This window comes from Maribacter sp. PR66 (assembly GCF_028464205.1).
Taxonomy (GTDB): Bacteria; Bacteroidota; Bacteroidia; order Flavobacteriales; family Flavobacteriaceae; genus Maribacter; species Maribacter flavus.
This window is the reverse complement of sequence record NZ_JAQPCH010000004.1, coordinates 230,686-288,356: the sequence shown is the minus strand read 5'-3', so window position 1 is coordinate 288,356 and position 57,671 is coordinate 230,686. Positions and strand designations below refer to the sequence as shown.

At 44.2% G+C, this 57,671-nt stretch carries 43 protein-coding genes (2 of these 43 only partly in view); 27 read left to right on the top strand and 16 right to left on the bottom strand.

The window, feature by feature from the left end; genetic code table 11:
• A protein-coding gene (locus PP181_RS10180) for an OsmC family protein (protein ID WP_272637006.1) crosses the window boundary here: on the top strand, positions 1-273 show its 3' portion. Its footprint begins 144 nt before the window's first position; the window shows 273 of its 417 coding nt (coding positions 145-417); the start codon falls outside the window, past its left edge; it ends in the stop codon at positions 271-273.
• Between the two features lie 69 nt (positions 274-342).
• Here the strand turns inward: PP181_RS10180 and PP181_RS10175 are convergent, their stop codons facing one another.
• Positions 343-627 (bottom strand): hypothetical protein, encoded by a 285-nt coding sequence (locus tag PP181_RS10175; protein WP_272637005.1) that lies wholly within the window; start codon positions 625-627, stop codon positions 343-345.
• Positions 628-830: 203 nt separating this feature from the next.
• Here PP181_RS10175 and PP181_RS10170 point away from each other — a divergent pair, with 203 nt between their 5' ends.
• From PP181_RS10170 to PP181_RS10125, 10 genes are all read left to right on the top strand, one after another.
• Positions 831-1,460: an SDR family oxidoreductase gene (locus PP181_RS10170; protein ID WP_272637004.1), complete on the top strand. Its 630-nt coding sequence runs from the start codon at positions 831-833 to the stop codon at positions 1,458-1,460.
• A gap of 150 nt (positions 1,461-1,610) precedes the next feature.
• Positions 1,611-2,282 carry a flavodoxin reductase gene (locus PP181_RS10165; protein ID WP_272637003.1) on the top strand — a complete coding sequence of 224 codons (672 nt, stop codon included), beginning with the start codon at positions 1,611-1,613 and terminating at the stop codon, positions 2,280-2,282.
• 274 nt (positions 2,283-2,556) lie between these two features.
• Positions 2,557-3,747, top strand: a complete 1,191-nt coding sequence (locus PP181_RS10160; protein ID WP_272637002.1) for a PQQ-dependent sugar dehydrogenase — start codon at positions 2,557-2,559, stop codon at positions 3,745-3,747.
• Between the two features lie 2 nt (positions 3,748-3,749).
• Positions 3,750-4,604, top strand: a complete 855-nt coding sequence (locus tag PP181_RS10155; RefSeq protein WP_272637001.1) for an aminotransferase class IV — start codon at positions 3,750-3,752, stop codon at positions 4,602-4,604.
• 2 nt (positions 4,605-4,606) lie between these two features.
• On the top strand, positions 4,607-5,959 hold the full coding sequence (locus PP181_RS10150) for a prolyl oligopeptidase family serine peptidase (RefSeq protein ID WP_272637000.1): 1,353 nt from the start codon (positions 4,607-4,609) through the stop codon (positions 5,957-5,959).
• 149 nt (positions 5,960-6,108) lie between these two features.
• A complete protein-coding gene (locus PP181_RS10145) occupies positions 6,109-9,102 on the top strand; it encodes a hypothetical protein (RefSeq protein ID WP_272636999.1) in 2,994 nt (997 codons plus the stop codon).
• A gap of 33 nt (positions 9,103-9,135) precedes the next feature.
• On the top strand, positions 9,136-10,410 hold the full coding sequence (locus tag PP181_RS10140; protein WP_272636998.1) for an aminotransferase class V-fold PLP-dependent enzyme: 1,275 nt from the start codon (positions 9,136-9,138) through the stop codon (positions 10,408-10,410).
• A 94-nt stretch (positions 10,411-10,504) separates the two neighbouring features.
• The gene (locus PP181_RS10135) at positions 10,505-12,418 is read left to right on the top strand and encodes a hypothetical protein (RefSeq protein ID WP_272636997.1); all 1,914 of its coding nucleotides are present in this window, start codon (positions 10,505-10,507) and stop codon (positions 12,416-12,418) included.
• 2 nt (positions 12,419-12,420) lie between these two features.
• Positions 12,421-13,251 carry a DUF2490 domain-containing protein gene (locus PP181_RS10130; protein WP_272636996.1) on the top strand — a complete coding sequence of 277 codons (831 nt, stop codon included), beginning with the start codon at positions 12,421-12,423 and terminating at the stop codon, positions 13,249-13,251.
• Between the two features lie 33 nt (positions 13,252-13,284).
• On the top strand, positions 13,285-14,130 hold the full coding sequence (locus PP181_RS10125; RefSeq protein ID WP_154919184.1) for an MORN repeat-containing protein: 846 nt from the start codon (positions 13,285-13,287) through the stop codon (positions 14,128-14,130).
• Positions 14,131-14,138: 8 nt separating this feature from the next.
• Here PP181_RS10125 and PP181_RS10120 read toward each other — a convergent pair whose 3' ends face one another.
• On the bottom strand, positions 14,139-15,005 hold the full coding sequence (locus PP181_RS10120) for a DUF808 domain-containing protein (protein ID WP_272636995.1): 867 nt from the start codon (positions 15,003-15,005) through the stop codon (positions 14,139-14,141).
• A 124-nt stretch (positions 15,006-15,129) separates the two neighbouring features.
• Positions 15,130-17,004, bottom strand: coding sequence for a hypothetical protein (locus tag PP181_RS10115; RefSeq protein WP_272636994.1), 1,875 nt, complete (start codon positions 17,002-17,004; stop codon positions 15,130-15,132).
• A 282-nt stretch (positions 17,005-17,286) separates the two neighbouring features.
• Here PP181_RS10115 and PP181_RS10110 point away from each other — a divergent pair, with 282 nt between their 5' ends.
• From PP181_RS10110 to PP181_RS10080, 7 genes are all read left to right on the top strand, one after another.
• Positions 17,287-18,327, top strand: coding sequence for a leishmanolysin-related zinc metalloendopeptidase (locus tag PP181_RS10110; RefSeq protein ID WP_154919191.1), 1,041 nt, complete (start codon positions 17,287-17,289; stop codon positions 18,325-18,327).
• Between the two features lie 640 nt (positions 18,328-18,967).
• Positions 18,968-21,145 carry an Ig-like domain-containing protein gene (locus tag PP181_RS10105; RefSeq protein ID WP_272636993.1) on the top strand — a complete coding sequence of 726 codons (2,178 nt, stop codon included), beginning with the start codon at positions 18,968-18,970 and terminating at the stop codon, positions 21,143-21,145.
• 133 nt (positions 21,146-21,278) lie between these two features.
• Positions 21,279-22,067 (top strand): 3-keto-disaccharide hydrolase, encoded by a 789-nt coding sequence (locus PP181_RS10100; RefSeq protein WP_138259643.1) that lies wholly within the window; start codon positions 21,279-21,281, stop codon positions 22,065-22,067.
• A 222-nt stretch (positions 22,068-22,289) separates the two neighbouring features.
• On the top strand, positions 22,290-23,987 hold the full coding sequence (ggt, locus tag PP181_RS10095; RefSeq protein ID WP_272636992.1) for a gamma-glutamyltransferase: 1,698 nt from the start codon (positions 22,290-22,292) through the stop codon (positions 23,985-23,987).
• A gap of 24 nt (positions 23,988-24,011) precedes the next feature.
• Positions 24,012-24,722 (top strand): class I SAM-dependent methyltransferase, encoded by a 711-nt coding sequence (locus PP181_RS10090; protein WP_330072473.1) that lies wholly within the window; start codon positions 24,012-24,014, stop codon positions 24,720-24,722.
• A 22-nt stretch (positions 24,723-24,744) separates the two neighbouring features.
• A complete protein-coding gene (locus PP181_RS10085; protein ID WP_272636991.1) occupies positions 24,745-25,632 on the top strand; it encodes a hypothetical protein in 888 nt (295 codons plus the stop codon).
• Between the two features lie 102 nt (positions 25,633-25,734).
• On the top strand, positions 25,735-26,514 hold the full coding sequence (locus PP181_RS10080; protein WP_154919202.1) for a hypothetical protein: 780 nt from the start codon (positions 25,735-25,737) through the stop codon (positions 26,512-26,514).
• 119 nt (positions 26,515-26,633) lie between these two features.
• On the opposite strand, the gene PP181_RS10075 is transcribed toward PP181_RS10080, so the two are convergent.
• The 5 genes from PP181_RS10075 to PP181_RS10055 all read right to left on the bottom strand — a co-directional run bounded on the left by PP181_RS10075 (position 26,634) and on the right by PP181_RS10055 (position 35,039).
• Positions 26,634-27,404: a DUF481 domain-containing protein gene (locus PP181_RS10075; protein ID WP_272636990.1), complete on the bottom strand. Its 771-nt coding sequence runs from the start codon at positions 27,402-27,404 to the stop codon at positions 26,634-26,636.
• A gap of 205 nt (positions 27,405-27,609) precedes the next feature.
• Positions 27,610-30,885: a sensor histidine kinase gene (locus PP181_RS10070; protein WP_272636989.1), complete on the bottom strand. Its 3,276-nt coding sequence runs from the start codon at positions 30,883-30,885 to the stop codon at positions 27,610-27,612.
• A 416-nt stretch (positions 30,886-31,301) separates the two neighbouring features.
• On the bottom strand, positions 31,302-32,300 hold the full coding sequence (locus PP181_RS10065; protein WP_272637014.1) for an NADP-dependent oxidoreductase: 999 nt from the start codon (positions 32,298-32,300) through the stop codon (positions 31,302-31,304).
• A gap of 578 nt (positions 32,301-32,878) precedes the next feature.
• Entirely contained in the window at positions 32,879-34,276 is a 1,398-nt protein-coding gene (locus PP181_RS10060; RefSeq protein WP_272636988.1) for an NAD-dependent succinate-semialdehyde dehydrogenase, read from the bottom strand.
• 22 nt (positions 34,277-34,298) lie between these two features.
• Complete coding sequence (locus PP181_RS10055) at positions 34,299-35,039, bottom strand: SDR family oxidoreductase (RefSeq protein WP_272636987.1); 741 nt, start codon at positions 35,037-35,039, stop codon at positions 34,299-34,301.
• A 255-nt stretch (positions 35,040-35,294) separates the two neighbouring features.
• Between PP181_RS10055 and PP181_RS10050 the strand changes: the two genes are divergently transcribed.
• The 4 genes from PP181_RS10050 (at position 35,295) to PP181_RS10035 (ending at position 43,352) form a co-directional block, all read left to right on the top strand.
• Positions 35,295-37,175 carry a CocE/NonD family hydrolase gene (locus PP181_RS10050; RefSeq protein WP_272636986.1) on the top strand — a complete coding sequence of 627 codons (1,881 nt, stop codon included), beginning with the start codon at positions 35,295-35,297 and terminating at the stop codon, positions 37,173-37,175.
• 218 nt (positions 37,176-37,393) lie between these two features.
• On the top strand, positions 37,394-40,420 hold the full coding sequence (locus tag PP181_RS10045) for a WD40/YVTN/BNR-like repeat-containing protein (RefSeq protein WP_272636985.1): 3,027 nt from the start codon (positions 37,394-37,396) through the stop codon (positions 40,418-40,420).
• A 671-nt stretch (positions 40,421-41,091) separates the two neighbouring features.
• Positions 41,092-42,801, top strand: coding sequence for a GMC oxidoreductase (locus PP181_RS10040; RefSeq protein ID WP_272636984.1), 1,710 nt, complete (start codon positions 41,092-41,094; stop codon positions 42,799-42,801).
• Between the two features lie 11 nt (positions 42,802-42,812).
• Complete coding sequence (locus tag PP181_RS10035; protein ID WP_272636983.1) at positions 42,813-43,352, top strand: gluconate 2-dehydrogenase subunit 3 family protein; 540 nt, start codon at positions 42,813-42,815, stop codon at positions 43,350-43,352.
• A 1-nt stretch (position 43,353) separates the two neighbouring features.
• Here PP181_RS10035 and PP181_RS10030 read toward each other — a convergent pair whose 3' ends face one another.
• Complete coding sequence (locus tag PP181_RS10030; protein WP_272636982.1) at positions 43,354-43,746, bottom strand: MoaF-related domain-containing protein; 393 nt, start codon at positions 43,744-43,746, stop codon at positions 43,354-43,356.
• 108 nt (positions 43,747-43,854) lie between these two features.
• Here PP181_RS10030 and PP181_RS10025 point away from each other — a divergent pair, with 108 nt between their 5' ends.
• Positions 43,855-44,454 carry a DUF6642 family protein gene (locus PP181_RS10025; protein WP_272636981.1) on the top strand — a complete coding sequence of 200 codons (600 nt, stop codon included), beginning with the start codon at positions 43,855-43,857 and terminating at the stop codon, positions 44,452-44,454.
• 40 nt (positions 44,455-44,494) lie between these two features.
• On the opposite strand, the gene PP181_RS10020 is transcribed toward PP181_RS10025, so the two are convergent.
• Positions 44,495-45,172, bottom strand: coding sequence for a hypothetical protein (locus PP181_RS10020; RefSeq protein ID WP_272636980.1), 678 nt, complete (start codon positions 45,170-45,172; stop codon positions 44,495-44,497).
• 65 nt (positions 45,173-45,237) lie between these two features.
• Complete coding sequence (locus PP181_RS10015; protein ID WP_272636979.1) at positions 45,238-46,311, bottom strand: serine hydrolase domain-containing protein; 1,074 nt, start codon at positions 46,309-46,311, stop codon at positions 45,238-45,240.
• A gap of 349 nt (positions 46,312-46,660) precedes the next feature.
• Between PP181_RS10015 and PP181_RS10010 the strand changes: the two genes are divergently transcribed.
• Together PP181_RS10010 and PP181_RS10005 are read left to right on the top strand one after the other, a co-directional pair.
• Positions 46,661-47,224, top strand: a complete 564-nt coding sequence (locus tag PP181_RS10010; RefSeq protein ID WP_272636978.1) for a DinB family protein — start codon at positions 46,661-46,663, stop codon at positions 47,222-47,224.
• 554 nt (positions 47,225-47,778) lie between these two features.
• Positions 47,779-50,004 (top strand): carbohydrate binding family 9 domain-containing protein, encoded by a 2,226-nt coding sequence (locus tag PP181_RS10005; protein WP_272636977.1) that lies wholly within the window; start codon positions 47,779-47,781, stop codon positions 50,002-50,004.
• 394 nt (positions 50,005-50,398) lie between these two features.
• Here the strand turns inward: PP181_RS10005 and PP181_RS10000 are convergent, their stop codons facing one another.
• The 4 genes from PP181_RS10000 to PP181_RS09985 all read right to left on the bottom strand — a co-directional run bounded on the left by PP181_RS10000 (position 50,399) and on the right by PP181_RS09985 (position 55,411).
• The gene (locus PP181_RS10000) at positions 50,399-53,533 is read right to left on the bottom strand and encodes a WD40/YVTN/BNR-like repeat-containing protein (protein WP_272636976.1); all 3,135 of its coding nucleotides are present in this window, start codon (positions 53,531-53,533) and stop codon (positions 50,399-50,401) included.
• Positions 53,534-53,706: 173 nt separating this feature from the next.
• On the bottom strand, positions 53,707-54,135 hold the full coding sequence (locus PP181_RS09995) for an FKBP-type peptidyl-prolyl cis-trans isomerase (protein ID WP_154919235.1): 429 nt from the start codon (positions 54,133-54,135) through the stop codon (positions 53,707-53,709).
• Between the two features lie 359 nt (positions 54,136-54,494).
• Entirely contained in the window at positions 54,495-55,064 is a 570-nt protein-coding gene (locus tag PP181_RS09990) for a DUF4251 domain-containing protein (protein ID WP_272636975.1), read from the bottom strand.
• An 8-nt stretch (positions 55,065-55,072) separates the two neighbouring features.
• Positions 55,073-55,411 carry a hypothetical protein gene (locus PP181_RS09985; protein ID WP_154919239.1) on the bottom strand — a complete coding sequence of 113 codons (339 nt, stop codon included), beginning with the start codon at positions 55,409-55,411 and terminating at the stop codon, positions 55,073-55,075.
• 184 nt (positions 55,412-55,595) lie between these two features.
• On the opposite strand from PP181_RS09985, the gene hpf reads away from it, so the two are divergent.
• Positions 55,596-55,901, top strand: a complete 306-nt coding sequence (gene hpf, locus PP181_RS09980) for a ribosome hibernation-promoting factor, HPF/YfiA family (protein ID WP_154919241.1) — start codon at positions 55,596-55,598, stop codon at positions 55,899-55,901.
• A gap of 86 nt (positions 55,902-55,987) precedes the next feature.
• On the opposite strand, the gene PP181_RS09975 is transcribed toward hpf, so the two are convergent.
• Positions 55,988-56,590, bottom strand: a complete 603-nt coding sequence (locus PP181_RS09975) for a nitroreductase family protein (protein ID WP_154919243.1) — start codon at positions 56,588-56,590, stop codon at positions 55,988-55,990.
• Between the two features lie 181 nt (positions 56,591-56,771).
• On the opposite strand from PP181_RS09975, the gene PP181_RS09970 reads away from it, so the two are divergent.
• Positions 56,772-57,671, top strand: the 5' portion of a protein-coding gene (locus PP181_RS09970; RefSeq protein ID WP_272636974.1) for a TerC family protein. The gene runs 39 nt beyond the window's last position; 900 of the gene's 939 nt are visible here — the first part of the coding sequence; its start codon is at positions 56,772-56,774; its stop codon lies beyond the right edge, outside the window.

Below are 57,671 nucleotides of genomic sequence, written 5' to 3'. Positions count from 1 at the left end.
GAAGAACTCATTGGAGCGGCACACGCGGGTTGTTTTGCCATGCAACTGAGTTTTTTGCTTGGTGAGGCTGATTATACACCCAATACGCTAGACGTAAGCGCCAAGGTATCCTTTAAAGATGGCGAGATTGTAAAAGTGACCTTGGATCTTAAAGGTGATGTACCGGAAATTGAAGCTTCGGAATTTAAAGAAATTGCTACGAAGGCAAAAAATGTGTGTCCCATTTCCAAATTATTGGATACGGAAATCGTACTAAATGCCAGTTTAGCATAGAAATAAAAAACACATTGCAAAGAAAAAGCAGCCTAGATGGCTGCTTTTTTATATCGTTAATTCAAAAGCCTATCTGATATGGTCCTTGTTCCGTTCCAAATCCTCATTTCCTGAACCTCCCTGACTGTACAATTGATTTTCTTCGTCCTTAACCGTTTTCTTGGTTCTGTCTTTTGGTAAATCCCGACCCGGAACATCCAAATCAGAACCTGCAAAATCCACGTCTTTTTCCCTTTCCTGTAATTGTTGGTCATCTCCTTGATCGGTTCTCGAATTTTTTGTTTTTTCGCCCAAAGCGTTCAAATCCTCTTTTGTAATATCTGAATTGTAGGTTTTTTCTTTTTGATTACTCATATTCTAAAATTTAGATTAATAATGCTCCGATAAGGTAATAGTTTTATAATCCTGGGATTGACTTAAATCCAAGATAAATATGCTGTTTTCAAACACTGGCTAGTTATTTTTTTATTCAGGATTTGAGCTAATAATTACACTATTTCGGGTAAGGTTCATACTTCTTTCCGATTATCTTACCATAAATGAAAAAGACACACACTATGGAAAATATATTAGTTGCCGGTGCCAATGGTACTACTGGCAAAAAAGTAGTTCAACTACTAAAAAAGTCTCAATATTTTAATCCTGTTGCCATGGTTCGTAAGAAGGAACAATTGGCGCAATTTGAAGACGACGGGATAGATACGGTTTTAGGTGATCTGGAGGAAGATATCACACATACCGTTGCAAATATTGATAAAGTCATTTTTGCCGCGGGCTCAGGAGGTGAAAAAGTTGTAGCTGTAGACCAAGAAGGAGCCAAGAGATTAATCGATGCATCCAGAAACGCTAACGTAAAAAGATTTGTAATGTTAAGTTCTATGGGGGCTGATAATCCAGAAACTACAGAAGATCTTAAAGAGTATTTACAAGCAAAACATAATGCGGACGAATACTTAAAATCTACGGATTTAAATTATATGATTGTTCGGCCCGGTTCATTGACGAATGATACGGGAACAGGAAAGATTAGTTTAAAAAGGCATTTTGAAAAGCATGGTTCCATTACCCGTGACGATGTGGCCCAAACCTTAGTTCATGCCTTACATGAAGATGCCGGTACGAACGAAACGTTTGAAATTTTGGAAGGTGATACCTTGATCGGAAAAGCGTTGGATTCGGTCTCCTAGATGATTTTTTACACGATTAAAATTTTTTAAGTACTTGATAATTAATTATTTAAATTGTTGAAAATCTTTAATTTACAATAACAAATCCCTCGATGAGGGTCTAATTTATAGAACTAAAAAAATAGAGCAAATAGAAAAAGACAAAAGAAGATGGCACATAAAATAAATATTCAAGATATAGGATTTATAAGACATAACGTACTCCAAATACAGACGGACAGACCTTCGGGATATGATTTTACACCGGGTCAGGCTTGCGAAATGTCCATTGACCAACCCAAATGGAAAGAAGAAAAACGACCCTTTACTTTTACCAGTTTGCCAGATGATGGTTTCTTACAGTTTACCATCAAAGTGTATCCGGACCACGATGGAGTTACCGATCAATTACAGACATTGGAACAGGGAGATTCGCTGTTGATAAGTGATTCGTGGGGGGCAATTTCCTATCAAGGACCTGGAATTTTCTTGGCCGGTGGGGCAGGAGTTACCCCATTTATCGCAATTATCAAGGATTTGGCCAGAAAAGGAAATTTAGAAGGCAACAAATTGATCTTTGGTAATCAAAGGGAGCGTGATATTATTCTTCAATCCGATTTTGAAAGGTGGCTGGGAAAAGATTTTATCAATATACTTTCCGATGAACATAGCAGCAAGTTTCCCCATGGTAACATAGACAAGGAATTTATTAAAAACCACACCGAGAATCTTGACAAAAAGTTTTACCTCTGCGGACCACCTCCAATGATGGATAGTGTGTATAATGCCTTGTTGGAATTGGATGTTCCAAAAAAGAATATTATTACAGAAGATTTTGATTGAACGAAGAATAATCGCATCGAAAAAGGAATTCACGTTTTAATAATAGCATGTGGAAACAGTAACCGGTGAGAACAAATAATTTTTTTTGAATTGGGCAATTTGAAGGATTGGCACTTTCAAAAAACCAAAATTAAAAGCTAAAAACCGAACAGGTTTTTAGCTTTTGATTTTTAAACCTTTCGGGAGGATAATCCCTTTTCTTAGCAATGGGAATGATTGAAAATTTTTCAATATGTAAGGATGCTTCAGTATCTTAGCGGCAAACTGATATACAATGAAAAACAAAATATCACTTTTAAAAATTTTCTGTGCCGCTGCACTGGCATTCAGCATATTTTCCTGTAAGGAAAACAAGAAGGAAGAAAGCGCTGATGTCAAGGAGGAAGTACCCATGGATAGTACGGACTTGGCATTATTGGATTTGAATTTACCCGATGGTTTTGAGATAAAGGTATATGCCAGGGGAGTGGATGGTGCACGTTCCATGGCCATGGGACCTGACGGGACACTGTTTGTCGGAACCAGAAACGAGAACACCGTATACGCTATACAGGACAAAGATGGGGACTATAAAGCCGAAACGGTCATGGTGCTCGATACTATGGAGGTTCCCAACGGAATTGCCATGCGAAACGGAGACCTGTATGTTGCCCAGGTAGGTAGTTTATGGAAATATCCCAATATTGAAAGCCAGTTGGGTGGTACATTGAACAAGGAATTGGTCTATGATGATTATCCAACGGAATTCCATCACGGTTGGAAATATATTGCCTTTGGACCCGATGATAAATTATACGTTCCTGTGGGTGCCCCCTGCAATATTTGTGATTCGACCGTGGTAGACGAACGTTTTGCCACCATCACCAGAATGGACCCTGACGGAAGTAACCGTGAAATTTACGCCCACGGCGTACGGAATTCCGTAGGCTTTACTTGGGATGATAAAGGTGAGATGTGGTTTACGGACAATGGCAGGGATATGTTGGGCGATGATGTTCCTCCTTGTGAACTGAACCATATTACCGAGGCTGGTCAGCATTTTGGTTATCCTTTCTGTCACGGAGGTACAGTAAAAGACCCGGAATTTGGTGATCAACGTCCTTGTTCGGATTTTGTGCCACCTGCTAAAGCTTTGGGAGCACATGTGGCACCCTTGGCGGTGAAATTTAAATCAGGAACTATGTTTCCAGCATCTTACAATGGAAAAGCGTTTATCGCCGAGCATGGTTCCTGGAACAGAAGTAAAAAGGTAGGTTATAGAATTATGCTGGCCGATATAGAAAATGGTGAAGTTAAGGGTACGGAGCCCTTCATCGATGGTTGGTTGAATGACGAGACCCAGAAAGTAACGGGCAGACCCGTTGATTTACTGTGGATGAAAGACGGGTCTTTGTTGATATCCGATGATTATGGAGACGCCATTTACAGGGTTACGTATTCCGATACCCAAGTAGCTTCCAACTAATCATGGCCCAGTTTCCTGAAAAAGTATATCTGAACGGAGAAATCATACCTTCTGAAAAAGCCCAAATATCGGTCTTTGACAGAGGGTTTATTTTTGGCGATGGCATCTATGAGGCCATGGCCCAGATCAATGGAGCTTTTTTTTACGGGGAGGCACATCTGGCTCGGCTTGCAGAGGGGCTTTCAAAAATCAATATTCGGTATGATGTCGGCCAAATACCTGAGGAAGTCAACAAATTGCTGGCAGCTACAAACCTTATTGGAAAGGACTGTTTCCTGTATATTCAAATAACTCGGGGTGTTGCCCCCAGACAGCATTCCTTTCCAAAAGACATAAGGCCTACGGTTTTTATGTATGCACTTCCTAAGGTGTTGCCCGATATCAATACCCTGCATGCAAATGTGATTACCCGGGAAGATTTCAGGTGGTCAAGATGCGATATTAAAATGACCTCTCTATTGGGTAACGTGATGCTCAACGAAGAGGCCATGCAGCACGAATGCTATGAAACGGTGTTATACCGAAGCGGCATGGTTACGGAAGCTTCGCATTGCAATGTTTTTTTCGTGAAAGATAGAGTTGTGTATACACATCCGGCCAATGAATTTATTTTAAATGGAATCACCCGTTTGGTAGTGGTTCAGCTTTGCCAAGAATTGGGGTTGGAATTGTGTGAGGAGGCCGTTGCCATCGACAGTATTCGTGAGATGGACGAGGCCTTCCTTACAGGTACGAGCACACAGATAGCTTCCATACGGCAAATGGATGACCATGTATATTATCAGAATAATAATGTCGGGCCCATTACAAAAATGCTGCAGGCAGCCTTCCTTCGTTTGAAAGCTATTGAAAGGTAGCAATGTATTCCTGGGGAGGGTTTTGTGAAATCAAGGAAATCGTTTATTTTCAAAGTCTAAACCGACTGAAAATGAAACGCATCCATCAAATTCTTCTCGCATTTTTGATTTTTCCCTTTGTAACCCTTACCGCGCAAAGTGATGGGCAGGGCACGTACACCTTACTAATTGATGCCTATGATTGGGGTCCGGCCGTTAACAAGATAATCGTACCCAAAGTTGAATCTGAAACACCCGCTGTTTTTGGAGATTATGAGGTGAAGGTTGTACGAAGCAAGGAAAATGTAGAAATGCGGGAGGGGGAAGCCCAAGGAACCAGGAATGTGTTATATGCCTATCCATCCAATGCAGATGGGGACCGCAGTGAGACTGGTGAATTTACGACATTGGTTCTCATGGTAGCACCTAACGACCCATTAAGTTCCCCAATCAAGTACTACCGTGGCCCCAATGGAAGGGCCAGCAACCAATGGATTGATTATGAATTGACCGTTACCCATGTACCTACGGGAACAACTTGGGACAAGGAGGGCAAAAGAATGATTCCCGACCTTGATATTTTTGATTTAACGGGAACTTTTAGCCATAAGGATATTGACCTTACCTATGGTAGTTTTAAACCCAAAGGCAGCGGAAGCCTTCCATTGATCATTTGGTTGCACGGGGGTGGGGAAGGTGGCACCGACCCAGGTATTCCCCTTATTGCCAACAAAGCTGTCAATTATTCTTCCGCTGAGATTCAGGAAATTTTTAAAGGGGCCTATGTACTGGCGCCCCAGACGCCCACTTTTTGGATGCAGAGTGAATCTGGGGAATATACCCGTGGCAATACCAATGATATTTACAATGAGACCTTGATGGCCTTGATCAAGGATTATGTAAGTAAAAACCCGGGAATCGATACGGATAGAATCTATATAGGTGGCTGTTCCAATGGGGGTTACATGAGTCTCAAACTCTTATTGAACCACCCTGATTATTTTGCAGCGGGCTACATTAGTGCGCTGGCCTATCACAATGAGTTCATCTCGGAGGCACAATTGAACAGCATCAAAAATATTCCTATATGGTTCGTGCATTCCAAGGACGATACCACAACCGTTCCCGAAAAAACCGTAGTACCCCTTTATGAAAGATTGGTGGCCGCTGGTGCACCCAACGTGCATTTATCCCTCTATGACCATGTAACCGATTTGAATGGTATGTATGGCGGGAAAGCTTATCATTTTCCAGGGCATTGGTCTTGGATCTATTCCCATGCCAATGATGCCGATTTTGATTATGATGGCAACCCGGTCCTTATCGACAGCAAGCCCGTTACCATTATGGAGTGGTTGGCACAACAGCACAAATAGAAATTTGAAGCATATCCCGATGGATTATCGGAATCTTTACATATCCTACCCCAAAGAATTTCGATAATCCTAAAATTCCATTTTGGAAATTGGTAAACTTGGAGTATTGCGTAACTTTAGGCAAAACCAACATTCAAATATCATTTTTCATGAAAAGGCTATTGCTATCCACTGTTTTCCTGTTTTTAGGACTTACCGTTTTTTCCCAAAACTTTGACGCTTTCCAATACCGCACGATCGGGCCCAACAGGGGAGGAAGGGTCACAACCGTGACGGGTACGCCCATGCTTCCGGGTACATTTTATTTGGGAGCTTCAGGTGCGGGTGTGTGGAAAACCGACGATTACGGGACCACTTGGAACAATGTTTCTGATGGATTTTTTAAGACACCCTCCATTGGCGCTATTGAAGTGGCCCAAAACGACCCGAATATCGTCTATGTGGGTACGGGTTCGGATGGTATTCGAAGTAATATTATCAACGGAAAAGGGGTCTATAAATCCATTGACGCTGGAAAAACCTGGACACATATCGGCTTGGTAAATGCCGGACAGATCGGTGCCGTTGAAATTGACCCGACCAATAGTAATATCGTTTGGGTAGCTGCCATAGGAAATGCTTTTAAACCCAACGAGGAACGGGGTATCTACAAAACTATGGATGGTGGAAATACCTGGGAAAAGGTCCTTTTCGTTTCCAATGAAACGGGCTTTGCCGATTTGGAACTGCTTCCCGGTAACCCGAATGTGGTGTACGCCGCGGCTTGGAAGGCACAAAGAACCCCGTGGACCATTATTTCCGGTGGAGATAATAAAGAGGGAGGTATCTACAAATCGGTCAACGGTGGCAAGGACTGGGTAAAATTGGAAGATGGACTGCCAAAAGGCCTCATTGGAAAAATTGACTTGGCCGTTTCCCCTACCGACTCCAGTATTCTGTACGCTGTAATTGAAGCACCGGGAAAGGAAGGAGGGGTCTATAAATCGGTAGATCAAGGAAAGACCTTTACCCAAACCTCCAGCAATGAGGGACTTGTAAACCGACCTTTTTACTATACCAACATTGAATTGGACCCCACTAACCCGGATATCGTTTACTCCAATGCAAATCCGCTATTAAAATCGGTTGATGGCGGAAAGACCTGGAAACGTATGAGCGTACCTCACGGTGATAACCATGATATTTGGTTAAACCCCAACAATCCCGATCTGTTGATCCAATGTAATGATGGTGGGGCGAACGTTTCCCACAATGGGGGAAAGACGTGGTCCACACAATTCAATCAGCCCACGGCCGAAATCTATCAGGTGGCCGTGGACGACCAGTATCCCTATTGGGTCTATGGGGCGCAACAGGACAATACCACCATAGCTATTCCCAGTTCGGCACCGACAGCCAGTGGTCCGCAGGGTACACAGATCATGATGGATGTGGGCGGCTGTGAAACCGGTCCAGCCATCCCAAAACCTGGCGATCCTAATGTGGTGTACAACAACTGTAAAGGTCGGTTTAGCGTATTTAACAAGCTTACGGGTACGGACCGCGAATACTCCATTGGAGCCTCAAATATCTATGGACACAATCCCAAGGACCTAAAATACAGGTTTCAAAGGGTGGCGCCCATCCACGTGTCCCCACATGATCCAAATGTGGTCTATATGGGCTCGCAATACCTTCATAAAACCAGAAATGATGGCCAAATTTGGGAAACGATTTCTCCCGATCTAACTGCCAATGAGGACGATAAACAGGTAATTTCCGGTAGTCCCATCACAAGGGACATCACCGGGGAGGAGTATTACAGTACGCTCTATTCCATCAGGGAGTCAAAAATAAAGGAAGGGCTTATCTGGACAGGTTCCAATGACGGCGTTATTTCTGTAACCCAAGATGGTGGACAGACATGGAGCGATGTCACCCCTAAGAAACTCCCTAACGGTGGAAGGGTAGAGTCCGTTGAACCTTCCCAATTCGACCCTGCCAAGGCCTATGTTGCCGTAGACCGACATTTACTGGGCGATGAAAAACCATATATATACAAAACGGAAGATTACGGAAAGAACTGGACGGTGTTGAGTACCGAGGCCAATGGAATTCCATCGGACCATACCACAAGGGTACTCAGGGAAGATCCTAAAACCCCTGGATTATTGTATTTGGGAACGGAATATGGGATGTTCATTTCATTCGATGACGGAAAAAGTTGGAAATCCTTTCAGCAAAACTTACCTATAACCCCCATTACCGATATTATCCTGCATCGCGGTGATTTGATATTGAGCACTATGGGACGCGGTTTTTGGATTTTGGACGATGTGAGTGCCATCAGGGATTCCAAAATAACAGCCTTAGGCGAGGAACCGGTACTTTTCAAACCGGAAGATACCTATCGCTATAGATCGCCATGGGGTTCCGGTGATTTCCCCAACTATCCATCCACCAGCGTAAGTATCGATTATTACCTACCGCAAGATTATAAAAATGGGGTAAGCATTGAAATACTTGATTCGGACCGAAATACGGTGGCGACCATCGTGAGTGATTCCACCCAGTTAAAATCCACCAAGGAATCGGTGGAGGATATGGGCTTGAGTATGGTCTTTGAGTATGTGGACACCAAATTGGAAACCAAGAAGGGTATCAATCGTTTTGCTTGGGACCTAAGGCAAAAAGGGGCCTGGAATTCCAACAAAAGCAGAAGTTATAAAAATGGCCCCATGGTTTTGCCGGGATCCTATACCGCCAAACTGACGGTGGACGGAAAATCTACCGAGCAAACCTTCGATATACTGATGGATCCCCGTTTGGAGCGGGAAGGGGTTTCCCAAGAAATGATACAGGAGCAGTTGGTCCTACAAAACAAGGTAAACGACCTTTTGTCCGAAGCGCGAAAATTCCAGGATTCCTTGGAAAAGAAAATCAAGGAAACCAAGGACAAAGCGGAGAAAGAAGCCCTAGAAAATGTATTAAAATCCATCAAAAACGATGACGGGGCCTATCCGCAACAGATGATGGTCGCCCAGATTTCCTATCTGTCCAACATCCTAGGTGGGTCCGATAAAAAACCGGGCAATGAAGAAGTACAAAGATTCAAGGAGTTGCAGCAACAGTTTCAAGCCGTGAAACAAAAAGTGAATCTATAAACTGTTTGAATGTTCAAGTAAGCAACCTTTGCCATGTCGCACCGAAGAAAATTTCTAAAACAAGGGGCTTTGGCCTTGCTTTCGGCCCCATTGCTGTCCTTCGATCCGAAAAAGGAGTGGTCCTTAGGGGCTTTAAAAACGGATTCCTATGACGATGCGTATTGGAATTCCGTTCGGAAGCAATTCCCCCTTAAAGAAGGACAGACCTATTTTAACAATGGGACTATGGGCCCAACGCCGGGGTATGTGTTGGACAAAATGATGCACCATATGTTGCATTACAATGTGGAGGCGGCCACCATCGACTATAAAAATAATTCAGGTCCCAAGTTGTTGAGCGGCTATTTCCCGTACGAAGAACTTCGCACCAAGTTGGCGAATATTATCAAATGTGATTTTAGGGAAATCAGCCTTATCCAAAACGCGACGTTTGGGATGAACTATGTAGGAATGGGGCTGGACCTGAAGCCAGGTGACGAATTGCTGAACACAAATCAGGAACACGGCGGTGGCTTTGGGGCGTGGCAATTATTGGCAAAACGCAAGGGATGTGTGTACAAGCAAGCAATCTTACCAGAACCGGCCAACGATCCGCAAGAAATTGTTGACGCTATTTTTAAGCAGGTAACCAAAAAAACGAAGGTGATTGCCATACCCCATATCGTGTCAGGTTATGGAACGGTGATGCCGGTCAAGGAAATATGCCAAAAAGCTAAAAATAACGGCATCTTTACGGTATTGGACGGCGCCCAGTGTGTTGGGCAGATTCCGGTAGATGTACGGGACATTGGCTGCGATGCCTATTATTCCAGCCTGCACAAATGGCTTTTGGCGCCCGCCGGAAGTGGCCTTTTGTACATTAACAAGGATGTTGTTTCGAATATATGGTCCACGATCGCCAGTTACAATTGGGACAATCAGGAAGACCATGGATTCCGACTCATGCAGAATGGCACGGGGAATGCCGGACTTTTGGCGGGTTACGATGCCGCGGTGGATTTCTTTAATACCATAGGGGCGGAACAATGGCTGGGGAGGATCAAGGAATTGGGAATGTATTTGCGCAATGGTCTAAAACGGATTTCGCATGTTACCATCTACTCCTCCACGAATGAGGAAATGGCCGCAGGGATTACGACCTATGGTGTTGCCGGTATTTCGGGACCCGATTTGCAAACAGCCATGTGGGAAAAGGAGCGATTGCAGCCTCGGTCCGTGGGCGATAAAATGATCCGTCATTCCGTTCATATCTATAATTCAAAGGAAGAAATAGACCGTTCCCTGCGTGTTATAGAAAGTCTAGGTTAATCTTTTAGTGTTCTTTTTTGACCCAAAAGATTCATTTTGTAATCAACAAGGTGTTAACGCTATCTAAATGCTTCTTAAACACTATTTTTGCCGCATGAATAGGTTTACATACAAAGGATTCACACTCCTTTTTCTGCTTTTCTGTCAGACCTTACTGATTGCTCAGGAAAAAGGTGAATATGAAGGACCGTTCCAAATTGGAAAATATACGGGCAATGCGCGTTATCAGTACTATACTTCGGCAACCGATACGGTACTAGACGGCCCATTTTTGTTTCAAAAGTCCAATTTGGAGACCTTGTTGAAGGAACAGGACTCCTCCTTTACCATCAAGGGCAATTTTATCGACGCCTTGGCCAATGGTCCGTGGCAATTTCAATTTGGAAAATATACGTCTGACAGTAAGAGCGAAGTCGTAGATTTCGAATATCGAATCTTGGTCAGCGGCACCCAGGAAATGGCGACCGGTGTTTTATCCGAAGGCCTGCCTGATGGCGATTGGCATATTACGGTACAGGAGGTTGAAAACTCCGAAGTAACGAATATACTGTTCAAAAGTGAATTCAATTTTGAAAAGGGCGTTCCCCAGCAAAGTTTCAAAATAGAAAGTGATAGCAGTGCCCTCGTAGGTAGATTTCTTAGGAACGGCGTGGCGCACGATGCATGGACCAGTTACGGAAGCAATGCCTTGGAAGTGGACGAAACATGGTACTTTGAAGAAGGACTCCTACAAAAAATCGTTTTTGATGCTACAGGTGAGGAGGTCCCAGTTTTCGATATGTATGCACCACAGTATGAGATGATTTCCTTGGACGACCGATTCCTGCTGCTTTTACGATATAACTTACGGGATAAGATAGGTCAGGGCAACACGTTGCAACTGTTGTCCAAGAACCGAGAAGTGTACCAAAAAATCAATACGATACTTACACAATTGGGCTCCCTTCCCTTTGATACGAATATAAAGGTACAGGTTCCCGTGTATGCTTTGGACAGCCTTCAAAAGGAGACCTTGGAACGGATTTCCGATAATTTGACCCAAGCATCGGAACTGTCCAAGACTATCCTTTCCAATAGCCACCTCAATATTATCCGAAGAACGGATACCGATGCTCAGTATTGGTATTCGGTTACCGAAAAATTGGTATCGGAATTTCTGAGTCCCTTGGAATCCTATGTAGATCTTTACCAAAATCAAATTTTTGAATTTGTAAATCCATCCACCGTTGAAGGGCGTATCTTTCCGGTCGGAATTCCCGATAAGACTATCGAGGTACAGGTCGGGCAAGAGCCATTTCAACTGCCTGAAGCCGATGCTTTCAACTTTCAAGGTAGTGGTCTTCAAGCCATGGAGCAAATAAGTGTCTATGCCCAAATGAGCATGGAATATATCCTGGACCAACTGTCTAATAAGCTATCGGACGATATTCAGATCCAATCCTTAAAAGAACTGGAGACCAACCTAATTTCCGTAAACAACGGTATTGAAAAGCAAATCGATTCCCTATTGCCCCAGCTTCCGGAAAATTATGCCAATGCCTTGAAAAATTTGGGCGATACGGCCAATCAAAAATTGGCAACCTATGCAAATATTTCCAACCCGGGCGAAAAATTGAGTTTTGGGGAAGACCTACAATCCTGTTTGGAGGATATCAGATCCCTGATCAAACTTCTTTCCAATTTTCCGGAAAAAATCAAAGAAATTAAGGCGCTCTATACGGACGATATCTGGAATCCCTTTATGGCGACCGTCATGGATGAGGAGGTCAAAAAGCGTATCGTGGAGGCGTATAGGGATATTTTGGTGCCCTATTTTGTGCAAACTATTTCACAAACAGGGGAATGTGATAGGTTTGCCTTATTACGGGAACAGATTGTGTATGCCAATAACCGAATGGTGGATTTACGAAACAAGGAAACCCGAAAATTAGAACGAAAACTTAAAAGGGCACGAACGGCAGAAGAGATCTTGAAGTTGTTCCAACAGCAAATCCCAAAAGAAGACTAGGCATGAGAAAAGGTAAATTGAACTTTTTTGGGTGTATCCTTTGCCTTTTGGCGATTGTTTTCGTTGCCTACGGACAGGAATCCGAACCCATAGTTTTGCCGGAAAATTCAAAATATAAGGAGCCCGTATCCAAGGTGTGGTTCAATACCTACGGGAACATACGAATCGGCAAGCGTTTTTTCTGGGATGCCCAGACCCATTTCAGGTTCGAGGAAACGGAGAACACCCCATTTATTGGGCAGATCGCTCAAGTTTATAACCGTCACGCCATTGGCTACATCTACGATAAAAAAACCAACTTTAGTTTGGGTGGGGTAGTGCGCGTCAATTTTAATACCGATGAAGAATCCACGGACAGAAATGTGGTTCCCGAGTGGCGTATTTGGCATCAATACCAGTTCGCCATGCCCTTATATTCCGCCATGTTGTATCATCGGATTCGTATCGAGCATCGGTGGACACAGGGGTTTGCGGAAAATAGTGAATATATTTTCAGGAATCGGTGGCGTTATATGTTCCGGGCCAAAATCCCCCTGAACGATACCCGATTAAAACCGAAAACCTATTACATTTCCCCCGAAGCGGAACTTATCATGCAGAGTGGCAAGGCTGTGGTGGCCAGCCCTATGGAAGATCTGCGATTGACCACTACCTTGGGTTACATCGCTACCCCGCGGCTCACCTTTGCGGCAGGGCTTATGTACTCCCAAGGACAGGACCGCGTCTTTGCAGGGGATTACAAACAAGGGTGGACCCTACGCTTCCATATGTATTTTTCTCCAGATTTCAGACGTATAAAAAACAAGCTTCCGGAAATCCATATGACGGATTAGACCGTACGTATTGGTATATCAAACGAATCGATTATGAAGTCAAGAAAAGTGTTTTATTTTAGTGCTTTAGCTGTTGCCATTTTAGGGGTCATGTTATTGCTTTATAGATTCGTCCAGCAGCAGCATCAAATAAGCCAACTTAAGGAAGAAAAGGAAGTAATTCTGGACAATTTGAAGGATTTTGAGCGTTTGGCCCAAATGGATTCCCTATTGTTGCAGGGCGATTACGAATTGGCCATAAAATCATATAGTGATACCATCAACAGGAGCAAGGAAATCAAAATGGGCATTCCGCTTCGCATCGCGCTCGCGGAAAAATTGCTGAACCAAAATAGAAATCCCAATAATCCAAAGGACAGTAGCATCTTGAATGCCGACAGTCTACAAATCAAGTCCCTATCTGAAGAAGCTGCAGTACGGCAGTTCGACTCCCTGAGTTTTAATCTAGAAAAGACAAAGCTTCAATTGGAGCGAGTCAAAAAGCAACTAAAGCAAAAATCCTTTGGAGAATATCTCACTTTTAAGAGTAGAAAGGGAAACCAGCTACATTATATAGGTCAGGTGAAGGATGGAAAGGCACAGGGCTATGGAATAGCATTATTGGCAACCGGAAGCAGGTATGAGGGAAATTGGAAGAACAATCAACGCCATGGACAGGGAACTTTTTATTGGCCAGATGGAGAATATTACTCCGGGGAGTTCAAAGATGACCTTCGAAACGGTTTTGGCACCTATTTTTGGCCGAACGGAGAAAAATACGCAGGTCAGTGGAAGGAGGACAAACGAAGTGGTTCCGGTAAGTTCTTCGATTCAGAAGGTGATGTAGTGGCCAGCGGCGAATGGAACGAGGACAAGTTGGTGGAAATCAACGATAGATAAGTTGCAACCTATTTTTTAAAGATTTTCTTTATTCCTTTAACAAGCAGCAGTACTACAAAACCGACTGCAAGTCCTATGACGAACTCCAACAAAATGGATGGTATGCTGGGGAATATGTGATGAAGAAATGGTACATTGTGTACAAAGATTCCCCCGGATACCAAAAGTAAGGCTATGGTTCCAATAACGGCAAGTGACTTTATTACGATTGGAAGTGCATTTACAAAAAACCGACCCACTTTATCCGAAAAACTATTGTCCTGCTCGTTCAAATTGATAAGTCGCAATCCAAATTCGTCCATCCTTACGATCAGGGCAACGATGCCGTAAACACCTACAGTGGCCAAAAGCGCCACTACCGTAACCACCCCAATCTGTGTAGTGAGTGGTTCATTTATAACCGTACCCAGGGCAATGATCACGATTTCTACGGATAAAATAAAATCCGTTAGTATGGCGGACTTTATCTTTTCCTTTTCCATTTCAAGGATATCCTTTTTACTGGGGGCTTCCTCCTTTATGGTGGGGGCCTCGTGGTAATGGGGGAAAATGAACTCGTATATCTTTTCGGCACCTTCATAGGCCAAATAAAGCCCACCAAGTATCAGGATGATGGTTACGGCGATAGGAAGGAAGGCACTCAGTAAAAAGGCAATGGGAAGAATGATAATTTTGTTGAGCAAGGAACCCTTTGTAATGGCCCAAAGCACTGGGATTTCGCGCTTGGAAACAAAACCGGATGCTTTTTCCGCGTTTACGGCCAAATCGTCCCCCAAAATTCCGGCGGTCTTTTTGGTGGCCACCTTGCTCATGGTAGCTACGTCGTCCAAAAGTGTTGCCACATCATCCAATACTGCAAAAAAACCTGATGCCATATCCTATATTTTTTGGCAAAAGTAAATTATGATACTGACTTTTGGGGATGCAAATGGCCAAAAAATGAACTGACAAATTTTGCAGTCTTGTTTTTTGGTTTCCGTATGTCTTTGGGAAACCCGACTAATTCTTGTGTACCCTATAGGTTATACGTCTGTTCGTAATGATGGTATTTACCTGTATCTGGAGGCTGGCTATGGCACTGGTGGTCTGTGCGCAGATATAGGCAACATCGGTCAAGACAACTCGGTATTGCTCCCCATTTTGCGAAGGAGTCGGATTGGTGATGTTGAGGGTTGCAGAATTAGAACCGCTGAACATGGCATTGTCCGTTATATCCGTCCAAAGACCTCCTATAAACCGTTGCCATTGATAGGTGTCGGCATTCGTTGCCGAAACAGATAGACTACCGCTACATCCGGGACAAATTATGGCATCCGAGGGCTGTGTGGTTATAATGGGCGGTGCTCCGGCCTGTCTAAAATCGAACACGGCGTCCGCATCGGCATCGGCAGGCACCGTGTAACCGTCCGATCCTGAGGTGACTACACCGTTGGCATCCGTGGAAATGGGATTTGGACCCAGGAGTCCGTCCGAATTGGTATCCGTAAATCCGGCTTCCAAAACATCGTTACACCCATCGTTATCGGAATCCAAATCTACAATATCCAAAATGCCATCGCCATCGCTATCTGAATAGGTATAGTTGATACTTCCGCTGTTTGGGTCGGTCTGAACCAAATTGGGAACCCCGTCCGAACCAACGGCCCCATTCAACACACCGTTTGTATGTGTCTGTCCATGGCCTGCTTCCACTGCGTCATAGATGCCATCGTTATCGCTATCCAAGTCAAATCGGTTAAAAATTCCATCGCCATCCGTGTCGCACTCGCCGCTAAATCTGATCTGACCGTTCATATTGGTAGGTCCCGTCACGAACTGACCTATGGTAATCGTATTGGTTCCGGATGGATTCCATGGCACTGTTATGGGTGGAACATCCAATGTTAAGGGCAAAAGAGTGCCACCCGGCGATTGCGCTCCATACAGTTTCAGGTGTCCATCGGCATCTACGAACACTCTGAGCATGGGGTTTGCCAATGTTCCAGTCATAGACCAAAGTTGAGGAACGCCTCCCTGTCCATAGGTAAATCCCGTACTGAACCTTGCAAAGTTACCAGGTGCGCCGGGTTGGAATTGAAACTCCGTAGCAATATCTGTTCCGTTGATGGTTAGGTTGAATGAATTATCAATTGAGACAAAGTCAATGTACATATTACCCCGTCCTGTAGTTGCCGTATTCGTTATAGCGGTTCCACCTGAAGAATTAAAATTCTGTGTGGATGTAGAATTAAATGTACATTCATCCCAATCCAAAATTCCATCATTGTCATTATCGAAATCGGCGACATCCTCAATACCATCACCATCTGTATCCACGGGTACCACTGCAGAAATCAGAACATTGTCTAAGTAAGCATAATCATCTGACTGCCAATTTGTATTCGATTTTGCGAAACGTATTACTGTATTTGCCGATATGTAAGCGGTTATATCCTGTGTAAAAGAACCATTACCTGAAAGCGTTCCAATTTGGGTGTAAGGAGCGCCGCCCGTGCTGGAAATATATACACCAAGTTGTCGGTTTCCACCAAGGCTATTGGTATTATAATCAAAGCTAAGAGTAGCTGAAGTGGCATTGGAAAGGTTTGCGGTTCTTCGAATAACTTCTGTTGACAAACGATACAAATATAGTTGCTGATTTTGAATACTAATATATTGTGCGGATGGGCCATTATTGGTATCCCCGGATTCAATCCAATTGGTTGCCCAATTGGTATTTCCGTCATTCCTAGCGTAGGAAACCGTTGAGAAAGTATCGGAAAAGGTAACTTGGGCCATTAGTTGACCTAAAAACATAAGGAAACACCCAAAGAACAAATAGCGTCTTCGGTTGCCCAGTTTACGGTATTTCTTTTCAAAAATGATTTTCAGCATGCAACTAATTCTCACCCTAAAGTTCCTAAAGGGTAAAGGAATCGCAAAAGTATTGTTGGTAATTAGGAAATAAATAAGGTGACTGGGTGGATACCTGTGGTTTGGTCCCTAGTTCAAAGTTATTTTTTGGAAACCCCTGACTTATTCAAAAGAAGGTTGGTTCAAATGAAATAAGGTTGATTTGATGCGCAAGGTGCATATATCGAAAATCGTGATATTTATTTGTTCAAACCTATTAAATGTTATAATTTTTAACAACTAATTAAAACGAACAATTGAAAAATGAAAAAAAACAGATTTAATTTAGATTTGGGCTGGTCAAAGCTCATGATTGCAGGTACCCTTTGCGGTGCTTTTTTATTTACTTCATGTTCTGAAGATTCCCTTGACTCCCCTGAAGCTGAGCTAGGGGATGTACAGAAAACTGAACTTGAGTTAAAATCCGGTTCGTTCGATCCCATTATCATCGATGACTTGGGTGAAGGTTCTTTAAAAACGACTACGGCAGCGGGTGTAGATCGTGGGCGTTTTAATATAACCTTAAAGTATTTATTGCCACCTACGGATAGACAAGTGGAAGTTTTTGAAGCCGCAGCCGCCAGATGGGAACGAATTATTATTAAGGATGTTCCTTCGTTCACAGGTACATTACCCTCCGCATTTGATGGGTTGCCACCTGTTGTCGAGGATGGAACCGTGGATGACATCATTATTGAAGTAGCGTTGGCACCCATTGACGGTCCAGGGAATATCTTAGGGCAGGCAGGGCCAAGCTTCGTGAGAACTGACGATTTCCTCACACTTTCCGGAGTGATGTTTTTTGACGTGGCCGATTTGGATTTTCTCGAACAATTGGATTTGTTCGAAGAGGTCATCGTGCACGAAATGGGCCATGTTCTAGGAATAGGTACCTTATGGAACACAGCACCTTTTGGTTTTGATAGAACATTACGTGTTGGTACGCCCGATGCTCCCTATTTTGCAGGTAGAAAAGCAAATGTGTTCTGGAATGCGGAAGGTGGTACGGATGAGCTTCCCATCGAAGGCGACTTTGGTCCAGGTACGCGTTTTGGACATTGGGACGAAGGTGCACTCAACAACGAGTTGATGACAGGATTCTTAAATTTAGGAGAAAACCCGTTAAGCAGAATCACAGCAGGCTCTATGTCGGATTTAGGGTATGGGGCTGCCAGCGTTGGGGAATCCTATGATCTGCCCAAAGGTACGCCAGGAATTGCGGCTAAAGGTACCGGTGAAGGACTGCACATTGCTAAAATGGAAACCTTATTGCAACCTATTGGTTTTGTGAATATGAAAAAATAATTCGGAAAATTAAGGTCCGATCCAAAATGCCCGTTCCAAAAGTTTGGAATGGGCTTTTTTGTATGTAAATTTTTTGGGAGGTGTAACATATTTCTGAAGCTCTTAGGTCGGTCATTAATTATGTTTGTTAAGAAAATATGGTATTCGTTGAGATACTAGTATCTGTAGCAAATACCTATATTGATAGGGTTACATGGATTCTAGCTCACCATAATTCTCTTAAACTGGTATGTGAAAGAATAAATACCAAAAAAGTGTAAGTTACTTAATGCGCAGCATGTCCAAAAAGGGAAGTAACACAGTAATATTTAAAGAAAGCCAATCTTCTAGTAAAATGGGATTGGGAAATAACTTTGACAAGGACCGAGGACCGATTTTTTGCCATAGCTTATATCGCTGGAATAGCATATTAAGGAATAACAAATACAAAACTGTTGCTTTATAGGGAGGGCTAATAAATTATTCAAAAAAAAATAAAAAGTCTCGGCTTCGAACAACAGCTTTTTTTAAAGTTATTTCCAAATAAAATGTGGAATAAATAGTAAGTCTTGTAAGAAAATGCTTCTATATTCGTTACCTTCTTATTAAAAAGATTTGGGTCATGTTTTTTACATAGCCAAAATTATAAAACCAACCTTTTATGATTAGAAAACTATGCTATTCCATTTTATTCGTTGTTTTATTGCAATCATGTTCCACCGAAGAAGAGCAACAAAAAATTCCAGATACCGTAGCACCGGTAATAGAGGTTTCTATAGCAGGTATTTCCAATTTAAGCATGGGCCCAATAAAAGTGGGTAGTAGCGTAAATATAAGTATTGATGCTAAGGACGAAAGTGGAATAAAAAGAGTGGAAGCGTTTATTGATGATCAAAAAGTTGGTGAGGATTTAATCGCACCTTATGAATTGATTTTAGACTTGACTTCTTTCTCCTCAAAAAAACAGGTCATTAGTTCAAAAAATGCGGATTATAAATTGAGTATTCTAGTGACGGATATCGCTGATAATCAAACCCTTGAAGAATTTACAATAATAATAGACAATGATATGCCCTTAATAACGGAAGTTACCTTAGAAGAAGGTGAAATTTTACAGGGAATTGATAATGCAATTATGTTTTCCGCTACGGATAATGACGAAATTTCCTCAGTTTCTGTTCTTGTTAATGGACAATCGATACCGTATGCTCAAGAAAATAAGTACAATTTTAACCTAGACACATCAAACCTTCAAGATGGACCCAATGAATTGCAAATTCAGGTTTCTGACTTAGCAGGTAATACAGCCTCCTACACTGTTACTTTTCTTGTCGACAACTCAGGACCTGAGATAGTATTGGACGCGCTGGAACCGGATATGATAATCGATGAACAGATTACCCTAAATCCAGTTGTAACCGATTCCTTTTCAGAGGTAGATACACTTCAACTATACTTTAGGGATGAGTTGATTCATGAATTTGATCTAACTACAGAAATTAGTTTTGATTTCAATCCTGACCTTTTTGAATTAGGAGAAGGAGAAATTAAATTTATTGCCACGGATAGTTTAGGTAATAAAACCATTTCTATTTGGAGTATATTATTACAGCGGCTCATATTTACTTTAAATATTCCGGATGATTATTTAAGCTATAATATCCCTGCTTCTCATTATGTCATAGCTTCGAATTTGGACGGTAGTTTGATTGATATTGAACAACTCACCCATGATTCTAGACAAGTAAAATTACATGCAGTTGAGAACTTTGCTATAGATCAAGAATTCACCATAACTTTTGCATCTTTGGGATCAAATGGTGTTGCTTCTTATTTGTACAGTATAACCAATGTCAATCTAGAAAACCTAAATACACTTACCCTGGAGACCTCCACTCGTTACACCGGGGATGGCGGTACGTATTATCCCATTAATGGAAAACCTCAGGATTTACAGCTCTCCTTTTTTGGAAGAGATTATTATTTTTCCTCTAATGAAGCAGGCGATCCCCTTATTACCAATTTTACAAGTTCAAACATGATGGATACTCAGGATCCTGCATATATGTATGGATTTAATCCCATTACCAATTTTTACAGTTACTTATTGATTGAGAGGCCTATAGCTTCCGGTTTCGAGATTAATTATTCAGATTTCGTTCAGGACAATTTAGTTGATAAACAAATAATTATGACACCTGCAGAATATATGACCGAAACAAAGAATTTAAGTATTTATGGTTTTTTTAATCAAACAGGTGAAGTCAATGATATCTACCATCAAATTTGGAGTTACGGATATGGAGCCAATGCCAGTTTTGGATACAATTATATTTTAAACACCCTGTTTTATTCCCATGCCTATACTTTTAATTCAGGCAATTATCAAGCAAAAGGTTTAGGTATTCCCCGGGATAATATTAGCATTCCAGATTGGACCGTTAATTTTTCAATGACAAATAACGAAGTACAAATTTCGACCACTGGAATAGGGCATTCGATAGGTGAAGTTTATATGGAAGGTGGCTATGATATAGGGGCGCCCTATCAATGGAATTTGTTTTTTGATAGCTCTAAAATCACATCCATATCATTACCCAATATACCCGAACTGTTACAGAATTTTCCAATTTACGATGTCTACAAGAATAATCAGATTGAGATTGGTAGGGTATCCGTAGGTAGATATGAATCATTCAATGGTTATAACTCGTATCTAGAACAGATAATTAAAGGTAATAAGGCATTTAAAAAGGCAGCGCCAAGGTTCGAGAGTATTTTTACGGGTGAAACTACCCAAACATTTTCCAACAACGATTATTTTTGGAATTGGTGGTAGACGTGAATACTTGTCATAGCAGAAGACGACATTACTATCAGCACCTAAGTAAATTTTGGTTACTTTAGAAAACTTTTGGGTATGGCACCCAAATCAAGTTTATGAACGATAGTAAGTAATTCAAAATGATCAAATGACCATTTCATTAAATCGCATTTCCTTTAGTTTTCTATGTTTTTTGCTATTGATTTTTTCCTGTAAGCAGCAGGAAGAAAAGGCGAAATTCAAAATTGAACGCTCCAAGGAACTCGCCATTAAAAACAAGGTTCACAATCAATTGTTGGATATCGAAAAAGAACAGGGGTGGAGGTTACTATTTGATGGTAAGACCCTGGACGGGTGGCATTTGTTTAATAAACCCGATTCTACAAGCTTTTCGGCTTGGGAAGTGAAAGATGGTGCCATTTATTGCAACGCTACAGATGAAAGCAGAGTATTTGGGGATTTGGTAACAAATACCGAATTCGAGAACTTCGAACTTCAATTCGAGTGGCAAATGGGCCTTCGCGGTAACGGCGGTGTCTTCATCAATGTTCAGGAAACCCCAGTGTATCGTGCGACCTATGAGACCGGTCCAGAATATCAACTATTGGACCCTGAACACTCTGATACAAACACTCCCATGAAAAGACCCGGTTGCCTTTGGGGCCTTTATCCACAAATGAACGAGGCAAAGGCCAATCCCACAGGACAATGGAACACAGCCAAAATCGTGCAACAAGATGGTCAAATACAATTCTACCTCAACGGAATTCTTACGGCAGAAGCGGATTTAACATCTCCAGAATGGTCAAAAACGGTCGCGGAGTCAAATTTTAGGGACCGACCCGCATTTGGAAGGGCCACCCAAGGAAAAATCGCCCTCCAGAACTGGTATTTTGAATCGTGGTTCCGTGATATTAAGATTCGGGAGTTGCGTTAAAAATTTAGGATAGCATTTTTAAAGTATTCAAAGAATAAACTTAAAGGCTATTGTTCCCTATTCACGACCACTTCAAAAAAAGGGAACATAAGGGTTTTGCGCTTTCTAGTATATCAATTTTTAGAAAAGTCACGAAATTCGAATGGACTATCCGTATATTTAAGGGTATAAGAGGGCCGTGCCTTTCCGGTCAAACGTTGAAGTCACTAAAAATATATGAAAATGAAATTTGCACCCTTATTTATTGCCTTATTTACGATAGGAAACCTATTGAATGCTCAAGATCGACTGACCGGTGAAACCTTTACGACCCGCTCCGAAATTCTGGCCCAAAACGGAATGGCCGCCACCAGTCAGCCCTTGGCCACCCAAGCTGCCTTGGACATCCTAAAAAAAGGAGGTAGTGCCATGGATGCGGCTATAGCTGCCAACGCGGTATTGGGATTGGTAGAACCGGCGAGTTGTGGTATTGGCGGAGATATCTTCGCCATCGTATGGTCTGCCAAGGAACAAAAACTGTACGGTTTCAATGGAAGTGGCAGGGCACCCAAATCCCTTTCCATTGACTACTTTATCGATAAGGGTATGAAATATGTACCATTTTATGGTCCTTTGCCTGTGTCGGTACCAGGTTGCGTGGATGGTTGGTTCACATTGCACGAAAAATTCGGGAAAATACCCATGAAGGATATCCTGAAACCCGCCATTGACTATGGAAACAATGGTTTTCCGGTATCGGAAGTCATCGCCTATGAAATGGTATCCAATTATGAATCGGTTCAAGGCCAACCCGGTTTTGCCGACACCTATATGCCAAATGGCCGTCCACCCATGAAGGGTGAAGTTTTTGTCAATACCAATTTAGCCAATACCTATCAGCTTATTGCCAATGAAGGTCGGGATGTCTTTTACAAGGGTTCCATTGCCAAAACGATTGACAGTTATATGAAAAAGCACGGCGGATTCTTACGTTATGAAGATCTGGCCAACCACACTTCCAATTGGGTGGAACCTGTGTCCGTGAACTATCGGGGTTACGATGTTTGGGAATTGCCGCCCAACGGACAAGGTACAGCAGCCCTGCAGATGTTGAACATTCTTGAAGGATTTGATATAGGTGAAATGGGTTTTGGTAGTACCGAATACCTGCATGTGCTCACGGAAGCAAAAAAACTGGCCTATGAAGATAGGGCGAAGTTCTATGCCGACCCGGAATTCAACAAAATTCCTTTGGAAACATTGCTATCGGATGAATACGCTGCGCAACGAAGAAAGCTTATAAACATGGACAAAGCGGCCGACACCTATCCCGCTGGGGATATGGAAATCGAAACGGGGAATACAACATACTTGACCGTAGCCGATAAGGACGGCAACATGGTCTCTTTGATACAAAGTATTTATTCCGAATTCGCTTCCGGGATGGTGCCGGACGAATTGGGATTTGTCCTCCAGAACAGGGGGCAAATGTTCAATGTACAGGATAAAGACCATGCCAATGCCCTGGAACCGGGGAAACGCCCCTTTCATACCATAATCCCTGCTTTCATTACCAAGGATGGTAAACCGTGGGTAAGTTTCGGACTCATGGGCGGGGCCGTTCAGCCCCAGGGCCATGCACAGATTGTAGTGAACGTTGTTGACTTTGGTATGAATTTGCAGGAAGCTGGGGATGCACCCAGAATGCGACACACAGGAAGTTCACAGCCTACAGGATCCGAAATGACCAACGGAGGGACCTTGAATCTTGAGTCCGGTTTTGCACCTGAAACCAGACGGGAATTACGAAAGAAAGGCCATCGCATCGGTTTTGGGGTAGGCATGTATGGAGGCTATCAGGCCATTGGTGTCGATTTGGAAAATAAAGTATACTCGGGTGCGTCGGAATCCCGCAAGGATGGTCAAGCGGCTGGATATTAAATCGGAATGATGGAAGCAAGAAGTATGGCAACCAGAATCTTTCTATGCATCGGTTTACTTATGGTTTGCTCGTGTAAGGGGCAGGCACAGGATGCCACTGGGGAGTATGTTTATAAGAAGGGCGACCCAAATGGAATCGGGAAATGGTATATGGGTCGGGAAATCGCCCACGTCATGGGATTTCAAGGCATGAACTGGTTGGAACGCCCGGAGCGTGAGGAAGAGGAGAACACCTCCAAATTGCTCAAGAACATGGATATTCAGCCCACGGATGTCATTGCCGATATCGGGGCGGGTTCCGGCTACCATGTGTTTAAAATGGCTCCTAAGGCAAAACTAGGAACCGTGTATGCCGTGGACATCCAAAAGGAAATGCTTGCGGCTATCGGCTCAAAAAAAGAGTCCCAAAATGTACCGAATGTTCAAATTGTACTGGGAAGTGAAAGGAGTGTCAACCTTCCGGAAAATGCGGTCGATAAGGTGCTGATGGTGGATGTCTATCACGAATTTGCCTATCCGAAAGAAATGATTGCATCCATAAAAAAAGCGCTGAAACCGGATGGAGCTGTATTTCTGATCGAATATAGGGGAGAGGATAGGAGCGTTCCCATAAAGGAGCTCCATAAAATGACCGAGGCCCAAGCCACAAAGGAGTGGGAAGCTGGAGGGTTTACATTAAAGCGAAATGATGGCAACCTTCCTTGGCAACATTGTATGGTGTTTGTGAAAGAGTAGTAATTAGAACCGTTGGCTAAAAATGACCCGCATTTTGTTACCCATAGGGCTTAGAAAGTTCTGTAAGTGGTTTATAGGTAATATTACTTTTGGATTTGTTTTGGTTGGTTGTGCTTCCAAACAAAATATCCAGCAAAGAATAACCCTAGCCGCACCAGAGGAGAAAGTTATGCTAGAACGGCCAAACAGCCATCGAACAAGGTCGAATACCTGGAGTTATGTATTTGATGACCATGATTACATTAACCTGCCTTTAAATGTGACTCCCTTGAACGCAATTAGTACATTGGACTCGCTAGCACAAAAGGATAAGGCAGTATCTGTTGATGTAACTCCTAAAAGTCTGGTAGCGCAAAGAATCGTTGAGAACTATTTAAAAAGCGAGAATAAGGAACCCACGGGCCACTGTCTCACCGTGAGCAAAACCCGTTTTGAAAAAGCTTACAAAGAAATCCATGGCCACTCCGTTTATCAGGACTTACCGGAATATATGGGCACAAAGAGGTATACACCAAAACAGGTCTATAATTTACTCTATGTGTCCGCTTCCGATACGAAAAGGGGTTGGCGAAGCCTTCCGGAAGCCTACAGAGGCAAGGGAAACGCAGGGGCTGTGGCGTATGCCGGTATGGGAACCTTAGTCGATACAAAGGGGGTTTGGGCAGGGGAGTTGCAACCCGGGGCGTTGATGCAGGTATGGCGATTTAAGGATGACTATGAAAAAGTGGTAAAGGGAGCTGATGTGAAGAAACTGGACCCCTACGGACATTCCTTCATTTTCATCGCTTACGTGCGAAATGAAAAAAATGAAATTGAAGGCCTTAAGATTGCCGATCAAGGATTTCAAAGTTACCGACCTTTGGTACCTAGGGATTACGAAGTTTGGTGGGGGGTTAACCTCAGTATTTAGGGAATAGGGGAAGTTAAGGTGCAGGATTTAACTTTTTATACATACTTAATTCGTAATGAATACGTTACTTTACTATAAGGAACACGAGCACTTGGAAAAATCATGTTTTATCTTTCGTTATTATTTTCCCTGATTTTTACACTTCCCTCTACGGTGAATGCCGGTAAAAATAGGGATGTATCCCATGCATCGGAAATGAAAGGGCCTCTTGAAGAATTAAAGGAGGATAACGAAAAGAAAACAGCACTTTTTGAGATGGATCCCGATAGTATCGCCATTTCCTATAAAAATACCAAAACGGCCGCCGAATCCCTACGAGTAAAATTACAGAAAGACCTTTGGACAGGCACTATTACCCTTGACCACGTTAAAAAGGCCTTCACCAATCAGTTGGTTAATGAAATCCTTCCGCACTGGTATGGCACACCTTGGAGTTTCGGGGGTCATACAGAAGTTCCCAATCAAGGAAAAATAGCATGTGGATATTTTATATCTACCACCTTACGTGATATGGGTGTAAAGCTAAATCGATATACCTTGGCCCAAAAATCGCCCTTAGATGAAGCAAAAATGATCAGTTGTGGGTCTGAAATTAAAAGTTTTGTACAAGAAACCCCGGAGAATGCCTTGGCGGAAATCGATCGTTTGACTCACGAAGGACTCTATTTTATAGGTTTTGATGAAGGCCACGTGGGCTATCTTTTAAAAAGGGACGGAGAATTACTTTTAATTCATTCCAACTATTTTTCACCTGTTTCCGTCTGTATGGAAAAACTAAATGAATCACGGGTGCTTACAAAATTCAAAAAATTTCATCTTGTGGCCATTTCCCATAATGAACCGCTTTTGCAACGTTGGTTGGAAAATGGTACAGTTTTGTAATCATAATATCAAAGATTCAAAATACAATCATTGCGTACTTATCCCTACTGGTATTCAAAACGGAAAAAGCCATTGTATTTTCTCAATAGCTGGTTAGAAAAAGTTTAAACCCAATAGAATTAAATCGTAAACGTCAGTCCAAAGCTAACGTTGGAGGCACGGTCATTCTCCCTGATTGGCGAAAAACTACTGTAGAAGTAGTTATAGAGTGCAGAGAGGCTAATAATTTTACTAATAGGTAATTCCGCTTTCAGCTGACATAAAATTCGGTGGTTGTTGATGGCATCGTACAGGGGCTGAAAATATACCGTTCCGGTTATATCCAACTTGGTATTTTTAAACGATTGGTTAACGGACAAATAACTACTGTTTCTGTGATTGAAGAATCGTTGGTCGGTTTCCGCCACTTCTTCAATTTCATACATATACGCATTCCCAAAATAAGCGGTGGTTCTTTCGGTGGATAAAAACTTTAACCGAATACCGGCACCGACCAAATTCCGACTCGTAATGGTCAATAAGGTATTGTTCTGGTTTTGAATAAAAGCTTCGATTCGGAATACATCCGAAAGTTTCTGATTGTACCGCACATGGAAAAACCAGGAGTTCTGAAAATCCTGGGCTTTACTTCGTATGAGCTTATAGTTACCGATGAAAAAGTAAATTTTCTTTAAATCCTTGGATTTTACCTGCGTGGTAAGGTTGGACGCCACTTGGAATATATAATCTCCATTGTTATCCGTGTAATCGAAAAGCAAATCGCTTTTTAAGGCGAATCGGGTCGAATCTGTTTGGATGCGCTTTGACTCGATATTGACCAATTGACCCATAACCGAATTCGATATAAAGCATAAAATAAGAAAGGAGACTAGGGTTTTCAAGGGTTTCATTATATAGGGTTGGCTCGTTTTTGTCAAAGGTACCCAAAACCAATCGATATAACTTTCCGCCCACCTCAGCTAGGTTTTTAAGTGTAGTGCCCAAATCTATGAAGGAGTAGCTTGCCTAGAATCAAAGGTCAACAGGCATCCCTTGAAATGTAATGTTTTTAAAATGTACATATTAAAACGGCCAAGAGCTACTTCCTTGGTACAATCAAAGGGAGGCTATTGTATCCCAACTTTTTGTTTCTTGCCGATCTTCAATGCCCGGTCTGGTGTTTGGTAGCGTTATAAAAAAGGTAGTTCCCTTTCCTTTTCCACTGGATTCTGCCCTAATGTCCCCACCATGCGACACAACAATTTGTTTTGTCATATAAAGGCCCAGACCACTTCCCTTAACATTTGGGTGAAATCGCTCAAACGGAGAAAACAATTTTCCTAAGGATTCTTTATCCATTCCCGATCCGTTATCTATGACCTGAAATTCTACTTCCTTTTCAGTTTTTTTAGCTTTAACAACAATCAATGGCTTGTTTTGGTTTCCCATATATTTTATGGCATTGTCCAAGAGGTTGCTAAAAACCTGAATCATTCTGTTTTTATCCGCGTAAATAGTGGGCAAGTTTTCGTGAATTTCCAATGCAATGTGATTGACCTCCAATTTACCCCAAACTAAATTACGTGCCAGTTGGATGATTTCGTTTGAATTCAAAAAATCATTTTCGTTCTTTATTTTTCCAATTCTTGCCATTTTCCCCAAATCACCAATTAGGTCGCCCATGGTATCACAGGAGGTATGTATCATTTCAAGATATTTTTCCATATCGGGGTTTTCGGCCAAATTTATATCCATTGGAATAAGGTTCGCAATTCCCTTTATTCCACTCAGTGGGCTCTTTAAATCATGGGTTACCGAATACGTAAATCGTTGTATTTCCTCATTTTGAAGGGATAGCTCATCCGCGGCCTTTAGTAGCTTTTTTTGTTGGATTTGAAGCTCCTTGGTACGTTCGGAAATCATTCTTTCCAGCTTTAATTGATTTGCTTTAAGGCTCCGGATGCGGATGTAGTGGATTAGATATATCAGTCCTAATATAAAACAGGTCAAGATCAAGCCAAACCACCATGTTTTCCAAAAGGGAGGAGTAATGCGTATGTGAAGCAGCCTTTCATTGGCGTTCCAGATCCCATCTGAATTTGTGGATTTAACGTGTAGTACGTAATCCCCGGAATGTAAGTTGGTGTAGGTGGCCGATGTTTTGTTTCCAACATAGTTCCATTTGTTTTCAAACCCTTCCAAATAATAGGCATAACGCACTTTTTCTGCCGCTTTTAACGTCAGTGCTTTAAATTCAATATTGAAAACCGAGTGTTTGTGACTGAGGGTTATGGAATCCACTTGGTTGATGTCTTCCTGCAAAACCCCAAAACGATCATTTGGGCGAACGGATGTATTGAAGATCTTAAGGTCGGACAGCAATACTACTGGGGCGTCCGTTTGTTTTGCCGCCTGTTTGGGATTGAAAATATTGAACCCATTTGGGCCGCCAAAAACGATATCAAAATTGAAAGTCCTGTAAAAGGCAGAGGAGTTGTACTCATCACCTTGTAGGCCATCATACATGTCATAATCCAAAAACTCGCCGGTCTCTTCCTCATATCTGGTAATGCCCTTATCCGTGCTGATCCATAAAAAGCCATTTGCATCCTGTACCAATCCCCGTATCGCATCGCTTAGCAATCCATCGGCTTTGGTAATGGATGTAAAAGTGTTGTTTTCAGGGTCAAATTTATTGAGTCCCGCCTGCGTGCCCACCCAGATATTGCCATCATCATCTTGGGTTAGCACGTTCACAAAATTATCGCTCAGGTAGTTGGTATCGCTCAAATTGTGATATTGATCATGGGACCAAGCACCGTTTTCCTCAATTAGCCTAAAGACGCCCATGGTTTCCGTACCTACCCATATAGTGCCTTCGTCGTCCTCCAATAAACGTGCTACCGAGGAAATTTTTTCACTATAGATTTCGGATTCCAGTTCTATATCTTCGAACAATTCCGTATCTGGATGGTACACTTGCAGTCCTCCTCTAAAATTGGCAATCCATATCCTGCCCTTGCTATCCTTTAAAAGATCAATGATATTATTGGAGGAAAGAGAGGAGTTCGTCGTATCCCACACTTCGTACGCTTTTGTAGCCGTATCAAAAATGGTAAAACCCGTACCCCAGGTACCGATCCATAATTTATCCTTATCAAAAGTCAGTGTGAGCACCACGTTGGTGTTCAAGTTGCCCACATCCAAGGAAAATTGTTCAAAACGGTTGGCCTCCCTATCCCAATAATTGAGACCGCCACCGTCCGTTCCAATCCATAACCCGCCATTTTCGTCCTCTGCGAAGGACGTAACGATATTATTGCTCAGTGAATTCCGGTCAAAAGGGTTTGCCGCTATTTTTTGAAATTTGTAGTAATTCCTGTCGTAAAAGCTGATTCCTTTCTTGTAGGTGCCCAGGTACATGACACCATTTCGTGTTTTATGTAGCGACCAAATGGAATTATTGGGTATGGAACTTGGATTTTTATAATCCAGTTTCGTATTGGATATTGTACCGTTGGCTAGCTGGTAGAGGGACAGTCCGCCATTCTCCGTACCCAACCAGACATTACCACAATCATCTTGTTCCATGGCCAATAGGGCGTGGCCTTGACTGACCATAATCGGGTTCTCGGCGGTAAATGAGCCCTCTTTTAAGTTATAAATTAGGAGTTCCCCATTCCGCATACCAAGAAAAAATTGGGAGGCACCTATTTGTAGGGCACTGCTTGTGTTCTGTAGGTTATCGATTTCCTGCTTTATGGTCAACGCTTCATCGATAATGTAGCTTTTGCCCTCCGTTACGATGAAATAGTCCTGGTTGGCCAACGGAAATATTTCAATAATTCGGTTGTTGTTCGGTTTGTCCTGTTCCGACTTCGGAAACTCCAAATGCCTAGTCTTTCCTGTTTTGGTATGATAACGATACAGACCATGCTCAGAGGTTCCCAACCATAGGGATTCCTGAATGTTTTTGATGACCATGATATGCTCGCTCTGTATTTTCCCGCCTTCCGTTTGGAATGGATAGGGCCGAATGACCGCTAGCTTCTCATCATACAAGTTAAGCCCTCTGCTGGTGCCGATCAACAACGTTCCCTTCAGATCCTCATATATATATTCAATATGGCCATGAGTCAAGCCCATAGTACTATCACCTGATTCTTCAAAAACTTTAAAATCGCTACCGTCGTACCTATTGATGCCCTTGGTGGTCCCGACCCAGAGAAAACCGTGTTTATCCTCAAATATCTCGGTGACCGTATTTTGGGATATAGGTGCTTTGATCGGTATAAAATTCAAGGAATCCAAATTGGATTGGGAGAATGAAAAGTAAGTCCCTAGTACTAGGAGTACGTTGGCCGTCACCATGGAGAGGGCAGTTCTTTTCATTACTGAAATCTAAATTGTAGTATTTTACTTTCAAAGAAAAGGTTTAATTTCTTAGTATAAAAATTATGTTGCCAACCCTGGGTTATATGTTGTGAAATGATTGCTATTGACAAAATATAATTTGGGTATTCGTCATAAAATGAAGGTTTTAGCTTGTAACATGAAGCGTAAATACCACACTGTACCTTGATGTTGTTTTGTCTCTTTTAGAAGTGAAAAACCCCTGCGGTTTACCTCGACTTTGGTTTACTTTGAGCATTGGGTGAAAAGAATATATGTTTTTTTGAACGCACCTTGCGCAGCAAAACGAAAGGCTCGGTACGGGTCACTGGGGGAGACATATCACATTTTTATTCCTGATTCCCCTTCGACTTACCTCGACTCCGCTCAGTACAAGCCGCTCAGGGGACAGGCAATTAAACTTTTACGATCATTTTTCCTTTTTTCTTGCCATCCATCATGTCCAAAAAGGCCTGTGGGGTATTTTCAAATCCTTCCACAATCGTTTCACGATAGGTCAATTTTTCCTCACCCAACCATGTGGACAACTGCTCCATGGCTTCGGGGAATTTATCGGAGTAATTGGAAACGATAAAGCCCTGCATCAAGGCACTGTTCTTGATCAAAAACGGCTGTACGCTCACCCCGGTCGGTGTTTCGGTATTGTTATAGACCGATATCGCCCCGCAATTGATGGTTCTGGCGAACTTGTTGATGCTGAAGAGCACTGCATCGGAAATCTCCCCGCCCACATTGTCAAAATAGATATCCACACCGTTGGGTGCGGCCTCCTTGATGGCGGCTTTCATATCGTCCGTAGTTTTATAATTGATGCCTCGGTCAAAACCGAATTCGGATTTCAACAGTTCCACCTTTTCATCGGAACCGGCAATGCCAATGACCGTAAGGCCCAAGATTTTCCCGATTTGCCCCACAACACTACCCACGGCACCTGCGGCACCGGATACGATCAAGGTTTCCCCTTTTTTCGGTTTTCCGATTTCATGCAGCCCCAAATAGGCCGTTAATCCCGTCATGCCCACAATACCCAAATAGGCACTCAAGGGTGCTTTATCCGGGTCCACTTTTTGAAGGTTTTCGCCATCGGAAACCTGTACCGTTTTCCAATCCAATCGGTCCCGCACAAAGTCGCCTTTTTTAAAGTTTTCATTTTTAGATTCGATAACCTCTGCAATGATGCCGGAATTAATAGGTTCTCCCACTTCAAAGGGCGGGACATAGGATTTGGCATCGCTCATCCGTCCCCGTAAATATGGGTCCACGGAAAGGTATTTGGTTTCCAAAAGCACTTCGCCGTCCTTTATCGTAAGGTCGTTCTCGGATTCCGTAAGTTCAAAGTTTTCCAGGGTAGGGGTCCCTACCGGACGCTTTTTTAGGTTTATTGTTTGTATCATCATATCGTTTTTGTGTTACGTAACTTCGTATGTATTTTAAAAATTTTAAATAAAAAGTATCCCTTCGAGTGTATCGAGGAGGACCCATCCTCTTCGCTCAGGGCAGGCTCCTTTGGGCCTTTCTCTTCATTTTTTTCTTGATAAAAAAACGAAGCAAAAAAATCAAGTTGAAAATAGGCAATTGCTAAACACCATTCACTATCGGGTTTACATGCGTTGTGCTAACGCACCGCACTTCCAACCCTTCGTTCATTATTGCTGATTTTCAACTGACAATTCCGACTCTAATTTATAAGCATGGAACCACCATTGAAATCTAACCATTCCGTTCAAAAAAATGTCATTCACATTTCAACGAAATTTTTTTCCAATAGCTCGAACTGACCCTTTGATCAAGATGACAGGTTCAAAATGCACAACGGGTTTTTAGCAATTTTAAGGTATCTCCAAGGTAGAGGTTATGTTCTTCCTTTACAAGTAATCGGTTCATCCGGTCTTTATTAGGCAAATAAGGGGCAACCGTCCGATTACCCCTTGCTTTCGTCTATATCTTTTACAGACCTATGATACTGCTTTCCTTATGCGTCCCCGATCATGATGGACTTCGCATTTACGAATTCCTTCATCCCGAATCCTCCATGTTCGCGTCCGTAACCCGAATTCTTGACACCTCCGAAAGGCATATTGGGTTCGGCCAAGCCAAAGGAGTTGATAAATACCATTCCGGTATCAAAATATTTGCTGGCCATTTCCACCGCCTTGTCCACATTTTTGGAGAAGATTCCGCCTCCGAGTCCGAATCGGCTATCGTTGGCAATGCGCATCGCATCTTCATTGTCCTTGGCCTTGATCAACGAAGCTACCGGGCCGAACAACTCATCGTCATACGCCGGTTGCCCTTCGCTTACCTGAACCAAAACGGTCGCTGGATAATAAAATCCGTCGCCCTCGGGCAGTTTCCCACCACAGAGGATTTCGGCGCCGTGCTGTACACTTTTCTGTACCTGTTCGTGCAATTTTTCCCGAAGATCCTTTCGCGCCATGGGACCTAAATCCGTTTCCGAATCGGTTGGGTCGCCTAATTTCAGGGCCTTCATCCCTTTTACGAACTTCTCGCGGAACTCGTCATACACCGCTTCGGTCGCAATAAAGCGTTTCGCGGCAATACAGGTTTCCCCGTTGTTATAGATACGTCCTTGGATACATTTTTCCACGGCCAAATCAATATCGGCATCGTCCAAAATAAGGTAGGCATCGTTACTACCCAGCTCCAACACCATTTTCTTCAGTTCGCCACCGGCTTTTTCCCCAATTTTCTTTCCGGCTCCCGGACTTCCCGTCAGGGTAACGCCCCGCACCAATTCATGCTCTATGATGGTGTCCGATTGATCGTGGGTAATCACCAACACATTGAACAGTCCCTCCGGCAATCCCGCCGTATCGAATATCGATTTCAGGAGTTTGGCCGTTCCGGTCACATTTTCGGCATGTTTCAGCAACACACTGTTCCCCGCCATTAAATTGGCAATGGTATAGCGAATGACCTGATAGGCCGGATAGTTCCAGGGTTGAATCCCATAAATAACGCCCAAAGGCGCGTAGGTGATGATGCCTCTGCCACCATCGGAAATTTCGCGTTCCTCGCTTTTGAGTGCGTCCGGAGCATTTTTGGCGGAAAAGCTGCAAATGGCACTACATAGGTCTATTTCCTGTTCGCTTTGCTTCAGGAGTTTCCCCATTTCGGAGGTCATCATGTCGGCCAGTTCCTTTTTATAATTCTGTAGTTCCTCCCCAATGGCGGAAATGATTTTGCCACGTTCCTCAACGGATTTGAATTTCCATTTTTTAAAGGCCTCGTGCGATTTTTGAATGGTGTCGGCCACCTGTTCATCCGTCATTAAGGTATGCGTGGTGAGGGGTTTCCCGTTCGCCGGATTGATCGTTTTAAATGTTTTATCTGTTGTTGTCGTTGCCATTACTTTCTGTTTTTTTAGTGAATTACTTTTGTTCGCTGGGTACCAGGTACACATCGTTGATGTTTACACGCTCCGGTTGGGAAAGGGCGTAGTAAATGGCATCTGCAATATCCTCGGCTTCCAAGGTGTCCATTTGTTGCATCTCCTTCATTTTCTCCATGATATCTTCATCGGTAATGGTATCCGTAAGATTGGTCGCTACCGCACCCGGTTCTATGGAAGTCACGTTGATGCCGTATTTTGGGGCCAGTTCTTGGCGCAAGCCTTCGGAAAACATCTTTACTGCGGCCTTGGTGGCGCAATACACCGCGCCGCCCGGAAAGTATCGGTGTGCGGCCATGGACGAAATATTAATGATATGACCGTCTTTATTGGCTTTTAGTTCCGGTAGTACTGCGGCCACGCCGTTCAGTACACCCTTAATGTTCACGTCCACCATTTTTTCCCATTCATCGGTCTTCAGTTTTTCTACAAAGGAGAGGGGCATAAGACCTGCATTGTTGATCAGGGCGTTTACGGTTCCGTATTCCGACTTAGCCTGGGAAACCGCATTTTCAAAATGGTCCATTTTGGTGACATCCCCTGCCACGACCAAGGCTGTACCGCCTTTGGCTTCTATGTTGGATTTTAAATCGTTGAGTTCATCTTCACTCCGTGCCATAAGGACCACTTTGGCACCGTGTTCCGTCAACTTATGGGCGGCCGCTTTTCCAATCCCGCTTGAGGCTCCCGTAACTAATATTACTTTGTTTTCTAAATTCATCGTGTTCTTTTTTTATTTCCATTCAATGTAAGCCTGATTGATGGATTTCCTTGACCATAAAGGATGAAGGATTGACGGGTTCGCTATGGAGCGCGCTTTATGGTTTTTAGGGTTAAGGCAGTGTCCTATTAAGGCGAATGGGCACCACAAAGAGACGAAACAATCCGGTCTTGCCATGTTATGTTTAACTCCCTTTAAATCGCTTTTTGGAGGATTTTAGTTATTTTTAGAAGGTAACTAATCCAGCACATCTTTATGAAACATGCGTATTCCTATCTCCTCGTATTCCTCCTTGTCTTCACTACCGTTTCCAAGGCCCAGGAAGACGATACCATCCTCAAAAAATTAGAAGAAATTGCCATCATCGACCAAAAGGTCATGATGCCCATGCGCGATGGTATTCGCCTCGCAACGGACATCTATCGCCCCAAGACCAATGAAAAGGTACCCATCATTTTCTCCAGAACGCCCTATAACTTTAATTCCTGGGGCGATGGGGAGCAGAAGACCAGAACGGCGGAAAGGGCCTACGAGGCCGTAAAACGAGGCTATGCCTATGTGGTACAGAACGAGCGGGGCCGCTATTTTTCGGAAGGGGAGTGGGATATTCTGGGCGTTCCCCTTACGGATGGCTATGATGCCTTTAGCTGGATGAAGGACCAACCCTGGTCCAATGGGAAAATCGGCACCTATGGCTGTTCCAGTACCGCAGAATGGCAAATGGCCGTGGCCGCTTTGGACCATCCGGCGCATGCCGCGATGGTGCCCCAAGGCTATGGTGCCGGGGTGGGTCGCGTGGGCGATATCCTGGAGCAGGGCAATTGGTACCGCGGTGGGGTAGAGCAGCTGTTGTTTTTTTCCTGGCTATACGGTGTAGAGCATGACAAGTTCAAACCCCGCATCCCGGAAGGCGCGACCCAGGAAGACCTGATTCGTATTTCACGATTTTACGATTTGGCACCCGAGAATCCGCCGGTGGATATGTCCGAGGCCCTACAACACTTGCCCATTCAGGATATCCTAAAGAACATGCAAGGGAAGAAGGAGGTTTTTGATAAAATGGTACGCCGCAAACCCAACCATCCGGATTGGTATACGGGCGGACTCTATCATGACGATATGGAAATAGGTACCCCTAGTTTTTGGTTCGCTTCTTGGTACGATGTGAGCATCACGCCCAATTTGGCGCTCTTCAATCATGTTCGGAACAATGCCAAAGACCCTGAAATACGGGACAATCAATATATGGTCATCGCCCCAACATTGCACTGCGCCTATACCCGCGCAACGGAAAATACCATCGTAGGGGAGCGTAGCGTTGGTGATGCCCGTCTGAACTATGACGAACAGATCTATGCCTGGTGGGACCTTTGGCTGAAAGGCGAAAACAACGATTTTAAGGAGAAAACACCCAGGGTGCAATATTACACCATGGGGAAGAATATCTGGCAAACCGCCGAGCAATGGCCCCCTAAGGATAGTAAAATGACGACCTATTATCTAAATAGTGACGGGGCGGCCAATACCTGGAAGGGCAATGGAACGCTTTCCAGAAAAAAACCCTCCAAAGACCAACCGGATACTTTTGTGTACGACCCTATGAATCCCGTAACCTCCTATGGCGGCAACGTCTGTTGTACGGGCAATGCGGTCCAAGGAGGCGCCTTTGACCAGCAGGTGATGGAGGAGCGTGATGATATACTGGTCTACACCACCGATGTGTTGCAGGAAGGCGTAGAGGTGACCGGTTTTATCGAATCTACCCTTTATGTTTCTTCCGATGTCAAGGATACGGATTTTACGATCAAACTGATCGATGTCTATCCGGATGGCAGGGCCTATAACTTGGACGAGACCATTCAGCGTGCGCGTTTTCGCGAGGGGTACGACAAAGAGGTTTTTATGCAAGAGGGCGAAGTGTACAAAATCGACCTTACACCAATGGCCACCAGCAACTATTTTGAGAAAGGACATCGCATTCGTATTGAAGTATCGAGCAGTAATTTCCCGCGTTTTGCCCGTAATTTGAATACCGGGGGCGACAATTACGATGAATCCGAAGGTGTGGTGGCTACCAACAAGATCCACCACTCCAAAGCGTATCCTTCACAGATTCGCTTGCCCATACGTAAGTAGTCCCAAAAAAATGTATTCAAGAGCCTTGGAAGATGGGGAATTGCAGGACGTTTTGTAAGGAAATTTGCAGTAACCAAGTAAACTACCTTGGGGCAAGCCACGAGGCATTCGCAGGAAACAAATTTTTAATTTCGAGGCAAGCCTCGGAGGATTATACCCTTTGGTGCTGCCAATAAAAAAATATTCGATATAATAGAGACCATTAAATGACCGCTACCATGAGAACATCCCTTTTTTGTTTGAGTTTCCTCTTTACGAGCCTATGCTTTTCACAAATAGACCCATCCAATTACCAAGATTTGGAGTATCGAATGATCGGGCCTTTCAGGGGCGGGAGGACCGTGGGGGCGATGGGCGTGCCTTCCCAACCCAATGTATTCTTTATTGGGGTGAACAATGGCGGGGTATGGAAAACGGATGATTATGGCCGTACCTGGAATCCCATTTTTGATGACGTGCCCACAGGTTCCGTGGGAGATTTGGCGGTTTCGCCCTCGGACCCCAATGTTATTTATGTCGGTACCGGCGAAGGGCTGCACCGGCCGGACCTGGCTGTAGGGGACGGGATGTTCAAATCCACCAATGGCGGTAAAAGCTGGGAACATATCGGGCTGGAAGATGTGCAGCAGGTGAGTCGGGTCATCGTTCACCCCACCAATCCGGATATCGTCTATGTCGCCGGATTGGGCCATCCGTACGGGGCCAATGCAATGCGGGGCATTTTTAAGTCGGTAGACGGCGGAAAAACATGGAATAAAACTTTGTACATCAACGAAAATACCGGGGCCATCCAAGTGGAGCTCGACCCCAATAATCCCAACATCCTGTTCGCCGCCATGTGGGAACATCAGGAAGGCCCTTGGGAGAACGCCAAATTTTCCGGACCTAACAGCGGACTCTACAAATCCACCGATGGCGGGGACACCTGGCGACAACTAACCAACGGACTCCCCGGAGCGGAAGAGGGCCTGGGTAGGGTAGGGGTGGCGCTATCGGCCAGCAATTCCAAACGCATGTATGCCACAGTAGATGCCCGGGAAAAGGGCGGGGTCTATACCAGTGCCGATGCCGGCGAAAGCTGGAGCCTGGTCACCACGGAAAACCGACTCTGGGGCCGGGGCAGTGACTTTGCCGAAATTAAGGTGCATCCCAAGGATGAAAATACAGTTTTCGTAGGCAATATTGCCTCGTACAAATCTCTGGATGGCGGAAAAACATGGACCTCCATCAAAGGCGCCCCGGGCGGGGACGATTACCACCGGATATGGATCAATCCCCTGCATCCGGAAATCATGCTTTTCGCTGCCGATCAGGGAGCGGTCATTACCGTAAATGGGGGTGACACGTGGAGCTCGTGGTACAACCAGCCCACGTCACAATTGTATCATGTGACCACGGACAACCAATTTCCGTATTGGGTCTACGGCGGCCAACAGGAAAGTGGGGCCATTGGCATTGCCAGTAGGAGCAATGGGGGCCAGATCTCGTTTCGGGAATTTATGGGCGTGGGTGCCGATGAATATGCCTATGTCGCTCCGGACCCTTTGGATAACAACATCGTTTATGGAGGTCGCGTGATTCGATTCAATAAAAAAACGGGGCAGTCGCAATATGTAGGTCCCGAAGTGTTGCGTTCCCGGGATTTCCGATACCTGCGTACGATGCCCTTGTTGTTTCATCCGGCCGATGACAGTATGTTGTTGTTCGGTACGAATGTAATCTGGAAAACCCAAGATGGGGGACAGCATTGGGAACAGATCAGTGGCGACCTCACAAGAGCCCGACCCGAAGTGCCGGCCAGTGTCGGCGATTACAAAACCGATGCGATGGAAAACATGCCGCAACGTGCCATTGTGTACGCCATTGGACCTTCGCCCTTGGACAAAGACATTATTTGGGCGGGTACGGACGATGGCCTCATTCAGCTGACCCGGGATGGGGGCAAAACCTGGACCAACGTAACACCGGCCTCGATAACCTCTTGGGATAAAATTTCACAGATCGATGCCGGGCATTTTGATGCGGGAACAGCTTATGTGGCAGTGAATGCCATACGGAAGGATGATATGCAACCCCATATTTACAAGACCCATGACTTTGGGGAAACTTGGGAAGAAGTCGTTAGCGGGATGAATCCCTCCGGACCGGTCAACGTGGTGCGCGAAGACCCGAAACAACAAGGCTTACTGTATGCCGGAACGGAGCGTGAGGTCTATTTTTCGGCCGATGATGGGGCCTCTTGGCAGTCCCTAAGAATGAATATGCCCGCATCTTCCATTCGGGATTTGGTGGTGCATGAAAATGATCTGGTCATCGGTACGCACGGTCGCTCCATTTGGATTTTGGACAATGTGAGTCCGCTGCGGGAATTGGCCAGCCTCTCCGGCCAAAACGCCTATTTGTTTTCGCCCAGCGATGCCTACCGGGTACGGTTCAATATGTTTAGCGACACGCCGTTACCCCCGGAGGAACCTACGGGAGAGAATCCGCCGGATGGGGCCCTAATCGATTATTATTTGGGTGCCGATGCCCAAAAGGTGGAGCTCAACATATTGGATTCGGAAGGAGCATTGGTCAATAGCTTTTCGAGTGATGATAGGGCGGAAGTCTTGGATACGACTAAAATGCAGCATCCCACGTATTGGATACGTCCGTTTAAAGGATTGTCGGGCGAACCCGGCCACCACCGATTTGTATGGAATTTACGTTACAAGGAGCCGCAGGGGGCCAATCGTGCCTTTGCCATTGCGGCCGTGCAATACGATACGCCTAGCGGACCCGAAGGCCCTTTTGTAGCTCCGGGAACGTATAAAGTGCAATTGAAGGTCGATGGGAGAACTTTGGAAAAGGACATCACGGTAAAACTGGATCCCCGTTCCGAAATGAGCGAGGAAGCCTTGGCCCTCCAGGCCGACCTGTCCCTGCAGACCTACACCGATTACGGAAGATTGCAGGAGATTCGGGAAGTGATTGACGCCAGCTCGGCAAAAGGTAAGAAGAAGGAAAAGTTGATGGCCTTTCGAGGCGAAGGCGCCCCGGAGGATGGCGATTTGATTTATGGAAGTATTTATGTGTCGGAGCTGGAGGACGAAACGCTAGTCGGACTGCAATCCAAATTGCTGTATCTGCTCAATGTCTTGCAAAAATCGGATGCCCGACCCACGGTCGCTACAGAGCAAGCCGCAGCAAAATTGCATACACGTGTGGGGGAGATGGAAGCGCTTTGGGAATCGAAGTATAAATAGATAGCATGAAAACAGCCTGCTTGTAGTTGGTTGTAATTCGTTTTATGGGGTTGTTAAAAAAATCATGGGGTTTGGCCCGGTTATTATGCTATTGCCACGTATTGACGATGCGTTCATGATGGAATAATTGAACAAGTTATTGTATGTAAGGCAATTGTCTTTAGTTTGTTGTTTCTCTTACCTTTATTTAATAGTAGGTCAATAGTTTGCTTTTTAAGCATTTCCTTTTGTAGAGGTATTTATCTTACCATCACAAATCCCTCGGTAAGGGTTCCATTTGATTTTAGGTAGCATCATGGGGCTCCACCTTTTTGATAAAGGGAGGTGGCGAGACCTACCGCGCCGGAGGGTTGGAAAGCCCGGATTGCGATGATCGTGCCAAAGGCACAGGGACAGTTTCCAGGGTTTGGGCCAAGTCAAACTCCCCGTCCCGCAAGCGGGACACCCCTCTTCAGACGAAGAGGGGAGCTTTTAAAATAATGCGCAATTCCAATATTAAAAATTTTAACGCATCCATAGTAATTGCCCAGAAAAAAATGGTTTGGTCAATTATTTATGCATATCAAAATGTTCGGTAAAAGGTGATGGCGTGGAAAGATTGAACCTGTAGTTAGAGGTTCATCATAAAATATCAACTTTTTGTCCTATTTTAGAAGGAAAGACGTTCCAGTATGAACCTGAACACCAAAGCGAAACAAATAAACACCTACGATGCCATTGTGGTAGGTACAGGTATCAGTGGGGGATGGGCCGCAAAGGAGCTCTCTGAAAAAGGGCTAAAGACCTTGGTACTCGAAAGGGGACGTATGGTACAACATTTAAGGGATTACCCAACGATGAACCTCAATCCATGGGAATTGCCCTATGCAAACCAATTGACGCCAAAGGAACGAAGGGAGGAATATCCTATTCAGGCTAGGTCATCCTATGCCGTAGACCAATCGACCAAGCATTTTTTCGTCAAGGACAACGAAAACCCCTATGTACAGGAGAAACCTTTCCTTTGGACAAGGGGCTATCAGGTCGGGGGCCGTTCCCTGATTTGGGGAAGATGGGCCTATAGAAGGGGAGATCTGGAATTTGGTGCCAATGCCCGTGATGGTGTTGGTTTGGATTGGCCCATTCGATATAAGGATATTGAACCATGGTACGATTATGTGGAGTCCTACATAGGCGTGAGCGGTACAAGGGATGGATTGCCCCAGGTTCCGGATGGCAAGTTTCTGCCGCCTTGGGAAATGAGCTGTTTGGAAAAACATGTGGCGAGCAAAATTGAATCACATTTTGATGACCGAAAACTAACGATTGGAAGGACAGTGAACATTACACAGGCCCACGGTGGCCGTGGTCCCTGTATGGCGCGTAACAAATGTCGCAGGGGGTGTCCCTATGGGGCCTACTTTAGCAGTAATTCCGTAACACTTCTGGCTGCGGAAAGGACAGGAAACATGACCTTGCGACCCCATTCGATCGTACACACCATCCTTTACGACAAGGAGACGAAAAAGGCTTCGGGGGTACAAATCGTGGATGCGAATACAAAAGAGACAATAGTGTTCAATGCCAAGATCATCTTTCTCTGTGCATCAACGTTGGGTAGCACCAGTATACTTCTAAATTCGGTAGCCAACAGTTTCCCGGATGGTTTGGCCAATACCAGTGGTGAGCTGGGTCATAATTTGATGGACAATCATTTTCAGGTGGGCGCCTATGGGACCTACGATGGTTTTGAAGATGAATACCACAAGGGAAGAAGACCCGTAGATGTCTTGGTTCCAAGATTTCAAAATCTAGATGCCAAAACCAAACGTAAGGACTATCTGCGGGGATTCAGCACCTATGGTTGGTCCGGTCGCGAAGGATGGGACCGAGGTAGTGGGGGAAAGGAGTTTGGTGCCGCATGGAAGGATAGCTTGACCAAACCCGGGCCATGGACCTTTACCTTTCTGGCCTTTGGGGAGTGTTTGCCCGATCATAAAAACAGGATCTATCTGGACCACCAAAAACGCGACCCCTGGGGCTTGCCCATGTTGGTGGCCGATATGGCCTTTGGCCCCAATGAAGCCGCCATGCGAAAGGAAATGATGACCTCCAGTGCGGAAATGCTGGAAGCATCTGGATTTAAGGATATCAATACCTATGACGACCCTAGTGAACCCGGTTTGAGCATTCATGAAATGGGTACCGCAAGAATGGGTGAGGATTCCAAAAAATCAGTACTTAACAAGTGGAACCAAGTACACGATATTCCTAATATTTTTGTAACGGACGGTTCTTGTATGAATTCCAATGGTTGGGGAAACCCGTCATTGACCTATATGGCCTTAACGGCAAGGGCCTGTGACCATGCCGTGAACGAACTTAAAAAAGGGAATTTATGACAGCGGGAACTATGAATAGAAGAAAGGCTTTGGAAAGGGTCTCCGTAATTATGGGAGGTGTTTTGGTGCCTTCTATTTGGACAGGTATGATCAGCGGTTGTAGGACTCCCTTGGAAACTGATTGGTCGCCCAAATTTTTAAATAATGAGGAGGCCCTACTTACAGAACTGATCGTAGATGTATTTATTCCCCAAACGCACACTCCAAGTGCTTCGGAGGCCATGGTACATAGGTTCATAGATGAAATGTTACATGGTTTTTTGGAAAAGGAAGAACAGGAAATAATTCGGCATGGGTTAAAAAGGCTGCAAGAGTTGGATTTTGTTGGAATGGATGAGGAAGCGAGAATCAACGTTTTTAAAGATCTATCCGTTTCGGAAGAGCCTAAAAATGCCTTGTTCTTCGATGCGATGCGCAGTATGGCCTTATTGGGCTATTTCACATCTGAAATTGGCGCTACGCAAACCTTGGCGCACGACCCCATTCCGGGTTCCTATGAAGGATGTATCCCCTTGAATAAATATGGAGGCAAAACCTGGTCTGAAAGTTAGGCTATAAACCATCGTTCACTATTTTAATGCTCCCTTCGCCTGCGTAGAGTTCCCTGCCAAACAACAGGTGGTTGAAAACCTTTCCTTTTTCAAAGTCCAGCACCTGACTTACCCCCGTACCGTTTTCCTCTCCCCAGGTGATGAACAGTTTATCCTTGGAAATCCAGTTTGCCCGATATATTTCCCTTCCTTGAAGTCCTTTTTCAGTGCCCTGGACTGCCGTCCAATGCAGGGTGGAGTCAGACTCGAACGTCAAGTGGTAGACACTTTCACCATAATCGTATTCCAATGTTTTGGAAATAAGTCCTTCGCTCTTCGGGGAGGAATTTGACGAACAATTCCAAAAGATGATGGCCATAAGGCATGAAAATATGGAATTACGGTATTTGTCCATAGCTGAAATTCTTTTAATTGAAAGGATTTGCGTTCAAAAGATATTAAAATTACCCCAAGCAAACCTTGTTTTCTGTCGGTTTTAGTACATTGGCAGAAACCTTGAAATGTGCTAGCGAAAAGACGACAATTGCCCCAGGAATACCCCATGGATTCCGAAAAATTCATCTACTGCCTGGAAGCGGTGGCCGATGCGGAAATGGACCAAATCACCGAAGTACAAAAAAGCCTGGAACAACTGGCCATGCAATACGGTGTGGCGAGTATCTATAAGACCTGCGATACCATTGAGGGGCTGGAAGACAGCCTCAATGCCTTGGTCCTAGACGATCATCATTTTAAGGATTACGAAATCATTTATCTGGTGATGACGGGCGAGGCCAATAGTATTTGCTTGAACGACTGCTACTATAGTTTGCAGGAAATCGCGGAACTCTTTGAAGGTCGATTACGGGGCAAGATCGTGCATTTTTCCAACGCCAAAGTGCTGGATCTGGACGAGGAGGAGGCCCAGTATTTTCTCGACATTACCAATGCCAAGGCCGTATCCGGCTATGGCCACCCCTCACAGGGCATCAGCAGTGCCATGCTGGACAAGGCATTTTTCAATCTGTTCAAGGAAGAGGACGATATGTTCGAGGTGGTAGAGGAGCTGCACCGCAGACATTACGATGCCTGTAAAATCTTGGATTTCAGATTATACTATTAAATCTTGATTGCAATAGGGAATCTATCTTTTGCTTGAAGGTCTAACCGTTCAATTTGTTTTCCTTGCGCTCCCTACGGTCGTCCCTGCGTTCGCGACGGTCTTCCCGTAATTCCCCTTTATCCTCCCGGAGTTCTTCCTGGGTCTCCAACAGGTCATTGTTCAGGGTGGCGATAAACTTTTCAAGGATACCGTTTCCAAGCGTTTCATCGGCTTTGGCGCTTTCGTAGAGGGCCTTTTGGTTTTCCAATCGGGATTCCAGTTCTGCACGGTCGGCCACATCGTCCCTTTTGTCGCGTCGGTCGTCGCGGTTATTCCTTCGGTCGCGGCGCATATCCCTTCTATCGTCCGGGGTGCCTTCAAACGTTCTGCGGTTGCTTCTTTTTTCCCTGCGGTTGGTCCCTTTTTCCACGGAACTTTGCACGACTTCCCGCTTTGCCCAGGCTATTTTTCCCTCGGTCTGTTGGATTTCCCGTTCCATGGCGGTCAGGATTCCCTTCCGATACTTTTGGGCCAATTTGGTATCGCCATTTTCAAGGGCCGTCTGAAATTCGGATACATCGGCTTTAAAGCTTTCCAGTTCATTGGTGTCCCGTTCCAATTGCGCGTTGCCCACCTTGATCTGTCGGTGGTCCTGAACGGCTTCCTTGGCATTCTGTGCCGAAGCAAAAAAGGCCGTCAATAGTACAAGGGTCGCAGTGAGATATTTATTTGTTTTCATTGTCTTTGATTTTATCGGTGTATAAAAATTTTAAAATATAAGATCTAAAAAATAGAGTGGGGGGGTTAATTGATCACTGCATTGATCTTTTCCCAAAGCGCATTGTCAAATCCCGATACCGCAAAATTGGTATTCTGCGGGTCCGATGCATTGCCCATACGAATGACCACCATGTTTTTACTGGGTACCACATAGATACGTTGGTCCTTGGCACCCATGGCAGCTACCATGTCAGCCGGGGCATTGGGAATCAAAGTCCCAGGAAACACGGCTTGTTGGCTAGGAACCATATACTGGGATTTTCCGTTCAACCACCACAGATATCCGTAGGAGGGATTGATACTTTGGGAGGTAGTCACACATTCCGTAAAGAAAGATGCATCGATGATCTGTTCCCCGTCCCACGAACCGTTATTTAGGCTGAGTAGCCCGAAACGGGCCATGCTTCGGGTGGTGCTGTGAAAGATGGTGAAGATCGTTCCTTCGTTCCAAAAACCGTCCATACCGATCTTCGCCTTTAGGTTTGTGTTGAAGTAGCTTTCAAAATCGGTCGCACTGGATTCGGCCACGACATCCATCAATTTTTGAAACACGTTGCCATAGGCCCATCGGGTGCCGGCATCGGCCACATAGGTAAGGTTGGATTTTACCACCAATTGTTTGGTATCGTCAATGCCAGAGGTCATCGTGAGCAAATTCCGAACGGTAATGAGGTTTTCCTTTTCCAAATCCATATTGGTCCAGTTTTCCCCTAGATAGTCGGACACTTTGTTATCGATATCTATCAGCCCGTTTTGCTGTGCAATGCCCGTGGTGGCGGATGCCAAGGTTTTTCCGGCACTGTTCCATTCCCAAGGCTCTTGGGCCGTGTGTCCGTCAAAATACTCCTCCATCACGATCCTGCCATTGACAAGGATCATAAAGGATTTGGAATTGGCCTGGATGAGAAAATCTTTCAAGGGATCTAGTTGCGACTCGTCCCATTGTAAACTACTGGGTGTAACGGTTTCCCAGGTGTTGCTTCCAATGGGTGGAAAATAGAGGGTTTGATTGGGTGGAGCTATTGGCCCGTCGTCTGATGAGGAGCAGCTGGCCGCCATGCCAAGCACCAGTACCAAAAGCAAATACATATGTTTCATAGCTTTTATTTTTTAGACTTCTATTACCCCATTGACTCACTACTACATTTCTAGGTACGTTTTTCTAGTATGTCCCTGAAACTCCCGCTCTAAACAATGGAATTGAAGCATATCATATAACGTGCTGACCTTTGGTTTGTTGTGTGGGGTATGGGCTGAATTTTTAAGGGTAATTGAACTTAATGTTCTGTTTGGCACGAAAGGAAGGGATATACTGTTAAAAACATGTCAAATTCTATTTCAACTGGGGTGTTTCTTTACGATTCCGGTATCTTTTGCCCTATTATGTAAAGCCATGACGAACGTCGAAAGGCTTTATTCTTACGTATTCATTTAAAATCAAACAACCATGAAATCCTTGAAAACAAAATCCCTTCTTTCATTACTATTCCTGCCGATGCTATTTCTAAGCGCACAGGGCGAATTGAAGTCGGTGGAAGGCTATTCGCCAAACATTGGACGGATAGTCTATATGCTGGAAGACCTAAAGGATCGCATTACCGAACAGGTTAAGGACTTGGACCAATCCCAAACCGATTTTCAATATGATGCCCAAGCGAACAGTATTGGGGCCTTGATCATGCATTTGGTATCTACGGAATCCTACTATCAGGTAGCGACCTTGGAGGGTAGGGAATGGACGGAAGCGGAGCTTGAAAGCGTCGGTATTGCGGGAGAATTGAATGCCAATGTAAATAGCATGCTCAAAGGGGAGTCTATTGGTCATTATTTAAGTCTTTGGGATGATGTGCGCCAAAAAACGCTGGACTTGCTCAAAACCAAGGATGATGCCTGGTTCGCCTCGAACATTGAGGAAGGACTGAATTATCACTATATCTGGTACCACGTTATGGAACATTCCGCCAACCATATGGGGCAAATTGGGACGATAATGAATCGGTTGCCTGAATAATTCCAATAATTCAGTTTAAGTCTTCTGTATGTAAGGATTCAAAACCTGAGTACGACTACCAAAGCAATTTTATATAACGACAAATTATAGGTACAAATGCGTAGCATACACGAACACCCGTAAAATAAAATTGACGTGAGTAAATGAAAATTTGCGGCGTAGCCGACCGCTAGGGAATGTTTCATGACCCTGTTGCAAATTTCAATAAATAACGCTCACATGAGGGATATTTTACATAATAGAATTATAGCTTACGAATATGAAACGGATTTTGCTGTAAAACTGCTGTGACATAATTGTTGACGATATAAAACACTTGCGTGTTGTTATATCTACAATTATATCAAATACGGTGGTATTGGCAGTTTTAAACGACAAACATATTTGTACTATAATTTATATTATGTAAAATAGACTTTTTTAAACCCGGTATATAATCCCTTCGTTTTTAGCCGGCTCCTCTTCTCTTTGGCTTTATAATTCACAACCAACAACTTTTAAAAACATTTCCATAGAAAAGAAATGTATATTTATTCCACCAATTACCAAACTATATGAAATCCAATCCATTTCAACGATTCCTTCTAGGCATCGTACTGTTTTGTTGTGTTGCCAGTTTTTCACAGACCACACAAAAAAACCAGCAATTTAACCGACCGTTTTACCAAGCGACCTTTTTGGAAACCGAACCTGTCGTAGACGGCGAAATCCGCAACGAAGCCCTTTGGGAGTCGGTTCCCTTGGCCCCGGACCTCATTCAGATAAAGCCTTCCTTTGGCGCTCCCGTGTCCGAAAAAACGGAAATTCGTGTCGCTTATAGCAATACCACCTTTTATGTGGCCGTCGTCTGCTATGATAAGGAACCCGATAAAATTGTGGTCTCCGACTCGCGCCGCGATGCGGATCTCAATGATGAGGACAGCTTTCTCTTTATCATCGATACCTATAACGACCAGCAAAACGGCTTCCTTTTTGGTACCAATGCCCAAGGCATGGAATACGACGCACAGATCAACAACGAAGGAAAGGGAAATAACAATGCCAATCGCCAACAGGGCGGCGTTATTGGAGGTACAAACCTCAATTGGGACGCCACCTGGTCCGTAAAAACACAATTGGGCGACTATGGCTGGAGCGCCGAGTTTGCCATTCCCCTACGTTCCCTGCGTTTCGCTTCCGGGGAGGCCAAAACATGGGGGCTCAATTTTCAGCGGAACATCAGTAAAAACACTGAAATTGCCTACTGGACCTCCCTCCCATTGGGTTTCGACCTCAAACGCCTGGCCTTGGCCGGTAAATTGACCGGACTCAATCTAAAAAATCCAGGGAACCTAAAGTTGATACCCTATGCCCTGGTTCAGGGTATCAATGACCAGTCTATCTCCCCCAGCGAACAGGAACTGGACGCGGAAGTGGGCATGGACGTCAAGTACAGCATCACCCCTAGTCTTACCCTAGACCTCACCTATAACACGGACTTTGCCCAGGTAGAAGTGGACGACGAACAAGTGAACCTTGACCGATTCAACCTTTTCTTTCCCGAAAAACGGGCCTTTTTCCTTGAAAATGCGGGTCAGTTTTCGGTCGGAAGCCCTGGAGAGGTCGACTTGTTCTTTAGTCGGCGTATCGGTTTGGGTCAGGATGGTAGTATCGTCCCCATCATCGGCGGAGCCCGGGTTTCCGGGAAAGTCGGACAAACCAATGTGGGCCTGCTTAGTATGTTTACCGAGGATGTGGCATCGGCGGGTATTACGGAAAACAACTTCTCCGTGGCGCGTGTCAACCATAACTTTGGGAATTCCCGAAGTTCCTTGGGCGGTATATTCGTAAACCGACAAGGTTTGGCGGGCCTCGACGAAGATTTTAACCGGGTGTATGCCATAGATGGCAAATGGGGCATTGGCAACAAGGCGGAAGTAAACGGTTTTTTTGCCAAGAGCATCACCCCTTCCATCAACGGGCAGGACCATGCCTTTAAATTATTGGCCAACTACGAATGGGACGGCTGGAACTTGAACGCGGGCTACACCGAGGTGGCTCCGGGATTCAATCCGGAAGTCGGTTTTCTACAACGGAGCGCTTTTAAAAAACCGGAGTTGTTGATTTTTAAGGCACATAGGGTCAATGGTAACGGTAGTTTCCTGGAAATGCGTCCCCACCTCTCCTATCGTGGGTACTGGAACTTTGACAATGAGCAGGTTACGGGCTTTCTGCATGTGGACAACCATTGGGTTTGGCGCAGCGGCTTTGAGATCCATACCGGTATCAATTTCACCCAGGAGCGGGTGTTTGCCCCCTTCAATATTTCCAATGTGACGGTGCCCATCGGCGAATACAAAAATGAGGAATTGCAGTTTGTGTTGATTACCAACCCGAATAATGCTTTTTCCGTCAGTACCCGTACCTTCATCGGTGGTTATTTCAACGGTATGCGTTATTCCAACAGCGGTACGGCCAATTTTAGGGTAGGGAACAAATTTGTATCCTCTCTGACCATGAGCCACAACGATATCCAGCTGGAAACCGGAAATACGACGGCCTTGGTGGGCGGACTCCGATTGGCCTACAGTTTTACCCCGCGCATCTTTTTACAAAGCTTGATACAGCGCAACAATGTTTCCGAGATAACCTCGGTAAATGCCCGCTTTGGTTGGCTTCAGAGTGCGAATACCGGGCTCTTTGTGGTATTCAATATCGTACGGGACGACAACCCCTTGGATTTTTTGGACAATCAGACCCTGACTATCAAATACACGCATCGGTTTGATGTATTGAAGTAGCAACCTATACATGCAAGTGTACGCTACTCAAATAAAGAGTTGGTTATGGATTGGGACCCATGGGTTTTAGATAGACGAAAATTCAAGCCTAAAATTCCAAATTCCCTGGTGATTCTTAAACCCAAAATATGCAATAGAAAATCTATTACGGCTTCAAACTACTTCAAACACACGCTATTTAAGCCGTTTTTTAATTTAACCATAGCGATGCTATGCAAAAATTAAGAAAACACTTGTGTTTATTGTATTTTGAACCCTCATCACGAAGTCCTAATGCATAATTTGGGTTAAATGGGTCGATCATACATCTAGACAATAATTTTCATTAATCAATACACAAAATTAGAGTGCGTCCAATTTGCCTGTATCTTTATTTCAGAGCCAATAAAGAGACTTACGGTTTGGGCCAATACAATTCTGGCAGTCCAGCTTGTTCCAATTTCGTATTCATCTCCGGTACTTCTTTTTGCCTAATGTCCGAAAGCCTTGTTTTTAATGCGGCCCACTGCGCTAGATAATCGGCACTTACATCGCGAACGCCCGGTGTCATGGGCAAATTGCCCTTGTCGATGCTGTTCAGAAAATCCTTGAACTTAATGAGCAGACGAGCCTCGAACATGTAGTTGCTTTGATAGGTACGCATCTCCTTTTGAAGAATGGCTTCGATCCAGGTTTCGATGCGGCTGTCCAACTCCTTTCCTTCCTGTTTCACGGCTTCATTCTTGGTCATTTCCATAAGAAGGTTTAGTTGTTCTTGCACCAAGCGCACATCGCGCACGCCTTTTGCCATTTCCTTAGCACCTGTATAGATAGACTTTGAAATGGCATCTCGTTCCATATACGCCTCTTCCACATTGGGGATACTATTTTTCAACCTTGGGTCTATATCGATGTTAAATTCCTGATGATGGACCTTGTCCCCTACTTTCAAACGTACCGTATACGCTCCTGGAGGGGCATTATACGCCGTAAGGTCCCTATTAGTAGTATATAATTCGGTTAGGCAATCAAACCTTCCAATTTTCATGTTCCATTGATAGCGATGCGCCCCAGCCTTCTTTTTCAATTGGGGCTTTATCAAGGTATCGCAGCCAACGGGCGTCCTATTAGTGCTTTCGGAATGGAGCACAGTCCCATTTTTGTCCAGGATTTCCAAGGACATAGGAGTTTCCTTTGGTACTTCCTTGTTCAGCACATAGTGAATTTGAACACCTGATGGCGGATTTTCACCATACCCGCCATCGGTACTATAGGCGACGGATAATTCGGTAAATACATCCCTAGGATCATACAAATAGGAATCCGCTTGCGCTACCGTCTCCGAAATTTGATGCAACGGAGTCAAATCGTCCAAAATCCAAAGGGCACGCCCCTGTGTTGCCACCACCAGATCCTTACGCTGTACCCTAAGATCAGTGATAGGTACTTCGGGCAAATTGTTCTGTAACGGCATCCAATTGGCGCCATCATCGAAAGAAACAAAGATGCCCGTTTCCGTTCCGGCATACAACAATCCCCTTCGATCGGGATCTTCCCGAACCGTTCGGGCAAAGGTATCCCCGGGAATTCCGTTTACAATTTTCTCCCAAGTGGCACCGTAATCGTTGGTCTTAAAGATATAGGGCGTAAAATCGTTCAGTTTATAGCCTGTTACCGCAATGTAGGCAGTAGCGGGATCATGGGGCGAAGGTTCCACCACGTTGATGATACTTTCCTTCAGGCCCTTTGGTGTCACATTGGTCCAGGTTTCTCCACCATCACGTGTTAGGTGCACAAGCCCATCGTCGGAGCCTACCCAAATGACACCTTCGACCAACGGAGATTCCTCAATATTGAATAAATTGTTGTAGCTCTCTGCCGTTATCTGTTCATTGCTGATGGGCTCGCCTCCCTTTCCTTGATGTTCCTTATCGTTTCGGGTAAGGTCTTCGCTCATGACTTTCCAGGTTACCCCACGATCGGTAGATTTCATAACGTATTGCGAGCCGTAATAAATGACGGATGGATTGTGTGGCGATACGATTACGGGCCCGTTCCAATTGGCTCGATATTTTAAATTTTTTGGCTGTTCCCCTGTAACCCTCGTCGGATAAGGCATCACCATCCGGGTATTGTCGATATCCCTGTCCCACTCTACGAAGTTGCTTGCAAAATATGTGGAGTACACATATCGAGGGTTATTGGGGTCCACCGCAACGGTGGAGGATTCCCCCGCACGCATCACATCCCAATGCATTTCCCCTATTCCGTCGTCCATAACCCTACTATCTATGGCAATGGTGCTATTGTCCTGCTGTCCGGAATATACGCGATATGGATAACCATTGTCCGTGATAACCCTGTAAAACTGGCCGGTGGGCTGATTGTAAAGCGTAGACCATGTTTTTCCACCATTGTAGGTCACCGAAGCCCCGCCATCATTGGCATTGATCATGATGTCGCTATTATGGGGATTTATCCAAAGGTCATGATGGTCCACATGACTACCGGGATTTCCTTCAAAGGTCTTGCCCCCATCGATGGATTTCATGGCAAAGCTGTTCATGACCCAAACTTCATCGGCATCTTTCGGGTCGGCTATAATATGCATGTAGTACCAAGAACGGGCATACGTAGTGGCATCATTGGTAGTTTGCACAAAGGATTCTCCCCCATCCTCGGAACGGTAAACCCCGGCCTTATCTCCCAGGGCATCAATTGCGATGTAGACGATGTTGGGATCGGCCGGAGAAATTGCAACGCCCATTTTACCCTTAAGCTCCGGTAATCCCTTTGTGATTTCCTTCCAGTTTTTGCCCCCATCGGTGGTTTTGTAAATTCGACTGCCGGGTCCCCCACTGTGCACTACCCAAGGTTTGCGATGGAAATCCCAGGAAGCCACCATCATGATATCCGGGTTCGTGACATCTACGGTCATATCGACGATTCCTGAATCCTCGTTTACAAAGAGTATTTTCTCCCAGGTTGTACCGCCATCCTCGGACAAGTAAACGCCCCTTTCAGGATTGGGCCCCCAAGGATTTCCCTGCGCGGCCACATAGACCTTATTGGGATTGGTGGGATGCACATACACATCGCTAATGTGCCTTGTTTTCTCAAGTCCCATATGTTTCCAGGTCTTTCCGGCATCAGTCGATTTATAGAGACCGTCCCCATGGGAAGTCTTTACGCCCCGCACGGGCGATTCGCCCGTACCCACATAGATGATATTGGGATCGGACGGTGCAACCGTAATGTCACCAATACCTGTAGTATTAAAGAATCCGTCCGATATATTGTTCCAGGTAGTGCCGCCATCGGTTGTTTTCCAGACACCTCCGCCCGTGGCGCCCATGTAATACGTAAAAATATCATCAGGGATTCCTGTAACCGTTGTGGAGCGTCCTCCTCTAAAAGGTCCAATGTTCCTATAGGTCATTGACTCGTATAATTTTTCGGTCAATTTTGGCGTACTACTTTGTTTGCGTTGCCCATGTAGGCAATAAAAAACAGTTATTAGGCTCAAGAAGTTACATAGTGCTCTTTTCATAGGAACATAGGTTTAGGTTGTTGGTTATTATTGTACTAAAAGTTATGTCCTTCCTTCAGGAAGATGGTCAGGTACAATCAAATATAAAGGATATTTTGATAATCTAAATTTTGGGTAATTTGAACAAAAAAACCGCCCCATTGGGGCGGTTTGGTATTTTAAAAAAGCAAATACTATTTTATCTCGACCAATTCAAGTTCAAAGGTTAGGTCTTCCCCTGCCAAGGGATGGTTGCCATCAACGATGATATCGTTTTCATTGACTTCGGCCACACGTAGCTGTCTTTCTGTGCCATCTGCATTGGTCGCTACCAAGCCCATATTTACTTCAGGCTTCATTCCTTCCGGTAAATTGGCTTTGGGCACACTTTGAAAAAGCTCACGCTTCTTTTCACCATATGCCTCCTCCTTTGGGATGACGATTGTTTTCTTTTCCATTGGTTCCATATTTAGCAAACCTTTTTCAAAACCGGGAATGAGACTCCCCTGCCCTAACTTCACTTCAAGCGGTTCCCTGTTCACGGAGCTGTCGAAAACCTGTCCGTTTTCCAATTTCCCCGTATAATGTACTCGTACCAAATCACCTTCCTTTACTTTACTCATCGTATAAATTCTTTAATAATTTTCAATAAGCGGCAAAGGTAGGGTTCTCAAAACCGTTCAACGAAGAATTGGTCAAAACATCCTGGTTTTCACCCTTTTTTAACAGGTTTTGGCCAAAAATTATAGAAAAACGTCCGTTTTGAACGATTTCTAAATATTTTTGTGAATAATGTGCCTAAAAAACAATTGGGTTCCACACGTATGACCCATCGGGTGCATTGGCGTTATGTTCCAATTAAAAAGTTTAAACCCATGACTACAAGCATGGAGTAATTTTTTTAGTAAGGTGGGTGCTTGAATTGACAAAAAAAGGTCTGTTTTACTAAATCATCCGTATGGTTAAACCGAAAACCTAACTATTATCGACTAACCGATGCTTCGGCTTCCAGTTCCTTTAATTCCCCTAAATAGCGAATGGGAAAACGCTGGGAACTGTTGATAATGAGGGTGGCCTTTTTATTGGGAAAGGCATTGAGGGTAACCTGATAGGTTTCCACCTTATCGGTAATGGTAAAGACGATTTGCATTTCGTTTTTTGAGACATCGAATTCCTCTTTGTACCGACTTGGGATACCCTTGAAGGTAATACCGGTATTATTGCCATAACCGCCTCCCATTTGGCGTTCCCCAAAATAGGGTAAATCGGCCATAATACTATCGCCCTTGACCGTCATGTAATTGTTGCTTCCCTGTAGTAATATGTTCGAAAATGTACCTCCAGGAGGCCATAGTCCACTATTGGCTACGGCTGAAACCCCATTGGTCATAGTAGGGTTTGCGGTATCCGCCAAAAACCTATAGGATTTTGCGTCTAGGAAATTGGTAAAGGACGTTAGTTGTTCCTGGGTATAGGATACTTTGGAAGCACTTCCACAGCTCAATAGCAGGAACGTTCCCAGTAAAAATAATATGTACGTATAGACTCTCATTTTATCCATTAGGAGGCCTGGTGCAGCATTACGATATACTCTTGTACCCCATCCTCCAACTTTCGGGTTTCAATCATATAGTTTTTAATTAGCTCGACCTGGTTGCCTACAAGCTTGTTATTGTTTCTGGCTACGGTCGCCAGTTCCCGGTATCGGTTTAAAAGGCGTTCCATGGCATCGGTGAGACGCTGTTTTAGTTCGAACTGTCGCTGGGTAGTCGGCTCAAAGAGATAGGATTCCAAGGTTCGCTTCCATTGTAGCAAATCCTTATAACATCGGTCCAGCCAAACCAAGCAGGAATTACTGTCCAAAACACTCGTAGTCCTTTTTGAAGATTCTGCAGTCATAAGGTACTATTTTTAAGGATTTTTCATACAATAAGGTACGAAATTAATCCATAACGGGACTATGATTTTGGTCATTAATTATACTTTAACTATAATTTAATTTTGAATTCAGAATTATTTAAAAACAGCACCTGAAACCTGTAGGAATTTTGTAATTTGAACGAAACATTTAATAAGAAAGCATATGAATATCAATTTTGAGTACGACGACGTAAAGGCCAGCAACCGATTGGAGATTATGGCCGCGAAGAAACTTGAAAAACTGTTGGACAAATTTGATTTTATAGTGAGGGCCGATGTTTTCTTCAAAACGGAAAATACCTCTTCTCCAGAAACAGGAAAAATATGTAATATACGGCTAAGCGCACCTGGACCCAGGATTTTCGCCGATGCCAGTACAGGTAGTTTTGAGGCTTCCATTGCTAAGTCCGTAGAGGAATTGCATAGACAATTGCAGAAACGCAAGGATAAAATGCAGACGCATCATTGATTTAGCTTGACCAAATTCTGCTAGCAAAAATGGCCGAAATCCATATTCTGGGTTTCGGCCATTTTTGTTATTTATGAATGTCATTATTATTTCCACCCTCCTTCAAATGCGAATTCGGTCTGGGAAATGCGGGTTCTTTCCGCGCTTTCCTGTTCCCTTAAATCTTTCGGTAAATTATTCAAATCGCCTCCATAAAAACCTGCGGCGATGGCCGTGGCTATGTGAAACCCCTCTGGAACGTTGAACACTTCATGCGCCTTTTTCCAGTCCACACCGGCCATATGGTGCAAACCAATACCCATGTATTCGGCCTGTACGGTCATATTTCCCAAGGAAAGTCCCAAATCGTGCAGGGCGTGGAAGTTTTCTTTTCCTTCATCCGTATTTTTTTTGTAACCGGCCAACATTAAAAATGTGGCGTTTCCTGCCCATTTTTGATTGAAATCGCTCAGACAGTCCATAATCCTATCGTATGCTTCCGAACCCTTATGGGCAAAAATAAAACGCCATGGTTGACGGTTGTAGGAACTGGCCGACCAACGAACGGATTCGAAGAGTCTGTTAACATCCTTTTCCGTAAGCTTTTGATCGCTAAAGATTCTAGGACTGTACCGCTGTTTCAACAAGGGATATATTTGATAATCGTTTTTGGCAATTTTGTCTAATTGTAACTGTTCTACTGTCGTCATTTTTTAGTTTTATGGTTTTACTTTGCTTGTAAGGAAGATAAGGTCTAAAAGGAAAATTTCTTTGTGCGAATGCGACAAATATTAACTTGAATCCTTCTCCGTTTTTTATGACCTCATATGACGATTGTCAATGGAGAAGACCACATAATTTAGTACCTTCGACCGCTTTAAATACATAGGTATGTTAGTCTGGATTATTTTTCTTGCCTGTATTCTTGTTTTTCTGGCCCTAGATCTAGGTGTTTTCCACAAACACGACCATGTCATAAAGTCGAAGGAAGCGGGCATTTGGACGGCCATTTGGGTGACCATAGCCTTGGCCTTTAGCGGGGTGGTTTATTGGTTGTTTTCTAATGGGGTGATGGATAATCCCACCGGTCTTACCGCAAACGAGGCTGTATTAAAATACATTACGGGTTACCTTATCGAGTTGTCCTTGAGTGTGGACAATGTCTTTGTGATTGCGGTTATTTTTTCCTCGTTTAAAATTCCGCCCGTATTTCAGCATCGGGTTTTGTTTTGGGGTATTTTGGGGGCCATTGTTTTTAGGGCCTTGATGATTTTCTTCGGGGTGGCATTGATTACTAAGTTCGATTGGATCATTTACGTCTTTGGGGTGTTTCTTCTGTATACGGCATTTAAAATGCTACGGGGCGATGACGAGGATTTTCATCCAGAGAAATCCTTTGTTTTTAGGAACTTGAAGAAACTGTATCCGATTACTTCCGAAATCAAGGGGCACGACTTTTTTATCAAGAAAATGGGTGTACGGGCAGCCACTCCCCTATTTGTGGCATTGATGGTGATTGAGCTGACCGACATTCTTTTCGCCCTCGACAGTATTCCAGCAATTTTGGCAATAACGGCCGACCCTTTCCTAGTTTTCAGTTCCAATATTTTGGCTATCCTAGGGCTGCGTTCCATGTATTTTTTGATTTCGCGAATGTTGGAAAAGTTCCGATATATCAATTATAGTCTGGTAGTAATTTTAGCCTTCGTGGGCTTGAAGATGCTCTTTTCACATTACATCCATCTTCCGGAATGGGTATCCTTAACGGTAATATCGGTTTCCCTGATTGGT

Excerpts from the sequence above, each read along its gene's own strand:
- PP181_RS10175 (WP_272637005.1), bottom strand. The coding sequence starts at position 627 with ATGAGTAATCAAAAAGAAAAAACCTACAATTCAGATATTACAAAAGAG.
- PP181_RS10170 (WP_272637004.1), top strand. The coding sequence starts at position 831 with ATGGAAAATATATTAGTTGCCGGTGCCAATGGTACTACTGGCAAAAAA.
- PP181_RS10165 (WP_272637003.1), top strand. The coding sequence starts at position 1,611 with ATGGCACATAAAATAAATATTCAAGATATAGGATTTATAAGACATAAC.
- PP181_RS10160 (WP_272637002.1), top strand. The coding sequence starts at position 2,557 with ATGAAAAACAAAATATCACTTTTAAAAATTTTCTGTGCCGCTGCACTG.
- PP181_RS10155 (WP_272637001.1), top strand. The coding sequence starts at position 3,750 with ATGGCCCAGTTTCCTGAAAAAGTATATCTGAACGGAGAAATCATACCT.
- PP181_RS10150 (WP_272637000.1), top strand. The coding sequence starts at position 4,607 with ATGTATTCCTGGGGAGGGTTTTGTGAAATCAAGGAAATCGTTTATTTT.
- PP181_RS10145 (WP_272636999.1), top strand. The coding sequence starts at position 6,109 with ATGAAAAGGCTATTGCTATCCACTGTTTTCCTGTTTTTAGGACTTACC.
- PP181_RS10140 (WP_272636998.1), top strand. The coding sequence starts at position 9,136 with ATGTCGCACCGAAGAAAATTTCTAAAACAAGGGGCTTTGGCCTTGCTT.
- PP181_RS10135 (WP_272636997.1), top strand. The coding sequence starts at position 10,505 with ATGAATAGGTTTACATACAAAGGATTCACACTCCTTTTTCTGCTTTTC.
- PP181_RS10130 (WP_272636996.1), top strand. The coding sequence starts at position 12,421 with ATGAGAAAAGGTAAATTGAACTTTTTTGGGTGTATCCTTTGCCTTTTG.
- PP181_RS10125 (WP_154919184.1), top strand. The coding sequence starts at position 13,285 with ATGAAGTCAAGAAAAGTGTTTTATTTTAGTGCTTTAGCTGTTGCCATT.
- PP181_RS10120 (WP_272636995.1), bottom strand. The coding sequence starts at position 15,005 with ATGGCATCAGGTTTTTTTGCAGTATTGGATGATGTGGCAACACTTTTG.
- PP181_RS10115 (WP_272636994.1), bottom strand. The coding sequence starts at position 17,004 with ATGCTGAAAATCATTTTTGAAAAGAAATACCGTAAACTGGGCAACCGA.
- PP181_RS10110 (WP_154919191.1), top strand. The coding sequence starts at position 17,287 with ATGAAAAAAAACAGATTTAATTTAGATTTGGGCTGGTCAAAGCTCATG.
- PP181_RS10105 (WP_272636993.1), top strand. The coding sequence starts at position 18,968 with ATGATTAGAAAACTATGCTATTCCATTTTATTCGTTGTTTTATTGCAA.
- PP181_RS10100 (WP_138259643.1), top strand. The coding sequence starts at position 21,279 with ATGACCATTTCATTAAATCGCATTTCCTTTAGTTTTCTATGTTTTTTG.
- ggt (WP_272636992.1), top strand. The coding sequence starts at position 22,290 with ATGAAATTTGCACCCTTATTTATTGCCTTATTTACGATAGGAAACCTA.
- PP181_RS10090 (WP_330072473.1), top strand. The coding sequence starts at position 24,012 with ATGGCAACCAGAATCTTTCTATGCATCGGTTTACTTATGGTTTGCTCG.
- PP181_RS10085 (WP_272636991.1), top strand. The coding sequence starts at position 24,745 with ATGACCCGCATTTTGTTACCCATAGGGCTTAGAAAGTTCTGTAAGTGG.
- PP181_RS10080 (WP_154919202.1), top strand. The coding sequence starts at position 25,735 with ATGTTTTATCTTTCGTTATTATTTTCCCTGATTTTTACACTTCCCTCT.
- PP181_RS10075 (WP_272636990.1), bottom strand. The coding sequence starts at position 27,404 with ATGAAACCCTTGAAAACCCTAGTCTCCTTTCTTATTTTATGCTTTATA.
- PP181_RS10070 (WP_272636989.1), bottom strand. The coding sequence starts at position 30,885 with ATGAAAAGAACTGCCCTCTCCATGGTGACGGCCAACGTACTCCTAGTA.
- PP181_RS10065 (WP_272637014.1), bottom strand. The coding sequence starts at position 32,300 with ATGATACAAACAATAAACCTAAAAAAGCGTCCGGTAGGGACCCCTACC.
- PP181_RS10060 (WP_272636988.1), bottom strand. The coding sequence starts at position 34,276 with ATGGCAACGACAACAACAGATAAAACATTTAAAACGATCAATCCGGCG.
- PP181_RS10055 (WP_272636987.1), bottom strand. The coding sequence starts at position 35,039 with ATGAATTTAGAAAACAAAGTAATATTAGTTACGGGAGCCTCAAGCGGG.
- PP181_RS10050 (WP_272636986.1), top strand. The coding sequence starts at position 35,295 with ATGAAACATGCGTATTCCTATCTCCTCGTATTCCTCCTTGTCTTCACT.
- PP181_RS10045 (WP_272636985.1), top strand. The coding sequence starts at position 37,394 with ATGAGAACATCCCTTTTTTGTTTGAGTTTCCTCTTTACGAGCCTATGC.
- PP181_RS10040 (WP_272636984.1), top strand. The coding sequence starts at position 41,092 with ATGAACCTGAACACCAAAGCGAAACAAATAAACACCTACGATGCCATT.
- PP181_RS10035 (WP_272636983.1), top strand. The coding sequence starts at position 42,813 with ATGAATAGAAGAAAGGCTTTGGAAAGGGTCTCCGTAATTATGGGAGGT.
- PP181_RS10030 (WP_272636982.1), bottom strand. The coding sequence starts at position 43,746 with ATGGACAAATACCGTAATTCCATATTTTCATGCCTTATGGCCATCATC.
- PP181_RS10020 (WP_272636980.1), bottom strand. The coding sequence starts at position 45,172 with ATGAAAACAAATAAATATCTCACTGCGACCCTTGTACTATTGACGGCC.
- PP181_RS10015 (WP_272636979.1), bottom strand. The coding sequence starts at position 46,311 with ATGAAACATATGTATTTGCTTTTGGTACTGGTGCTTGGCATGGCGGCC.
- PP181_RS10010 (WP_272636978.1), top strand. The coding sequence starts at position 46,661 with ATGAAATCCTTGAAAACAAAATCCCTTCTTTCATTACTATTCCTGCCG.
- PP181_RS10005 (WP_272636977.1), top strand. The coding sequence starts at position 47,779 with ATGAAATCCAATCCATTTCAACGATTCCTTCTAGGCATCGTACTGTTT.
- PP181_RS10000 (WP_272636976.1), bottom strand. The coding sequence starts at position 53,533 with ATGAAAAGAGCACTATGTAACTTCTTGAGCCTAATAACTGTTTTTTAT.
- PP181_RS09995 (WP_154919235.1), bottom strand. The coding sequence starts at position 54,135 with ATGAGTAAAGTAAAGGAAGGTGATTTGGTACGAGTACATTATACGGGG.
- PP181_RS09990 (WP_272636975.1), bottom strand. The coding sequence starts at position 55,064 with ATGAGAGTCTATACGTACATATTATTTTTACTGGGAACGTTCCTGCTA.
- PP181_RS09985 (WP_154919239.1), bottom strand. The coding sequence starts at position 55,411 with ATGACTGCAGAATCTTCAAAAAGGACTACGAGTGTTTTGGACAGTAAT.
- hpf (WP_154919241.1), top strand. The coding sequence starts at position 55,596 with ATGAATATCAATTTTGAGTACGACGACGTAAAGGCCAGCAACCGATTG.
- PP181_RS09975 (WP_154919243.1), bottom strand. The coding sequence starts at position 56,590 with ATGACGACAGTAGAACAGTTACAATTAGACAAAATTGCCAAAAACGAT.